This is a genomic window from Prevotella sp. P4-51, from assembly GCF_002251455.1.
In the GTDB taxonomy this organism is placed as follows: Bacteria; Bacteroidota; Bacteroidia; order Bacteroidales; family Bacteroidaceae; genus Prevotella.
The window spans coordinates 1-57,671 of record NZ_NPJM01000035.1; the positions used below are offsets into that span (position 1 = coordinate 1).

The 57,671-nt window shown below is 54.8% G+C and carries 45 protein-coding genes and 1 pseudogene (1 of these 46 running past the window's edge); 18 read left to right on the top strand and 28 right to left on the bottom strand.

Going from position 1 to position 57,671, the window contains the following annotated elements; translation table 11 throughout:
- Positions 1-1,207: 1,207 nt before the first annotated feature.
- The 6 genes from CIK94_RS04155 to metG form a co-directional block, all read right to left on the bottom strand.
- A complete protein-coding gene (locus CIK94_RS04155; protein ID WP_254046061.1) occupies positions 1,208-1,495 on the bottom strand; it encodes an ATP-binding protein in 288 nt (95 codons plus the stop codon).
- A gap of 125 nt (positions 1,496-1,620) precedes the next feature.
- A complete protein-coding gene (locus CIK94_RS04160; protein WP_094421465.1) occupies positions 1,621-3,912 on the bottom strand; it encodes an SEL1-like repeat protein in 2,292 nt (763 codons plus the stop codon).
- Between the two features lie 158 nt (positions 3,913-4,070).
- Positions 4,071-6,092 (bottom strand): cytochrome c biogenesis protein CcdA, encoded by a 2,022-nt coding sequence (locus tag CIK94_RS04165; protein WP_094421467.1) that lies wholly within the window; start codon positions 6,090-6,092, stop codon positions 4,071-4,073.
- 20 nt (positions 6,093-6,112) lie between these two features.
- The gene (locus CIK94_RS04170) at positions 6,113-7,564 is read right to left on the bottom strand and encodes a C1 family peptidase (RefSeq protein ID WP_094421469.1); all 1,452 of its coding nucleotides are present in this window, start codon (positions 7,562-7,564) and stop codon (positions 6,113-6,115) included.
- Positions 7,565-7,570: 6 nt separating this feature from the next.
- Complete coding sequence (locus CIK94_RS04175; protein WP_094421473.1) at positions 7,571-9,325, bottom strand: caspase family protein; 1,755 nt, start codon at positions 9,323-9,325, stop codon at positions 7,571-7,573.
- Between the two features lie 253 nt (positions 9,326-9,578).
- On the bottom strand, positions 9,579-11,645 hold the full coding sequence (gene metG / locus CIK94_RS04180; protein ID WP_094385192.1) for a methionine--tRNA ligase: 2,067 nt from the start codon (positions 11,643-11,645) through the stop codon (positions 9,579-9,581).
- 56 nt (positions 11,646-11,701) lie between these two features.
- Between metG and CIK94_RS13950 the strand changes: the two genes are divergently transcribed.
- Together CIK94_RS13950 and CIK94_RS04190 are read left to right on the top strand one after the other, a co-directional pair.
- Entirely contained in the window at positions 11,702-12,145 is a 444-nt protein-coding gene (locus CIK94_RS13950; RefSeq protein WP_144008288.1) for a hypothetical protein, read from the top strand.
- Positions 12,146-12,284: 139 nt separating this feature from the next.
- A complete protein-coding gene (locus CIK94_RS04190) occupies positions 12,285-13,472 on the top strand; it encodes a hypothetical protein (protein ID WP_022310585.1) in 1,188 nt (395 codons plus the stop codon).
- A 562-nt stretch (positions 13,473-14,034) separates the two neighbouring features.
- Here CIK94_RS04190 and CIK94_RS04195 read toward each other — a convergent pair.
- From CIK94_RS04195 to CIK94_RS04205, 3 genes are all read right to left on the bottom strand, one after another.
- The gene (locus tag CIK94_RS04195; RefSeq protein ID WP_094421477.1) at positions 14,035-15,138 is read right to left on the bottom strand and encodes a PKD domain-containing protein; all 1,104 of its coding nucleotides are present in this window, start codon (positions 15,136-15,138) and stop codon (positions 14,035-14,037) included.
- Positions 15,131-16,150 carry a hypothetical protein gene (locus tag CIK94_RS04200; protein WP_094421479.1) on the bottom strand — a complete coding sequence of 340 codons (1,020 nt, stop codon included), beginning with the start codon at positions 16,148-16,150 and terminating at the stop codon, positions 15,131-15,133. The genes CIK94_RS04195 and CIK94_RS04200 overlap by 8 nt, the downstream gene beginning before the upstream one ends.
- Positions 16,151-16,250: 100 nt before the next feature.
- Entirely contained in the window at positions 16,251-18,887 is a 2,637-nt protein-coding gene (locus tag CIK94_RS04205; protein ID WP_158216506.1) for a leucine-rich repeat domain-containing protein, read from the bottom strand.
- A gap of 298 nt (positions 18,888-19,185) precedes the next feature.
- Here CIK94_RS04205 and CIK94_RS04210 point away from each other — a divergent pair, with 298 nt between their 5' ends.
- The 4 genes from CIK94_RS04210 (at position 19,186) to CIK94_RS04230 (ending at position 21,919) form a co-directional block, all read left to right on the top strand.
- The gene (locus CIK94_RS04210) at positions 19,186-19,602 is read left to right on the top strand and encodes a hypothetical protein (RefSeq protein ID WP_144008076.1); all 417 of its coding nucleotides are present in this window, start codon (positions 19,186-19,188) and stop codon (positions 19,600-19,602) included.
- Positions 19,603-19,638: 36 nt separating this feature from the next.
- Positions 19,639-20,076: a hypothetical protein gene (locus CIK94_RS04215; RefSeq protein ID WP_094421484.1), complete on the top strand. Its 438-nt coding sequence runs from the start codon at positions 19,639-19,641 to the stop codon at positions 20,074-20,076.
- A 426-nt stretch (positions 20,077-20,502) separates the two neighbouring features.
- Positions 20,503-20,952 (top strand): hypothetical protein, encoded by a 450-nt coding sequence (locus CIK94_RS04225; protein WP_094421486.1) that lies wholly within the window; start codon positions 20,503-20,505, stop codon positions 20,950-20,952.
- A 343-nt stretch (positions 20,953-21,295) separates the two neighbouring features.
- Positions 21,296-21,919, top strand: coding sequence for a DUF4294 domain-containing protein (locus tag CIK94_RS04230; RefSeq protein ID WP_371591335.1), 624 nt, complete (start codon positions 21,296-21,298; stop codon positions 21,917-21,919).
- A gap of 82 nt (positions 21,920-22,001) precedes the next feature.
- Here the strand turns inward: CIK94_RS04230 and CIK94_RS04235 are convergent, their stop codons facing one another.
- The 5 genes from CIK94_RS04235 to CIK94_RS04255 form a co-directional block, all read right to left on the bottom strand.
- Complete coding sequence (locus CIK94_RS04235; RefSeq protein WP_094387842.1) at positions 22,002-22,796, bottom strand: ADP-ribosylglycohydrolase family protein; 795 nt, start codon at positions 22,794-22,796, stop codon at positions 22,002-22,004.
- A gap of 27 nt (positions 22,797-22,823) precedes the next feature.
- Positions 22,824-23,849, bottom strand: coding sequence for a M28 family peptidase (locus CIK94_RS04240; protein WP_094387850.1), 1,026 nt, complete (start codon positions 23,847-23,849; stop codon positions 22,824-22,826).
- Complete coding sequence (locus CIK94_RS04245) at positions 23,849-25,603, bottom strand: membrane dipeptidase (protein WP_094421488.1); 1,755 nt, start codon at positions 25,601-25,603, stop codon at positions 23,849-23,851. Before CIK94_RS04245 ends, CIK94_RS04240 begins: the two co-directional genes overlap by 1 nt.
- Positions 25,604-25,667: 64 nt before the next feature.
- On the bottom strand, positions 25,668-26,135 hold the full coding sequence (locus tag CIK94_RS04250; protein ID WP_094385224.1) for an Lrp/AsnC family transcriptional regulator: 468 nt from the start codon (positions 26,133-26,135) through the stop codon (positions 25,668-25,670).
- Between the two features lie 127 nt (positions 26,136-26,262).
- On the bottom strand, positions 26,263-26,883 hold the full coding sequence (locus CIK94_RS04255) for a ribonuclease HII (protein ID WP_022310569.1): 621 nt from the start codon (positions 26,881-26,883) through the stop codon (positions 26,263-26,265).
- A gap of 116 nt (positions 26,884-26,999) precedes the next feature.
- Here CIK94_RS04255 and CIK94_RS14725 point away from each other — a divergent pair.
- A pseudogene (locus CIK94_RS14725) lies at positions 27,000-27,383 on the top strand (hypothetical protein); the annotation flags it as partial.
- 78 nt (positions 27,384-27,461) lie between these two features.
- Positions 27,462-28,364, top strand: coding sequence for a TIGR02452 family protein (locus tag CIK94_RS14340; RefSeq protein ID WP_254046134.1), 903 nt, complete (start codon positions 27,462-27,464; stop codon positions 28,362-28,364).
- A gap of 202 nt (positions 28,365-28,566) precedes the next feature.
- On the opposite strand, the gene fucO is transcribed toward CIK94_RS14340, so the two are convergent.
- Positions 28,567-29,721, bottom strand: a complete 1,155-nt coding sequence (gene fucO / locus CIK94_RS04265; protein ID WP_094421490.1) for a lactaldehyde reductase — start codon at positions 29,719-29,721, stop codon at positions 28,567-28,569.
- A 501-nt stretch (positions 29,722-30,222) separates the two neighbouring features.
- Between fucO and CIK94_RS04270 the strand changes: the two genes are divergently transcribed.
- Complete coding sequence (locus tag CIK94_RS04270; protein ID WP_158216508.1) at positions 30,223-32,781, top strand: outer membrane beta-barrel family protein; 2,559 nt, start codon at positions 30,223-30,225, stop codon at positions 32,779-32,781.
- Between the two features lie 365 nt (positions 32,782-33,146).
- On the opposite strand, the gene CIK94_RS04275 is transcribed toward CIK94_RS04270, so the two are convergent.
- The 3 genes from CIK94_RS04275 to CIK94_RS04285 form a co-directional block, all read right to left on the bottom strand.
- Positions 33,147-33,428: a cell filamentation protein Fic gene (locus CIK94_RS04275; protein WP_144008289.1), complete on the bottom strand. Its 282-nt coding sequence runs from the start codon at positions 33,426-33,428 to the stop codon at positions 33,147-33,149.
- Positions 33,429-33,576: 148 nt separating this feature from the next.
- On the bottom strand, positions 33,577-34,602 hold the full coding sequence (locus tag CIK94_RS04280; protein ID WP_254046133.1) for a metallophosphoesterase family protein: 1,026 nt from the start codon (positions 34,600-34,602) through the stop codon (positions 33,577-33,579).
- Between the two features lie 21 nt (positions 34,603-34,623).
- Entirely contained in the window at positions 34,624-35,127 is a 504-nt protein-coding gene (locus tag CIK94_RS04285; protein ID WP_094421497.1) for a low molecular weight protein-tyrosine-phosphatase, read from the bottom strand.
- A gap of 478 nt (positions 35,128-35,605) precedes the next feature.
- Here CIK94_RS04285 and CIK94_RS04295 point away from each other — a divergent pair, with 478 nt between their 5' ends.
- Positions 35,606-35,974: a hypothetical protein gene (locus CIK94_RS04295; RefSeq protein WP_144007657.1), complete on the top strand. Its 369-nt coding sequence runs from the start codon at positions 35,606-35,608 to the stop codon at positions 35,972-35,974.
- A gap of 1,441 nt (positions 35,975-37,415) precedes the next feature.
- Here CIK94_RS04295 and CIK94_RS04305 read toward each other — a convergent pair.
- Together CIK94_RS04305 and CIK94_RS04310 are read right to left on the bottom strand one after the other, a co-directional pair.
- Entirely contained in the window at positions 37,416-37,643 is a 228-nt protein-coding gene (locus CIK94_RS04305; RefSeq protein ID WP_094421505.1) for a hypothetical protein, read from the bottom strand.
- Positions 37,644-38,326: 683 nt separating this feature from the next.
- Positions 38,327-38,599 carry an HU family DNA-binding protein gene (locus CIK94_RS04310; protein WP_094421507.1) on the bottom strand — a complete coding sequence of 91 codons (273 nt, stop codon included), beginning with the start codon at positions 38,597-38,599 and terminating at the stop codon, positions 38,327-38,329.
- A 228-nt stretch (positions 38,600-38,827) separates the two neighbouring features.
- On the opposite strand from CIK94_RS04310, the gene CIK94_RS04315 reads away from it, so the two are divergent.
- The 5 genes from CIK94_RS04315 to ettA all read left to right on the top strand — a co-directional run bounded on the left by CIK94_RS04315 (position 38,828) and on the right by ettA (position 47,315).
- Entirely contained in the window at positions 38,828-39,742 is a 915-nt protein-coding gene (locus tag CIK94_RS04315; protein ID WP_094421557.1) for a rhomboid family intramembrane serine protease, read from the top strand.
- Positions 39,743-39,744: 2 nt separating this feature from the next.
- A complete protein-coding gene (locus CIK94_RS04320; protein WP_094421509.1) occupies positions 39,745-40,845 on the top strand; it encodes an endonuclease/exonuclease/phosphatase family protein in 1,101 nt (366 codons plus the stop codon).
- 201 nt (positions 40,846-41,046) lie between these two features.
- Positions 41,047-44,046 carry a protein translocase subunit SecDF gene (gene secDF, locus CIK94_RS04325; protein WP_094421511.1) on the top strand — a complete coding sequence of 1,000 codons (3,000 nt, stop codon included), beginning with the start codon at positions 41,047-41,049 and terminating at the stop codon, positions 44,044-44,046.
- 456 nt (positions 44,047-44,502) lie between these two features.
- Complete coding sequence (locus CIK94_RS04330) at positions 44,503-45,585, top strand: serine protease (RefSeq protein WP_094421513.1); 1,083 nt, start codon at positions 44,503-44,505, stop codon at positions 45,583-45,585.
- A gap of 32 nt (positions 45,586-45,617) precedes the next feature.
- A complete protein-coding gene (ettA, locus tag CIK94_RS04335; RefSeq protein ID WP_094421516.1) occupies positions 45,618-47,315 on the top strand; it encodes an energy-dependent translational throttle protein EttA in 1,698 nt (565 codons plus the stop codon).
- Positions 47,316-47,675: 360 nt separating this feature from the next.
- Here the strand turns inward: ettA and CIK94_RS04340 are convergent, their stop codons facing one another.
- The 4 genes from CIK94_RS04340 to rbsK form a co-directional block, all read right to left on the bottom strand.
- Entirely contained in the window at positions 47,676-49,139 is a 1,464-nt protein-coding gene (locus CIK94_RS04340) for an ADP-ribosylglycohydrolase family protein (RefSeq protein ID WP_371591641.1), read from the bottom strand.
- A gap of 143 nt (positions 49,140-49,282) precedes the next feature.
- Positions 49,283-50,785 carry an ADP-ribosylglycohydrolase family protein gene (locus tag CIK94_RS04345; RefSeq protein ID WP_094421520.1) on the bottom strand — a complete coding sequence of 501 codons (1,503 nt, stop codon included), beginning with the start codon at positions 50,783-50,785 and terminating at the stop codon, positions 49,283-49,285.
- Positions 50,786-50,809: 24 nt separating this feature from the next.
- Positions 50,810-51,841, bottom strand: coding sequence for a GRP family sugar transporter (locus CIK94_RS04350; RefSeq protein WP_022310552.1), 1,032 nt, complete (start codon positions 51,839-51,841; stop codon positions 50,810-50,812).
- 44 nt (positions 51,842-51,885) lie between these two features.
- Complete coding sequence (gene rbsK, locus CIK94_RS04355) at positions 51,886-52,803, bottom strand: ribokinase (RefSeq protein ID WP_094385368.1); 918 nt, start codon at positions 52,801-52,803, stop codon at positions 51,886-51,888.
- Positions 52,804-52,952: 149 nt separating this feature from the next.
- Here rbsK and CIK94_RS04360 point away from each other — a divergent pair, with 149 nt between their 5' ends.
- Positions 52,953-53,996, top strand: a complete 1,044-nt coding sequence (locus tag CIK94_RS04360) for a LacI family DNA-binding transcriptional regulator (RefSeq protein WP_158214695.1) — start codon at positions 52,953-52,955, stop codon at positions 53,994-53,996.
- A gap of 54 nt (positions 53,997-54,050) precedes the next feature.
- Positions 54,051-54,212: a rubredoxin gene (gene rd, locus CIK94_RS04365; RefSeq protein WP_022310549.1), complete on the top strand. Its 162-nt coding sequence runs from the start codon at positions 54,051-54,053 to the stop codon at positions 54,210-54,212.
- 386 nt (positions 54,213-54,598) lie between these two features.
- On the opposite strand, the gene CIK94_RS04370 is transcribed toward rd, so the two are convergent.
- From CIK94_RS04370 to CIK94_RS04385, 4 genes are read right to left on the bottom strand one after another with little or no spacing between them, the layout of a single operon-like run.
- Complete coding sequence (locus CIK94_RS04370) at positions 54,599-55,465, bottom strand: hypothetical protein (RefSeq protein ID WP_094421522.1); 867 nt, start codon at positions 55,463-55,465, stop codon at positions 54,599-54,601.
- Between the two features lie 19 nt (positions 55,466-55,484).
- Positions 55,485-55,943 carry a hypothetical protein gene (locus CIK94_RS04375; protein ID WP_022310546.1) on the bottom strand — a complete coding sequence of 153 codons (459 nt, stop codon included), beginning with the start codon at positions 55,941-55,943 and terminating at the stop codon, positions 55,485-55,487.
- Positions 55,944-55,961: 18 nt separating this feature from the next.
- The gene (locus CIK94_RS04380) at positions 55,962-56,420 is read right to left on the bottom strand and encodes a hypothetical protein (protein ID WP_094387823.1); all 459 of its coding nucleotides are present in this window, start codon (positions 56,418-56,420) and stop codon (positions 55,962-55,964) included.
- Entirely contained in the window at positions 56,417-56,920 is a 504-nt protein-coding gene (locus CIK94_RS04385; RefSeq protein ID WP_094387822.1) for an RNA polymerase sigma factor, read from the bottom strand. Before CIK94_RS04385 ends, CIK94_RS04380 begins: the two co-directional genes overlap by 4 nt.
- Before the next feature lie 140 nt (positions 56,921-57,060).
- Here CIK94_RS04385 and CIK94_RS04390 point away from each other — a divergent pair, with 140 nt between their 5' ends.
- Positions 57,061-57,671: the 5' end (the start) of a serpin family protein gene (locus CIK94_RS04390; RefSeq protein WP_094421524.1), read on the top strand. It continues 670 nt past the right edge of the window; 611 of the gene's 1,281 nt are visible here — the first part of the coding sequence; the start codon lies at positions 57,061-57,063; the stop codon falls past the right edge of the window.

Here is a 57,671-nt window from a genome sequence, read left to right on the forward strand (position 1 = left end):
AAGACAATACTCAACTTTCAATAGGGTTAAGAGAATAAATTCAACCTTGACTAGGGTTAAGTAAAAAAACAATCAACTTATAGTCGGGTTAATGTAAAATCCATTCAACTTTTTTCAGGAAGGTACACGCCTACGGCTAAACGCAACACTTACAGCGTTGCTATGTTAGCGGGTGTCTTACCCAGGGTAGCGGGCCATGCCCGCAATCCTGGGCTGTGGAATCGCAACTCTTACAGAGTTGCAGTTGGGTGCGTACCATCCACGATGGATTTCCCACATATTGCCATTGGGTGCGTACCGTCAACGATGTACTTTGGGTTAAAGCTTCATACGGAGAACCTTATAATAATACCTCATGGCATGCCATGGGGTATTATCGTTCTTATCCTCATGACACCAGCCTTGCCGTGTTTGTTGTTTCCTCTCATATAATTCACAAACCACGGAATTAAAATCCATATTTTACGGAATTTTAATCCACATTTTACGGAAAAATGCTTGTTTTATGTTCTTTTAGAGTTGCCGTTGTGGGCGTGCCATCCACGATGGATTTGCTGTATGTTACCGTCGAGTGCGTGCCGGCATCGGTGGATTTCCCAGCTCGTTTGTCCTTGGCAACTCTGTAGGAGTTGCGATTTCCCAGCCCAGGGTTGAGGTGCGCAGCGCCTCTACCCTGGGTAAGGACAAAAAAAGAGAAAGCAATGCTGTAAGTATTGCGATTAGCCGAAGGCGTTACCCGCAGCAGGTTAATGGGCAGAAATGGGTTGGCGGAAATAAGAAGATTGAGTATAACGCCTACGGCTAAACGCAACTCTTACAGAGTAGCAATATTAGTGGGGCAGCTACCCAGGGTAGCGGGCCATGCCCGCAACCCTGGGCTGTGTAATCGCAACTCCTACAGAGCTGCCGCTGCAGATGGGTGGCCCCTCCCCGGCCCTCCCTTGGGGAGAGTTGGAGAGGGGCTTCGGCGTTCTATCTCCTGTCCCACTACACAAAGCGAGGGGCCACCCGCCGCTTTCCTCCTACTTGGTGTGGACTGCTGGCGAGGCCCCCTCGGTGTTCATTGTATTAGATTATGGGCATCCTGTCTGACTGGGATGCCATTATGGATTGGGAGAGATAAAGATAATTGCTACGTATAGGGTTATCCCGCTTCTATTGTGACAAGATGAGAATGGCGGGATAGCCCTACGAGGTATATCATAGATTAGTTGGTAAGTATGTTGCGACATTTCTTGACGGCATGCCATAGCCATGCGGCGCAGAGGGCACGAAGGACGAGCGGGCCGTCGACGGGAAAAACGGCGAAGACAAAGGCTGTCTGCGCATTGAGAAGCATGAGGGTCTGGCGGATGTTGATTTCGCGCTCCAGAACCATCGAATAATAGCGACTCAGTGCCACCAGCGGCATGCGTACCGCTGCGGCTATTCTACTGCTGATGCTCTTGAACTCAACTGCTGGCTGTGCCGAGGAGATAACCATTTCTCTTTTCATATTGTAATGCTTTAGGTGTTGTTTCTACACGCAAAAGTATTGCAATAGTTTGCACAAAAGGTTCAAAAGCACAACTTTGTTAGTTAAATGTTATCTCGCTATAACAATTGTTAACTAAAACGCGCCTATAATCCACATTTACGCAGCAGTTTGGCTGCGCGGTCGTCGTGCTGGCGATAGGCTCTGCGCATCATTTCGACGCCGTCGTCGTAGGAGTATCTCCCGTTGTCGCATCGGCCCTGGACTATCATGTAGCCATAGAGAGCGTCGGCGTCGGCGTGTGGATAGCCGTGGTAGTCGCGCACTATCTCGAGCAGCTGTTGCGCCTTGCGGTCGTAGGCATACGTGTTTAGCCCGATGTAGATGTCTGCCAGATTGACACAGGCCATGGACGTCCTGACCGTGAGGGCGCCGTTTCCCTCTATATCGAGTTCTTCGACCATGTCTTCATAGTATTCGCGTGCCTGTTGATAGTCTTGGCGGCCGTATTTTGGGTCAAAATGCATCAGACCCAATAAGGCGAGCGCCCTGGGCTGATACTCCTGACACCGGCAGAGCAGCTCGTAGGCCTTGTCGTAATCCTCCGCCACCGGCAAGCCATAGATGAGCGCCACCGCCTGGCGGAACATGGCATAGTAATACCCATGCTCTGCCGCTATGGCAAAATAGTGGTATGCCCGTCGGTTGTACCAATCTTGGCTGAAGTGCTCTTCCAGCTGTCCGATCTCATAGTCCTCGTAGTTGGCGAAGCACTCGTCGAAGATATTAGCAAGCCTGAACTCAGCCTTGCCCCTGTCGCTGCCCCTGTAGTCATTGCCGATGAGTATCGCGATGTCGTGGGCTGCGCGGGTGTTGTAATAAGGCGCGTTGTAGTTGTCGTCGCCTTTACCGTCCATGAAGTAAACCCACGCCAGCTGCACGAGCACGTCTTCGTAGAGGTCGCTGCCGCCCACGTTGTTGGCTATGGTCGAGACGCAGCGCCTGAGCAGCGTGCGCGCAGTGTCATACTCCTCGTGGTCTATCAGCTCGTCGGCCAGTTTCCTGACATTGACATCGTCGAAGCGGAAGTCCAGGTCGATACACATCTTCATGTTGTCTATCATGTACTGCGCCATCCTCTTGCGAGCCGCTACGGGACAGAGTTTGGTCATCATCTTGCCCGCTCTGGGGTGAAATCTGTGGTACGCCTTATCCCACCAGTCCATGGCACGCCCCTTGTCCTGCTCGCATCCCAGACCTTTGGCGTAGCATCGTCCAAGGATGCCCATGCAGTCGATATTGCCCTGGTCGGCACCTTCACGATAGGCGGCGAAAGCCTGGTCGTGGAGCCCCTGCAGAGCAAGTGCCCGGCCTCGGTAGACCCATGCGTCGTCGTAGCCATTGCGGGCGGCGCGGTCGAACCACAGCGCAGCCACCCTGAGGTTGCGCGCCTCACCGTCGCGGCCCTCCATGAGCGTCCATCCCCGTCTTACCATCTGGTAGGGAGTCATGCCCTCGGCCTGTCGATCCACCTCGTCTTCGGGGAAGTAGCCAGCCATTATCTCGTCGAAGCCCTCGTAGCCATGGCTCTTTGCCATGAGCAGAAACTGTCGGGCTCCGTCTTCGTCCTTTGCCCATCCTCTGCCGTAGAAGAGGTTGTTGGCGAGGTTTACCATAGCTATCTTGTTGCCCAGGTTGGCAGCCTTGAGGTACGCCTCATTGGCCTCGCTCATCCGGTCTTGCTCTGCCAGTATCCAACCGATGTTGCACCAGGCGCCATCGTAGTCGCGGCTGGCGGCGGCATAGTAGCAACGCAGCGCCAGTACGTAGTTCTGGTTGTAGCCGTTGGTGCCGTTGGTCCAGTTGCAGCCTCTGTTGAACATATCTATGGTCGTCATGCCCTGCCACTCTTCTTCGGTCATCGGTCCGAACCATTCGGCCATCAGCCGTTGCGCCTTCTCGTGGTCGTTGTCGGCTGCTGCCTTGAGGTTGCGGTAGCAGAAATGGAGCAGCGGGGGATTGGCTTGCGCCTCGGCGTGCTGCTTGACGGCGAGGGTGTAGCGGGCAGGGATGTAGCCCTTGTTGGCAGCCTGCTCCAGCCAGTAGCGGGCATTCTTCGGGTTGGCTTCACATCCGAAGCCCGAGCTGTAGAACGAAGCCAGGTTGTACATGGACTGCGCATCGTTCATCCGCGCGGCGTGGAACGTTAGGTCGTGACACCGCATAGCGTTCTTCGCCGTGCCCCAACCGTGGTAGTAGCAGAGTGCAAGATTGTGGAAAGTGCCCACATAGGGGGCTTTCTGCCACGCCTGCTCATAGAGTCTTACGGCCTCGGCATAGTCCTTGAGGTCGTACTTCTGGGTAGCACTGGTGTAGAGTCGCTTGGCGGCGTCGGCATTGGTCTCGTTGTAGGGGTTGGTAAAGTCGGAAGTGCCCATATATATAATAAGGTAGGAAATAGTTATTTTGACAAAGATAGATATAAATCTCCAACCCGTGGGGATGATGTATGTTAAATATCAATAAAAGGCCCACGCCGATGCTCCTCATTGCGGGGCTGTCGGCGTGGGCCTCTATGCGTGGTGGGGGATTGGACCTATCGGCGATAGGTGTTCAGACCCTGCTGCAGATAGTCGATATAGGCGGCCACATCCTCCTTGAAACCATAGGCATGGTTGAGCGGACGGCCGTCGTTGTCGATGGCGATGTAGTAGGGTTGGGCGTTGGCGCCAAACTTGCTTGCCTGCAGATAGCTCCACTTGTCGCCGACGGTGCGCAGGGTTCGCTGCTGTCCGTTGAGGCTCACCTCGACGGGTTCTGCCAGCGGCGTCTTGTCATCTACATAGAGCGAGATGAGCACGTACTGGTTGTTGAGCATATCTGCCACGGTGGGGTCGGTCCATACGGCAGCCTCCATCTTGCGGCAGTTGACGCAGCCGAAGCCGGTAAAGTCGATGAGCACCGGCTTGCCCTGTGCCTTGGCAGCCGCCATTCCCTCTTCATAGGAGTGGTAATGGGCTTCTACGGTCTTGGTGTTGAGGTTGAAGTCCTGGGTGTTGATGGGTGGCGCAAAGGCGCTGATGGCCTTGCAGGGCGCTCCCCAGAGTCCGGGCACCATATAGATGGCGAAGGCTATGGCGCAGAGTCCCGCCATGATGCAGGGCACGGGCATGGGCTTGTCTATCTCGCCGCCCACAGCGTCTTCCTGGAACTTCAGCTTGCCGATGAGGTAGAGGCCCATGGCTCCGAAGATGACAATCCACAGCGAGAGAAACACCTCGCGGTCGAGCAGATGCCAGCCGTAGGCCAGGTCGGCGACGGAGAGGAACTTCAGCGAGAAGGCGAGTTCGACAAATCCCAACACGACCTTGATGGTGGTCATCCACGAGCCCGACCTCGGTGCCGACTTGAGCCACGAGGGGAACAGGGCAAAGAGTGTGAAGGGCAGAGCCAATGCCAAGGCGAAGCCCAGCATGCCTATGGTGGGCGCCAGCCAGTCGCCGGTGGTGACAGTCTGCACCAGCAGCAGACCTATGATGGGCGCGGTGCAGGAGAATGATACCAGCACGAGCGTGAATGCCATGAGGAATATCGAGATAAGACCTGTGGTGCTGCTGGCCTTGCTGTCTACGGCGTTGGCCCAACGGTCGGGCAGCTTGATTTCAAACCAGCCGAAGAAGGAGAAAGCGAAGACGAGCAGCAGCAGGAACAGGATGACGTTGAACACGGCGCTGGTGCTGAGCTCGTTGAGCTTGCTCGGGCCGAAGATGGCGGTGATGAGCAGGCCCAGACCCAGATAGATGACGACGATAGACAGACCGTAGGTCATGGCGTCCTTGATGCCCTTGCGGCGGTCGTCCTTGGCACGCTTGAGGAAGAAGCTGATGGTCATCGGGATGATGGGCCAGATGCAGGGCATGACGAGGGCGAGGAGTCCACCGATAAATCCTACGATGAAGATGTACCACAGCGAGTGGTTGGCTATGTTGGCCTCGCTGTCTAACGCCTCGAGCTGCTCGGTCACGGGTTGCCACCAGAGGGTCTCGGTGCTGGCGGTGACGGGAGCCACGGCGCTGTCGGCAGGAGCCACAGTGCTGTCGGCCACGACTGGGGCTGCAGTCTCGGCCACTTCGGCAGCTGCGGGCTCGGTGGCAGCAGCCACGGCGGGCGACTTGCCACTCTTCTTGAGCGCTACCTCACCCGGCGGCAGACAGTTCTCGTCGCTGCACACGCCATACTCCAGGTAGGCGTCGATGGTGTAGGTCGGCTTGGTAAACCGTATCTTCTGGACAAACTGTGCGGTGCCTTCAAAGTAGCGCACGTTCATGCCAAACATCTGGTCGAAGTGGCTCTTTTCCTTGCCGCGGGGCATGAGCTTGCCTACGAGTTCTATACCGTCGGCCTTGTTGACATGGAACGAAGCCTCGGTGGGTCCGCTGCTGCCCAGGTCGGTCGAGTAGATATGCCAGCCGGCCTCGATGCGCCCGCTGAACACTATCTCTGCCTCTGCGGTCTTGCCGGTCTTGATTTCGGCGGTAAACTTTACGGGGTCTTCCATTTGGGCCATGGCTGTGAGTACCATCAGGAGCATGGCGCCCATTGCTATTATTCTCTTCATTTCTTGTAAGTGGTTGTTGCTTATTGGTGTTGGATATCTATGAATACGGGAACGGCGGTAGCGGTGCTCTCAGCCTTGAACCCTATCTGCCCGGGGGTGTAGGTGATGGCCGAGGCTGCTACGGCGCGCGAGCCCAGAGCCTGTCGCACGCGCTGGCTGAAGGAGCCTGCCGACCTCTCTGCCTGTGCCATCAGCGCCTTGATGTCTATGGGCTTGGCCGAGTAGATGACGCACACGTGGTCGGTGCCTCGGGTGTCGTCCATCTCGATATACCACTTCTCGTCGGGTATGGCTATGTTGCTCGAGCTGTAGAGCAGGGCAGGGCTGATATTGTCGGTCGGCGGGAACACACGCGTCACCTTGTTGGTGATGTCCGAGCCGATGATGTAGACATAGGCGGGGGCGCTGTTGGTGACATACAGACGGTAGCGGGTACCGGAGATGTATGCCGACTTCATGCGGTAGATGCCAGCGTTGAGCGTGGCTGCCATAGTCTCGCCCGTGGAGAGCTGGAAGCGCAGTGAGCCTGCCAGTCTGTAGGTGGGCACGACCGGCTGGGGGCGTGGCTGCGGTTTGGGCTGTGGCTGCGGCTTGGGCTGGGGTTGAGGCTGCGGTTTGGGTTGTGGCTGCGGCTTGGGCCTCTTGGCCACATACATCTCAAAGGCATAACGGGTGTTGTCGGCAAAGTCACGATACTTCACCCAGGTATAACCGTTGTTGCCCCATGCGGTGCCCCAGCTGTTGAGGATGAGGAAGGCGCCGCCGTACTTGTAGTCGTCGTAAGCCACCACACACATGGCGTGGCCGCCGCCGTCATTGTTGGTCTCGGTCTTGACCCACACGTCCTTGCACTTGAAGAACGAGTTGGGCACCGACATACCGATGATGACCGGCATGTCTTGCGACAGCGCCTTCTTGACCGTCCTCACCTTCTCATCGTAGGTGTCGAAGGGGTAGAAGAGGGTGTTGTAGTCGTCTATAGTGTGGTTCCGCGCCTTGTCGAAGAGCGCTGCGGGGATGTAGTCGGCACAGAGCACGTTGAAGTCTCTGAACTTGGGCGCGCCCTTCTCGGTGAGCAGGTCCAGGGCGTCCTGTATGGATGTGCCGTCGCTGCATCCGGGCTTGTTGCTGCCCTTGATTTGCTTGTAGACGAATATGGGCGAGAACGCCTCGCGGTCTATCACTATCTGCGATGTCCACCCGTTGCGTATGGCGTCGGCTATTGTGCGTGCAGCGTATGATGTGGCCCAGCTGGTGCAGGTTCCAAACTGTCCCTGGTTGCGGGCGACGGGGCAGAAGCGCCTCAGAGAGTAGGCCTTGGGCAGCACGGTGTAGTCGCGGGTAAGCAGGGTGGCTTGGCGCGGTATGCGGGCGTAGGCGTCGTCGTCGAAGACCAGTCCGGTGCCATATTCGCTCTGCGCCATCATGCCGGTGGCACAGAGCAGGGTTATGAGGAGTGATGTAATTCTCATGTCTGTCTACTTGTTGTTGAAGATAAAGTCTCCCTGGAACAGCGAGCTGGAGTACCAGGGCGTCTGCTGACGGTTGGTGGCGGTGAACACGCTGGCGGCGACACGCTTGAACACCGTCTCGATAGACAGTCCGGGCGTGTCGAGCGTCTGCAGCAGTGCTGTAGTGTATGGACTGTTGCGGTTCTGGCCGTCGGCAGCCACGCTACCCGGGCTTGTGGCGTAGGAGATGAATGTTCCCACGGGCGCATTGACAGCCGAGAGACCCCTGTCGGCGCTTCCGCGATACCAGCTGCGCTCAAAGGGGTTGTTGCGGCAGGCGTCGAGAGCGATAATCTTCATCTTGCAGCCCGACTCGTCGAGCTTGTCGAGCACGCGGCCCAAGTCGGTACACTCATACTCCACATCGCTCGCCGAGTGCATATTGGCGTTGATGGGGATAAGGTAGTTGGCGCCCTTGTACTGTATGCCGTGACCGGCGTAGTAGAACATGGCGGCGTCGTAGCCCTGTGCGCGCTGTCCCAGCTGGTTGATGGCGTCGTCCATCTGCCGTTTGGTGCCGTTCTGGAGCAGGATAACCTCGAAGCCCAGCGTCTTGAGCTTGGCAGCCATATCTGCGGCGTCGTTCTGCGGGTTGGCGAGCCGCTGGGCAGGGTATGCCGAGTTGCCTATGACGAGGGCGATGCGCTTGCCCTGGGTCGCCGTCACCGGCTTGGTGGTCTGGCGCACTACGGTGCGCTCGGAGGTGGCGGTGCCGTCGGCATTGGTGGCGCTCACCTTGATGATGTTGCTACCCTCGACGAGGGGCACGGTTTGCTCGATGCGCATATCCGAGCCATCGTTGGTCACCGCCTTGATCCCACGATACATCTGACCGTTGACATAGACATGTGTGGCGGTAATCTGGCTCTTTGAGCGTATGCCCACCGATATCTTCACGCTGGTCAGCGTGGTGGTGGCGGGGAGGGTGGTCCAGGTGAATGTGGGCACAGCCTTGACGGTCACCACGGGAGCGGGCTTGGGTTGGGGTTGTGGCTTGGGTGCGGGCTGGGGAGCCGGCTGCGGGGCGGGGGTGCGGTCGTCGTAGACGGGGCGTACAAGGATGCCGCGCGCGGGGAAGTCGCATGTGTCGATGCGGGGCTCTATCTTGCCTTTGGGGTTGTTGTTACACCAGAAGGAGATAATCTCGGCGGGGCCATAGCCATAGTTCATGACCTCGCTCGACCAATAGTAGCTCACCTTGCCTATATAGTATTTCTTCAGCTTGTTGTTGTCGCTATCCAGCCATCCGCCGTTGGTGAGGAAGATGTGGTTGCCGTTGGGGCCGGTCACCTTGATACACTTCCTGCCATTGACTCTGTCCCACTCAAACTTGCACTTCTCTATCAGTTCGGTCCAGTCTGCCTTGTTGGGCATGCGCCAGTGGCTGCGCAGAATGACTCTGGCGGCATCGTATTGGGGCAGAAGGATGTTGTCTTTGCCCACTCGCTCGGCCAGTTGGCTACTTATCTGGCTTCTGTATATGGTCTTGTTGGGGTCCAGCTTGGCTTGGATGGCAGGGGGATAGGCAGAGGCCTTGTAATCCTGCATCCATACTCCCTTGGGCTCACCCCATTGGAAGTAGTACTTGCTCTCCCCGTCGGCGCTGCCAAGGTCGGCATCGGCCCACTTGACCGACAGACCCAGGTCTACGGCCTTGATGTTCTGCGCCTGCAGCGCGATGGCTACCAGGGCAAGAAGTGTGGTGATGATGTATCTCTTCATCGTTGTGCGGATAGTGGATAGTTACTTTTGGGTTGGTATACAGTCTCTCCGGAGCAGCAACTGGAGCACCGGGGCGGCGGCTGACGGCTGGCGGGGTGAACACACTGGCGGCTGGCAGGGCTGACAGGGCGGGGCTGATCGGCGCTGGGGCTCTGCTCATGACCCGTATGCTCGCGCCAAGGTAAGCGAAAAGCCTCATGAGCCTTAGACTTCCCGAGGGAATGAAAGGCACATGAGGCTCTACAGTCTATATTTATCCTACCTGGCTTCCAGGCTTGACATCCTTGGATGTGGTGGTCACAGAGAGTGTGCCGTCGTAGTTGACAGCCGAGAGTATCATGCCCTGGCTTTCCTCGCCCATCATCTTGCGTGGCGCGAAGTTGGCTACAAACAACACCTGCTTGCCCACGAGCTCCTGTGGGTCTTCATAGTAGGCAGCGATGCCGCTGAGGATGGTGCGGCCGTCCTTGGTGCCGTCGTCGATGTGGAACTTGAGCAGCTTCTTCGACTTCTTCACCTTCTCGCACGAGGTGACGAGACCCACGCGGATGTCCAGCTTCTCAAAGGTGTCGAAGTCCACGGTGTCCTTGATAGGCTCGGGCTCATAGTTGGCAGCCTCGTTGGCCTTCTTGGTGTTCTCGAGCTTGAGCAGCTGAGCGTCGATGACGCTGTCTTCCAGCTTCTCGAAGAGCAGCGAAGCCTCTCCCAGCTGTGTGCCGGCGGCGAGGATGTCCATGCTGCCCAGCTGTTCCCACTCGAAGCTGTCCATATTGAGCATGGCGCGCAGCTTCTTGGAAGAGAACGGCAGGAAAGGCTCGAAGGCGATGGCGAGGTTGGCGCAGAGCTGCAAGCACACGTAGAGGATGGTCTCCACACGCTTGGAGTCGGTCTTCCACACCTTCCAGGGCTCACACTCGGTGATATAGCGGTTGCCGATACGCGCCAGGTTCATGGCCTCTTTCTGCGCGTCGCGGAACTTGAAGCCGTCGAGCAGCTCCTCGACCTTGGCCTTGACGTCCTTGAACTCGGCGATAGTCTGTCGGTCAACCTCGGTCAGCTCGCCACAGGCGGGAACCACGCCGCCCCAGTATTTCTTGGTGAGCTGCAGCGCGCGGTTGACAAAGTTGCCATAGATGGCCACCAGCTCAGAGTTGTTGCGCTCCTGGAAGTCCTTCCAGGTGAAGTTGTTGTCCTTGGTCTCGGGAGCATTGGCTGTGAGGACATAGCGGAGCACGTCCTGCTTGCCGGGGAAATCGACGAGATACTCGTGGAGCCACACCGCCCAGTTGCGCGAGGTGGAAATCTTGTCGTTCTCCAGGTTGAGGAACTCATTGGCAGGCACGTTGTCGGGCAGGATATATCCGCCGTGGGCCTTGAGCATGGTGGGGAAGATGAGGCAGTGGAACACGATGTTGTCCTTGCCGATGAAGTGGATGAGGCGGGTATCGTCGTCCTTCCACCACTTCTCCCAGTTGCCCCAGCGGGCCGGGTCGCTGTCGCAGAGCTCCTTGGTGTTGGAGATATAGCCGATGGGCGCGTCGAACCACACGTAGAGCACCTTGCCATCGGCACCCTCTACGGGCACGGGGATACCCCAGTCCAGGTCGCGGGTCATCGCGCGTGGCTGCAAGTCCATGTCGAGCCACGACTTGCACTGTCCATACACATTGGGACGCCACTCCTTGTGTCCCTCCAGTATCCAGTCCTTGAGCCACTGCTGATAGTCGCCCAGCGGGAGATACCAGTTCTTGGTGGGACGCTTCACGAGGCCGTGGCCAGGGTTGTTCTTGTTGGTGGGATTGATAAGCTCCTCGGGCGAGAGCGTGGCTCCGCACTTCTCGCACTGGTCACCGTAGGCACCCTCGGCACCACAGCGCGGACAGGTGCCCACGATATTGCGGTCGGTGAGGAACTCGCCGGTCACCTCGTCACAGTACTGCTCCTCGGTGATCTCTTCGAGCTTGCCGTCGTCATAGAGCTTGCGGAAGAAGTCGGATGCAAACTTGTGGTGTATCTTGCTGGTGGTGCGGCTGTAGATGTCGAACGAGATGCCGAACTCTGCAAACGAGTCCTTGATGAGCTTGTGATAGCGGTCTACCACCTCCTGCACGCTGATGCCCTCCTTGCGGGCACGTATGGTCACGGGTACGCCGTGCTCGTCGCTTCCGCCGATGAATATCACATCCTTTTTCTTCAGTCTGAGATATCTTACATAGATGTCGGCAGGCACATATACGCCGGCGAGATGGCCGATATGCACACCGCCGTTGGCGTAAGGAAGCGCCGCAGTCACGGTAGTACGCTTGAAATTCTTCTCCATATTTGTTGTGATTGTATTTATTTTGGTGCAAAGTTACAAAATTATTATTAAGTAATGTGTTTGTTTACAAACAATTGCACCCCGCCGCTGCAATTATTTGCGCTGTCGCCACCCTCACGATTGCCCCCGACGCCGCCCCCATCCCCATTCCATCGCCCATGACTCCGACCAAGATAGCCCCCGCTGGCAATATGCCCGAGTCCGTTGCCGCCATGCCAGAGGCCACAGCCATCTTGTCAGCGACCATCCCCATCTCACCCGAGCCCAAGCCCATCTCGCCCGAGCCCACAGTAAAGTTGGGTTCGTGGCACGAAATAGTGATTGCCAAGCCCGCAATAATGACTGCAAACCCCGCAATCACTATTTCCCACCCCGCAATCAGAATAAACACCATCTCCACCCATACAGCAAGGGTCTCAGCCTTTGCTGCATGGGTGGAGAAGGTGATGAAGGTAATGGCTGTGGCACCGCTATCGGCTTATGTATATCCTTTGTCTTAACAAATTCGAGCTATCTTTACAATATCGTTGCATAGAAATCGTTAGTTAAAGAAAGGAGTATTGAATAACTGTGACAGATGTGGCAGCTATGCTTTGTAGACGCCGTAATATAGAATGATGAACAAATAACGATACATATATGACCAAAGAAGAGTTGATGGATTGGGGCAAGGCGACCATTAAAGTTTATAATGGCATTGCTGACGAGTTGGGCAGAAATAATGTCCCTGCTTTCTATTCACAATCGGACCTAAACAATATTGTTGGCACCGACTCCGTTGATGTCTTGATAGCCGGCATCAATCCTGGCTCTGGTGGTAATTATGAAGACATGATAGCCAATCCCAACTGGGGCATTGACCCTCATCGGGGAATGACAGCCGAGCAATTGGTATCGGGTAATTTCTGTAAGAACCCTAAACATGGAAATTGCACAAGCTGGAGTCTGCATCACACATGGAATTATTTCAGAAATCTTAAAATCTATTTCAGTGGTTTAGGTCATCCCAATGTTCTGGATGATGAAAGCAGATTTGTTATGGCTAATGCTACATTCTTCAATACAGCAACAGCTGCAGAATTAAACCGATCTTTATTGACCCAGACCTTTCCTCAGACATTGGAACTGATAAGACTATGCAATCCCAAGATGATTGTATTTCTAAGTGGAAAAGATGCCTTTAGCCGATTGGCTTCTATAAATGTTGCCGGCTTTTCGTTTAGATACGACAAGGCCAATAATCCCGTTTTGGGTCGCATCCTTATGGGTGAGTTTAATGACATCCCCTGTTATGGCGTCCCTCATCCTGCCGCTTACTTGACCAAGGAAGAAAAGGCACTAATAGCCAGGTTCTTTGCGTATGTATATAAAAAAGACATAGACCATATCAATATCGGCGAATTAAGAGACTTTTGTGCTAAAGAAAATCAGGCATATCACAATAAGCATGAGGTTAAACGTGAAAGAAAGGACAAATTGGATTACTGCCAGATAGAGCAAGCTGTCCTTGGCAAACTATCCTCTTATATCTATGCGCATGGAACGAGAATCAGAAAGAACGAAAATGCGCAATACGGTATAACTATAGCCAAAAGCCATTTGTACATACGCCAGGCTTATGAAGACAAATATAAGACGCCTCAATATAATCCCAATGATGACAAGGTTGCAGGTATGTTGGGAGAGAGAGGTTACGCAAAAGACCATGTCTGGCTTGGAAAGAAGCACCTTTCTGAATTTGGCAAATCAGAAGAGGAGATAATACATAATGTAATCGTCGAGATAGTAACTCTTTTCGATTTACTTGACCACTCTGCATCATTTTAATACCCTATTAAAACGATGCAAAACGCATTAAAACGAACTGACATTGAATGAGATTTTTTGAATAATATGCAAAGATAGTACGTTGACAAGGATCATGCCGGCGGCGACAATGGCGAGACCGTTTGCGGCGGCTAACGGTGGCGCAGCCTACTCCTTGCCAGTCGCAGCCTTACTAAAATGTATCGTTTCATCATCATGCCGCAAAATTACCACTTCCGCGCAAGCACAGGAAACAATCACAATTAGAACCCTATCATCCAGCATTAAAGATTTCTAATCGACGGCAGGCAACGAGATGCCAGACAGCCAACTCTTCACCATCTCCATGCCTCCTGGACGGGTGGGGGACGACCGTAAGACAGCCATGTGACAGCCCTTATATATAATTATAGGTGTAAGGGTGAATGAGGTGAAGATAGCGGGGGTGATGTAGGATATGTCTTAGTGCCGCAGTGGCAATGAGGAAAAGAGAAAGGGCTGGAGTCCTCTTGCGAGAATTCCAGCCCTAATCATGGTTATGTCCGCGACGGTTAGGCGGACAATGTCAATCTGCTATTTTTCTTTATTTCCACATAATCTTGCGACTTGTGCCGTCGGAATAGCGCACGATGTAAATCTGGTGGCTTTCGGGAGTAGTCACCTGTTGGCCGCAGAGGTTATAGATGGCCCTTATCTCATGCTTGGTGTTGCCGGGGGCTACAGTATTGTCTATGCCGTTGGCTACAGATGTGTAGTTGACCACTGGGCCCATCGCCATAGAGCAATAGCCTGAGACGTTGGCTATCCATCGGTCCGAATACTGTGCCAGATCCCATGTGGCGCAGAGTCCTCCCTGGTTGCGGGTCACGCAGTAGAGGGCTATCTGGTCCTCATAGCTGCTGACACCCTGATAGGGGAATGGGCCAATGGCCACGAAGAAAGGTTTGCCTTTTGCGATGGCTACAGGTTCGGCAAACTCGAAGGTGGTCTGTACGTATTCGGAGGCATTGCTCTTGAGCTCGCTTGCTTTGAGCGATGTCTTGGCGAGCACCTTGCCAGGTCCGCCATCGGCAGCCATATCGTATATCGCCAGCTCGATGGCGGCGTCGGGTTCACGAGTCTTGGTTGAGGCGAAGTAGGCGTCGACGGTCTTCACGGTAGCATCGGCCAATGGTGCAGGATATTTCTCGGCAAAGCGGTCGAGGCCGAACATATTGCTGCCAGCATAGAAGCCAAAGCTGTCGTAGCTGATGGGTTTGAGATTGTCTATCTCCTGCTCGGTGATGTTCCATATCATCATTTCGCCGCCAACCTGCAGGCACTCCGCCTTGTATGCCTGATTGGAGCCGATGGCATTGGCAGTGGTGAGAGTCACATCATAGCGACCTTCCTTGGTAAAGGTAACGGTGGGGTTCTGCTCGGTGCTGGTCAAGGTCTCGCTGTCGCTGGTGAACTTCCATTCCCAAGAGGTGGGCGCCCCCTCCCTCTTGTCGGTGAACTGTACGGGTACTCCGGCGGGAACAAATGCCATGTCGGCTGCAGTGGTGTAGGTGTCGGAGGTGATGGCAAAGGCTGAGGTGGGTGCCTTACCGATGATTTCGACAAACTGCTTGATTTCCTTCACATCCTTCTCGCTCTTGCGACTGATGGTAAGGGTGACGTCGTAGATGCCCTTTGTGTCAAGCATAGGCGGCGAGGTCTATGTCTATCTTCTTCCACTGCATGATGTCGTCGGAGACAAAGTTGTTTTCCAACGTCCAGCGATAGATGTTAAACAGGGTGGTTGTCTGTCCTGTGGTAAAATCGGTAACGTCAATCGTCCATGGCGCCCAGTTCAAATTTTTGGTCTTGAAGTAAGCGTAGAATTCCAGACGTTGCCCCTCTTTGATGTCGAAAACGGGCGAGGTGAGCGGTGCGGCGCCGTCTCCGGCTGCGTAGGTAATGGCGATTGATTTCTTGTCGCCGTCTCTGACCTCGCCGAACTTCATATCGTCTATGTGCCACTCGCTGGGTACCGTCCAGTCGGCGAGGTCCTTGCTGGACTCGAAATACTGGGCGTAGTCTGCCATCACCGACTTGTCGGTAGTGAAGTCGGCCTTGAGCGGCATGCTGATGGTGAAGTCGGCTTCTATCACGGGGCTCTTGGTGCCTCTGCCGCGCGTCATCACATAGAGCTTGCAGGAGCGGTCGATACGGATGGTTCCGGTCTGTCCAGTTATCATGTAACTGGTGTTGGTGTCGCTGTTCTTGAACTCTTCGGCGCTCTTGGCCACGGTGGAGTACCATATCTCCGTGGCGGCAGCGTCATCGGTGGTGACCTGTACCTCTACGGCGTGGTCAAAGGTGCCGCCCATAGGAGTCATCTCGGGAATCTTGAGCGGAGAGCGGGGAATGATGCCTACCTCGAGGGTGGCTGTGCCGGGGCGGTATTCGTCGTTGCCGGCAAACGAGGCGGTCACCGTCACTACGGTAGTGGCTTCGACCAGCGCCGTGCTTATCTTACCACTCTCATCCACCTGGCAGATGGACTTGTCTGATGAGGTGTAGACTATGGGCATGAGTCCGTGGGGGTTACGCAATGGGGCTTCGAGAGCCGTGCCGGCGAGGATGCCGACAGAAGAACTGTAGAACGAGAGCTCGGGGTCTTTGCGTGTGTCTTCATCGGCAAATGCAGAAAGACCGGTGAAGATAAAGGCCATGAGGAGTAAGAGGGTCTGTTTTATAATTGTTGTTGAGTTAAAGTGAAAAAGGATGCGCCACAACTTGAGTGACGCATCCTTTGATGTATTGTTGGTTGGTTTATCTCTTGACAAACTTCATGCTTACACCGTTCTTTCTTACGATGTAGATGCCAGGAGCCAGATTGCTTTCAGACACCTTGACACCGTTCAGGGTGTAGATGCCGTCGGCAACCTTGGATGTATGTCCTGCTTCGATATTGCCGATGCCATCAACGGTGCCTTCTACGATATTGGTGAAATCCTCCCAGTAGGACGCGCCCCTGTAGTTGTCGACTGAGCCAGCAGGAACATGCACTGTACATGTGGGATAGATGCCGTCTTCGAAAGTACCATAGTTGGCTGTTGGTGCCTTTTCTCTCTTGGCGAAGATGTGGGCCAGCTTCTTGCAGCCTTTGAATACGTCGCCGTCGATGTAGGTCACTGTTGTGGGGAGGGTCACCTTGGTAAGTTCGAAGCAGTCTCTGAAGGCGTTGGTTCTGATACGGGTCACACCTTCGGGGATGACGATGTCCTTCAGGGCATGGCAGCCAGAGAATACATTGGATCCGAGTTCTGGCTTGGAGAAGCTCTCATACTTCAGAGCGGCAGGCAGCACGACGTGCTCAAGAGACACGCAAGCCTCGAAAGCATAGTTACCGATGCGGGTGATGTTGTCGGGGATAGTCAGAGTGCCCTTGAGGTTGTAGCAAGAACCGAATGCTCCACCCTCGATGGCTGTAGCTGTAGCGGGGAATACGAAAGACTCCAGCTTGCAGTGGTCAAACATATACTCGCTGATGATATTGGCGGTAGTAGTGAACTCGAGATTGGTGGTAGAGTTTTTGTAGTAGCTGTCTCCACCTGCCACAATGTTGGCACCAGAGAGGTCGAGGCTGACGAGCTTGCCCGATGTCTCAACATTCATCTTGTCACGTCCAGCCATCTCGCGGAGGCAGAGAATGTCGGAACTGTTGATGTCGCCAGTAACCTTGATTTCGGTCAGGTTGAACTTGTCTGCGCCTACGAGAGTAGACAGGGTACCGGCGGTCTTGACATCGATGGTCTTGACACCAGTCTCGGGAGTGGTGGTGCCACCCTCTTCCTTGATTTCCTTGAAGAGACTCCAGTCGGTATCGGCCTTATACATATCTGCACAGCCTGCGGGCACATAGAGAGTGATGTTTCGCTGGTCGATGCCGTTGAATGGCTGATAGCCCTTGTTGGGCAGAGTGGTAGCAGCGATATGTATCTCGGTAACTGATGAACAGCCGCTGAACATGCCGAAGCTCAGTTCGGTAACAGTAGCGGGGATGGTTATCTTGGTCAGTGCAGTACAGTTGGCGAGTACTGAGCCGGCAATCTTTGTTACTTTGGGGAAGTCGAAAGTGACGAGTGACGAGCAGCCTTCGAATGCGTTGTCGCCCACCTCGGTAACCTCTTCGGGTATGGTGATGGCGGTCAGCTTGTTGGACTGCTTGAACGACTCGCTCTTGATGGCGCGCAGCGACTTGGGCAGCTTGATTTCCTTCAGTGTGGTCATTTCAAAGCAGTGGCTCTGCACGGTGTTCTCTGCAGCGGCAGCTTTGTTCCACTTGTCTTTCTCATAGAAGTTGCCACCTCCGGCTACGAAGTTGGCGTCGGTCAGGTCGAGTATTTCGAGCTTGCCGCTGGTGGGGTCGCTCTTGATGTCGCGGCCAGCCATCTCGCGGATGTAGAGCAGGTCGTCGCCGTTGATGTCGCCCTTGATGGTAAGCGAAGTGATGGTGAGTTTCTCAGCTGCATCGATGGTCGTAGAGAGTGTGCCAGCTGCGGTGAGTTCTACAGAGCGTACTACCTCGGTAGTACCGGGCTCTCCAGGATTGACGGTGGGATCATACTCTGACTCCTTCTTTACTTCCTTGAACAATTTGCAGGTATAGTCGTCCTGATACTTCTTCAGACTCTCGTCGGGTACATACAGGGTGATGTCACTCTGGGTGATGCCGCTGAAGGTAGAATAACCTATCGAGGGAACGTTGGCAGCAGCGATGTGAATCTCGGTGAGAGCAGAGCAGTTCTTGAAGATGTAGCCCTTGAGGTCGGTCACGGTCTCGGGGATGACAACCTTGGTCAGAGCGGTACAGCCAGAAAGAACGTAGGCAGAAACTATCTTGACCTTGGGGAACTCGAATGATTTGAGTGAGGTGCATCCGCTGAAAGCGCTGGCGCCAACCTCTGTCACATCCTTGGAGAAGGTAACACTGGTAAGAGCGGCGCACTTCTCGAAGGCACTGTCCTTAATCTTGGTAACAGAGTTGGGCAGTTTTACCTCTTTTAATATGGTACCGGCAAAGCAGTAGGAGCCTACAGTGGCATCGGCGGGTGAGCCCTTCTCGGTGAAGCTCTTGTCGTAGTAGTCTCCGCCGCCAGCCACAAAGTTGGCTTCGGTCAGGTCGAGCACTTCGAGTTTGCCTTCGGTGGCTACGCCCTTCTTGTCACTGCCAGCCATCTCGCGGAGAAACAGTATGTCGGCTCCGTTGAGGTCGCCCTTGACGACAAGTGAGGTTGTGGTAAACTTCTGGTCAGAGGTGACCAGTGTGTTGAGGGTTCCAGCAGTAGTCACATTGACGGTTACTGGAGTCTGTTCGCCTGCTTTGGCCTGGGCAAACGCATCGGTAGGTGCAACAGCGAGAATGCTGGCTGCCACCATACCCAAAAGGTGAAAATTGTGTTGCATAAGCATGTATTATGTAAGTTAATTATCTCTCTCCGTGGTTAACATACCTCTTAGTCAGGGTGCATAGCATAGATACAGGATGGCTCAGAAGGCGTGTTGTAACATTAATTTGCCACAAAGGTAATGGATATATTTATAATATGTATCGTTTTTTCCTTATTTTTTTTGAGTGGCGCAATATTTTTCATGATTTTTCCAACGTTTACGCATTATTTGTGTATCTTTACGCTGAAAAATGCCCGTTTTTGGGCACTTGCCTGCAACAAAGATGCAAGATTATTCATTAAAACTCATCTATATGAAAAAACATCTACTTACGTTGGTATTAATCACATTGGTATCATTGACAGCCAATGCGCAGACCGTCTACGAGTCGCTCAAGGGGCAACCCGTGCATGTCGTTTCGGGCAACGGGACGATTGACCATTCTCTATCTGCAGCTCAGATTTCCGTGGCGGCACCTATGTGCAAGGCTGAGGGCGAGGGCGGTACAAAGGTTCCGTTGGAGTATCTCTTCGTCAATGGCGCCGATGTTCCCTTTGGCGCCGACGGCTTCCCCGAAGCTCCTGGCTCTAATGCGGTCTTTGGTCGTATCACCGCCGATAAACTCAAACCCTATGCCGATTATAGCATTGTGGGTATCGCATTTATAGTGGCTTCAGACTTGGGCTCCGTTCCCAGTATCATAGCGATGGAGCGCCGTACTGATGGATAACATACTGTAGCTGGTGGAAACATCGAGAGTTATGATGTGACCAATGCCACCAATGGCATCGTGCTCAATGAGGTGGGATGTACACAGACTTATGTCATTCCCAAGGAGCCCAAGGACATTCTCTTCGGATATGGTTATACCCAGTCGGCCACTGGTACTAATGCCGACAAACCTATCTTCCTGGGCAAGACCACTGATACGGCCAACGGATATCTGGTACTGGGTACCCTCAATGCAGCCTATGGTCGTGGCATCTATACGGTGAGTAGCGCCAAGTTCCCTTATGCCGCTTGCGTGCAACTCATTCTCTCCAATGGCAGCACGACAGAAATCGTTGGCGTTGACGGCAAGCGCGACGTCAAAGTCGTAGAGCGCTATACTCCCGACGTGCAGCGTGTTTCTGCCCCTGTGAACGGAATCAATATAGAAAAACTAAGCGACGGCACTACGCGTAAGGTGTTTGTGCAGAAGTAAAGCCATACGGATAAAGGCCCCGAAGAACGCGACACTGATGGTCGTATCTTCGGGGTTTATTGTGTCTATCCTTGTGCTTCCCGTCTTTAGGTTGGTGTCATCGGATGATGGTCTCCTGTCAGCCCCTATATATAATAATAGGTGTAATGGTGGCCCAGATGGGGGTGAAAGCGGTCGTGACGGCGGTGGAGATGGCGACGGGCTCGGAAGGGGTGTACTACAGGGCGTTAGAGATGACTGTGGCGATGGCGTTAACTAAAGTTGGCAGGAATGGCGGTGGCTGTTAACAGAATTTTGCAGGTTATGGCGTGCGCAGATTTGGTATCGACGAAGTGCGTGACTACCTTTGCATTGTCAAAAGTACCGGAACGGATGACAACAAGCGAACACACAAACACAATGTCAAACTAACAAAAATCAATCATTATGTTGAAGTACAAATTGTATCAAGACAATCGCAGCAATGCGCAGCACAAGGGCAACTGGTATGCCCACATGAATCTCGACGGCACTATGGACCTTGACGAATTGGCCGCTCACATGTCTGACCATGGCACCCCTTACTCCAAAGGTGTAATCTGCGGTGTGCTGAACGATATGGTGGGATGTATCAAGGAACTTGTGCTCGAGGGCAATGCCGTGAAGCTCGACAACCTTGCCATCTTCTCGGTAGGAATTGAGAGCAAGCCTGCCAACACCAAGGAGGAATTTAATGCCCGCACCCATATCACCGGTTACAAGTTGCGGGCGCGAGCCACTGGTGGCAGTATCAATGCCCGATTGAGCCAACTTGCATCCATCAATCAGATGGGCGAGTACAGCCATGACGAGGCAGAGACGGCAGAGAACAGCCAGGACGCCAATAACGGCGAATGATGACACAGGAGGCGACGCTGCCGGTCAGGCATCATGGATGACATAGGAAGAGAGGCAGACTAACCTCACTGAGACCCAAGAGTCCCCGAGGAAGGCGAAGGATGAGAATCCTACCCTGACTCGGGGATTTTTGTTGTCCTCCCTTACCGTCGCCGCGACAAGCCGGCTGATGGCGATGAGAGTCTGGGAAGGAATGGCGACCAGAGATGGGCGCAGCAGGATGATGGCTGCCGTTGGCGCGACTTTTTGCAGCCGGACAGCAAATTATAACACAATTTTTTTGAGACTTCGGATAAATATCACTACTTTTGCGGTCATGATGAAGATGTATCGTATCATAGGTATGGTGTGCCTGATGGTGGCGGCGATAACTGCTGACGCTCAGACCGCTAAGCGGGCGGGCATAAATCCTGAAGACCGACAGGTGGACATGGACAACCCCACCTTTGTGCCTATGGTCAAGGTGGGCAAGGTGCTGCTGGGCCGCGACTCGGTGCAGTATGTCGAGCTCAATAACATCTATGTATATCCCAAGCCCGTCTTCAAGAACGAGCGGCAGATGATGGCGTACAACAGACTGGTCTATAACGTGAAAAAGGTGCTGCCTATAGCCAAGGAATGTCGTGGTATCATCCTCGAGACCTATGACTATCTGCAGACATTGCCCAACAAGGAAGCGCGCGACCGCCACCTGAAACTCGTGGAGAAGGGCATCAAGGCCGAGTATACTCCCCGCATGAAGCGGCTTACCTACCAGCAGGGCAAACTGCTCATCAAACTGATTTACCGTGAGTGCAACTCGTCGTCCTACAATCTTATCCAGTCGTTCTTTGGTCCCACCCGCGCTGGCGTCTATCAGGCCTTTGCCTGGGTCTTCGGAGCCAGTCTGCGCAAGGGCTACGAGCCTGAGGGAGTAGACCGTTTCACCGAGCGCATCGTGCGCCAGGTAGAGAGCGGGCAAATCTGACGCCGCCACGCATTGCTTCAGAAAATCTTATGCTATCAATAATGCCATGGGCACCATCTTGACGGATGGTGCCCATGGCGTTTTATCGCTTGATGTGGCCCTGCAGCGTGGTATAGAACTGGTCGACTATTTCGAGCATATCTGCGGGCAGGTATTCATAGGCTTTGGTAATCATCTCTTCGGGTATCTCGTAGTAGGCTTCGGCTATGCTGCCGCAGATGGCACCCTTGGTGTCGGTGTCGCCCTGGGCGAGGATGGCTGTGCGTATGGCGTCTTCGAAGTTGTTGCTGTCGAGAAAACAGCTGATGGCCGCCGGCACCGTCTCCTGGCAGGTGGCGTCGAAGTGGCCCTCGTTGCCGAGTCTGTAGACCTCCTTGAGGTCGGGGATGTCGTAGCCGAAAGTCTGCTTGACGGTGCCTATCACCTCATCTTTGGTGATGCGCACCGTGCGCAGCCAGTAGATGAGCGTAGCCACACACTGTGCTCCGCGTATGCCTTCCCTGTGGCAGTGGCTGGGCAGCGCCGTCTTCATCGCCTCGTCCTGCATCTGGTGGAAGTCGTCGTAGAGCCATCCTATCGGGCTCACCCGCATCGCCGAACCGTTGCCATACGAGGCCTGGGGCAGATGGTCGGCGCTCTGCAGCCACTTCAGGAACCTCCCTCCATAGCCTCCCATGGGGTCGGGATAGCGGCTGCACCAGTCTACCAGTGCGTCCTTGTACTCCCGATGGTTCATCGCCGCATCGGCTATGGCGATGGTGCAGATGGTGTCATCGGTGTAGCTGCAGTCGGGGCTGAAGAGCTTGAAGCCCGGTGTAGCCACATTTTCAAACTCGAATCGCGACCCTACGATGTCGCCAATGATAGCTCCTAACATAATGGATAGATTTAGGTGGATGATAGTTTACTCTTCGGTGTAGATGACCTGAATCATCGTCTGTCCCACGGCTTTGAGGGTGTTGCGGCTGATGTGCTCCATGTTGTCGTTCAGCGTGTGCCACGTGGGTCCGAAACTGCTCTGGGCGCAGTCGGGGTAGAAGGGGATGATGTCTATCGTGGGTATACGTGCCGTCTGGTTGAGTGGGATGTGGTCGTCGGTGACCATACCTCCCTCCTGACGGGGGAAGAAGTTGCCATAGCCGGCCTTGCGGGCTGCCCGCCATACCTTCTTGACTATCTCCGGCGCAAACTGCATTGACATTCCCTCCTTGTAGAAGCGTGCTCCCTCGCCGCCTACCATGTCGAGCAGGATGGCGTAGCGCACCTCGAAGCCGTCGGGGAGATGGCTGGCGAAGTGCTGGGCACCCAGCGCCCATGTACTCTCGCTGTCGCCGCTGTTGATCCACTGCGGGGTGCCCCAGTCTTCGGCGTCGAAGCACACGAAGTCTACTCCGATGTTGAGGGTGGTGTCGCGGTGGATGAGGCGAGCCACCTCGAGCATCACAGCCACACCGCTGGCGGCGTCGTTGGCAGCGAGGATGGGCTTGCGCCAATTGGTGGAGTCGGGATCATTGTCTGCCCAAGGGCGGCTGTCCCAGTGGGCGCAGAGCATGATGCGTGTGGAGCGCTCGGGATGCGACCGGGCTATGATGTTGCGGCATTTGAGCGTGGTGCCGTCATATCCCGTCACGTCGGCTTGCTGTATCTCCAGCTGGCAGCCATACTCTTCAAACTTCTTCTCTATCCACTGCGCGCAGCGGTCATGGCCCTCGGTGTTCATGGCTCTTGGGCCAAAGTCACACTGGGCCTGGGTGAAGGCGTAGGCACTGTCGGCGCTGAACGCGGGACCCACGGGGTCTATCTTGTCCATACTTTCTTCCATGTCTATGCTGTCGGCATGTCCCCATCCGGTGTTCATGCCGACGGCAGCGATGGCAACCACCACGGCGGCGGTCGCTCCTCCTATTATCATCTTCATTTTTCTGGTCATCATTGTCCTTTGTTGTATTGTTGTACTTGGTTCATCACGCGCAGCCAGTTGCCGCCCCATATCTTGGCGATGTCTTCGCGGCTGAAGTGCTTGGCGAGCAGCTGCTCGGTGAAGAGTATCGCCTCTGAGGCATCGGCTATGCCTCTCACTCCACCGTCGCCGTCGAAGTCGGTGCCTATGCCCACGTGGTCTATGCCCATCACGTCGATGGCGTGTTGCAGATGGGCTACGGCGTCGGTGATGGTGGCTTCGGCCTCGTTGCGCAGAAATCCGTGGTACAGCGTAATCTGTGCCACGCCACCCTTGCGGGCGAGGGCACGCAGCTGGTCGTCGGTCAGGTTGCGCGGCACGTCGCAGAGGGCCTTGCAGTTGCTGTGGCTGCACACGATGGGCGTGGCGCTGAGGTCGAGGGCGTCGTAGAAGCTGGTCTCGGCAGCGTGGGAGAGGTCGACCATAAGCCCCAGGCGGTTCATCTCGGCTATCACCTCTGCTCCCCAGGGGCTCACGCCGCCATGGGTGGCTGTGCCGCGGGCAGAGTCGCAGATATCGTTGTCGCCGTTGTGGCAGAGGGTGACATAGACGATGCCACGGTGGGCAAAGTGGCGCAGATGGCTGAGGTCGTGCTCGATGGCGAGACCGTTTTCGATACCCGTCATGATAGATTTCACCCCGTCTTGCTTGTTCTGCCACAGTTCTTGCGGGTTTCTGGCGCGGCGTACGGCGTCGGGATGGGCGCCGAGGATTTCGTCGATGCGGTCGAATATCATGTCGGCATACTCATGGGGCGAACCGGCAGGCAGCGGGGCTATCTCGGCAAAGTTCTGTCCGGGCTTGGGTTGGGGCAGATACGCCACCATGGTGGTGGCGTCGAGCCGTCCGTCTGTCATCTTGTGCAGGTCTACGAGGATGCGAGGGTCGCGGGTGCCGAAGTCCACCCCTTGCGGGAAGAACATGGGCGTGTCGCAGTGGGAGTCGAGGGTGAGGGTACGTCGGTGTACGTTCTTGGCTTCGGCGAAGAGGCTTGCCCGGCGGGTGAGCCATTGGAATAGCGGCAGTCCGTCGGCTCCGAGCCATTCGGGATGCCACTGCACGCCGATGATGCCTTTCTGCTCGCTGCTCTCTATGGCCTCTACCACTCCGTCGGCCGCTGTCGCCGTGACGGTCATGTGGGGTCCGCCGGCTGTCACCGCCTGGTGGTGGAACGAGTTGACATATATACGCTCTTCAGCGTAGATGGCGCTGAGCATCGAGCCCCTCCCGATGGTCACCGAGTGGGTGGGCTCCTGTCGGTCGGCGTCTTGCGAGTGCTTGAGCTGCATCTCGGCATGCTGCGCCACACTTCCGCCGAGGGCGATGGCGAGTGTCTGCATGCCGCGGCAGATGCCGAGCATGGGTAGCTGGCGGTTGAACGCCAGGCGGGTGATGAGCAGTTCGGGCAGGTCGCGCTCGGCGTTGATGTTGCCCAGCTGCGGCTGCGGCTCTTCGCCCGTCCAGAGCGGGTTGTAGTCTCCGCCACCCGTGAGCAGCAGTCCGTCGATGCGGTCCAGCGTTCCCGCGAGGATATGGCGGTCGGCGATGGGCGGGATGATGACGGGAATGCCGCCGGCAGCCTCTACCTGGCGGTAGTAGCGGTCGCGCAGCGTGGCGTCGCCCTGACTATAATTTGCAGTAATGCCTATCACCGGACGGCTTTCACCCTCGGGATAGGCAGTATATATCTTCTGGAGATGGGCCTCCAAATCGAAATGTTCCATTATTATCAGATAGGCATAAACAAATACTTACTGTGGCTGTGGCACCAGTGTCGGGACTGTCGGGTCAGACCTCGTCGGGTTGGATGGTTATCTCGCGCTTGATGCTCTGCTCGAGCGAGATGAGAGTCTCTGTCGACACCACGCCGGGGATGGTCTGCAGCTTGTTGTTGAGCAGGTCCATGAGTTGCTCGTTGTCGCGGGCGTAGAGTTTCAGCAACATGGTGTATGAGCCAGTGGTGAAGTGACACTCCACAATCTCGGGTATGCAGAGCAGGCGCGACACTACCTCCTTGTACATGCTTCCGCGCTCGAGGTTGATGCCCACGTAGGTGCAGGTGGTATAGCCCAGACTCTTGGGGTTGACATAGAAACCGCTGCCGGTAATCACTCCGTTGTCTATCAGATGCTGTACGCGCTGGTGAACGGCTGCACGCGACACGCCGCACTCGGCTGCCACATCCTTGAAAGGCATACGGGCGTTGGTGGATAAGATACCCAGTATCTTTTTATCCAGTTTATCTACTTTCTCCATATCTTGTAAAAGTGTTGGTTACGATTAACTCAACAAAATTACGCTTTTCTATTGATACTGGCAAACAAAATGCACGATATTTTACCCAATATCGTGCATTTTGTCAGTAATTGGCCTCTCCGAGGGGCTAATCATCGAATGGTAGGGGCAGTTCCTGTCCGGTGAGGTTGTAACTGCGACGGTGATAGGGGGTGATGCCGTGCTGGCGTATGGCCTCGCGGTGCTCGCGGGTGGGGTAGCCCTTGTTGCGTCGCCAGCCATACTGCGGGCACTCGTCGTCGAGGGCGTCCATATAGTCGTCGCGGAAGGTCTTGGCCAGGATGCTTGCTGCGGCGATGGCCTGGTATTTGCCGTCGCCCTTGACGATGGTGGTGTAGGGCAGATCGCCGTAGGGCTTGAAGCGGTTGCCGTCGACGATGACGGCTTCGGGTCTCACGCCGAGCTGGTCCAGGGCGCGGTGCATAGCCAGGATGCTGGCGTTGAGGATGTTGATTTGGTCTATTTCCTCCGGGGTGACCACGCCCACAGCCCAGGCCACGGCGTCGTCCATAATCTGCTGGCGCAGTGCATACCTACGGCTGTGGCTCATCTGCTTCGAATCGTTGAGGTCGGGGTTGTCATAGTCGGCTGGCAGTATCACCGCAGCGGCATAGACACTGCCGGCAAGGCAGCCACGGCCAGCCTCGTCGCAGCCCGCTTCGATGCAGTCTTTATAATAATGTGGAAGGAGTGGATGGCGTTTGGTCATAGGATAATCTGTTCTTGCTACAGGCTGCAAAATTACAAAAAAAAAGTGATTATCGTTTTGATACTCATTATTTTTTAGTAGCTTTGTGGTGATTAAAGATTAAGGAGGACTTGATTATGTACAATCGCAGATTTACCCCACATTTCATTACCCGACTTGCAGATAATGAGATTTTTGTTTTTGGCAGCAATCTTTCTGGTTTTCATGGTGGAGGCGCAGCCCGCACCGCCCTCGACGCCTTCGGAGCCGTATGGGGCCAGGGCGTAGGCCTGCAGGGACAGAGCTATGCCATACCCACCATGCAGGGAGGTGCCGAGACCATCAAGCCTTATGTAGACCAGTTTATTGCCTTTGCCGCCGAGCACAGCGAGCTCACCTTCCTGGTCACCCGCATAGCCTGTGGCATAGCCGGACTCCCCGTCAGCGAGATAGCGCCCCTCTTTGCCGCAGCCATAGACATGGAGAACGTGATACTGCCCAAGGACTTTGTAGACGTCATCCACGCCACCTGCACTCCCGACCACGGATGGCAGGCCGAGACCGACTTCCTCCAGTCTTACCGCCACCTCAAGGGGTGTATGAAGAACGGCGACCGTGAGGCATACTACCAGATTAAGGGTCTGCGCACCAAGGTCTATCGCAACACCATCGACCTGGTGACCCAGGGCTACTACACCACCGAGGACGGCAAGCGCGTGGAGCTTGGCGACGGAGCGGAGATGATGAATGCCACGGTCTACTATGACCACGAGATAGAGACCGATGCGCCCACTGCTGACGAGACCTGCATCGAGGTGGTCAACGACGACTGCCTCGCCGTGGCCATGCGCCTCAAGGCCGACGGCTATACCCCCGCCGTGCTCAATATGGCCAACCGCCACCATCCCGGCGGTGGGGTAGACAATGGTGCCGCTGCCCAGGAGGAGACGCTCTTCCGCCGTACCGACATCTATCGTTCGCTCTACCGTTTCTCGCCGCTTGCCAAGGTCTATGGCCTGCCGCCTTCGTCCCATCACTATCCCCTCGACAGTCACTTTGGCGGCATCTATACTCCCGGTGCCACCATCTTCCGTGAGAGCGAAGACCAGGGCTACCGCCTCATGGCAGAGCCTGTGAGCATGGACTTCATCTCTGTGGCAGGCAAGAACCGCCCCGACCTCACCCCCGACGGACTGATAGCGCCCCACCATGTGTCTGCCATCTGCGACAAGATACGTACCATCCTGCGCATAGGACTTGCGCATCATCACGATGCCCTTGTGCTGGGCGCTTTGGGCTGCGGAGCCTTCTGCAATCCGCCTGCCCATGTGGCGCGACTCTTCCACGAGGTGCTCTCAGAACCAGAGTTCTACCAGAAGTTCCGCTACATCACCTTTGCCATCATCGACGACCACAACGCCCACCGTCCCCACAATCCCGAGGGCAACTACCGTCCCTTCTTCGCTGAGTTCAAGGACGGAGCAAGTGCCTTGCCTCTTTGACAGTCCAGCTGCGGCTGCCGGCGAGCCCTCGCGGCATAAGCCTCGGCTGTCGGCACCGATACGCATAGCCAACGGCAACACCAGAGCCTCCAGAGCTACTGGTGTTGCCGTTGATGCTTTATCCCTGTTGACCCAGCAAAAAAATACGGCATCTGCCATGGAGACAGATGCCGTAAACCTTGAAGATTATAAGTGTCTTGTATTACAAGATGCTCTTGTAGAGGGCCACAATGTCGTCGCGTGTCACCTCGCGGGGGTTGCCCGGAGTACATACGTCGGCGATAGCCTGGTCGGCGAGTGCGTCGATGTCGGCCTCGGTGATACCCAGGTCAGACAGATGGGCGGGGATGCCCACGCGGCGGCTCAGGTTCTCAATCTCGGTGCATGCAGCGTCGGCAGCCTCTTCCTTGGTCATACCCGGAGTGTATACATCGAGCGCCTTGGCGATGTCTACATACTTGTCGAGAGCGGCAGGAGCGTTGAAACGCATTACTGTAGGCAACAGGATGGCACAAGCCACACCGTGGGGCACATCGTGCAGAGCCGACATGGGGTGAGCCATGCCGTGGTCTACACCCAGACCTACGTTAGAGAAAGCCATACCAGCCACATACTGGGCTACGGCCATACCGTTGCGGCCCTCGGGGTTGGTGGGGTCTTCTACGGCTACGGGCAGGTAGCGGTGAATCATATTGATGGCTTTGATTTCAAACATATCGCTCAGTTCCCAGGCACCCTTGGTGATTAGACCTTCGATGGCGTGGGTCATAGCGTCCATACCGGTAGCGGCGGTGAGGCTCTTGGGGAGCGAGTACATCAGCTCGGCATCAACGATAGCCACACAGGGAATGTCGTTGGGGTCTACGCAGACCATCTTCTTCTGCTTGGTTTCGTCGATGATTACGTAGTTGATGGTCGTCTCGGCAGCAGTACCTGCTGTGGTGGGCAGGGCGATGATAGGCACGGTCTTCTTCTTGGTGTCGGCCACGCCTTCGAGCGATACCACGTCGGCAAATTCGGGGTTGTTGCTTACAATACCGATACCCTTAGCGGTGTCCATGGCACTACCGCCACCGATAGCCACGATGAAATCGGCCTGGGCAGCCTTGAGGGCTTCTACACCCATCTTCACGTTGGTCACAGTGGGGTTGGGTTTTACGTCGTCATACACAGCGTAAGGAATGTTAGCCTCGTCGAGCACGTCGAGCACCATCTTGGCAACGCCAAACTTCATCAGACCCTTGTCTGTTACTACCAATGCTTTGGTGAAACCCAGTCGGGCAACTACTCCAGGCAGCTCCTTGCGAGCACCGGGACCGAAGTAAGACACTTCGTTAAGGATAAATCTATTTACCATAAGTGTTTTTGTTGATAAATTGGTTAATGTTATATATATAATAATGTGTACTGGTACAGGTATTGGTAGAGACACGAGGCGGAGGGCAAAGCAACAAACTTGTTTTTTGATTTATGCTTCCTGCCCGTAGCCTATCTTTTGCAAAGATAGTGCAAACCCGAGTGCCATAAGCTCGCTTAATGGCCGAGGTGCCGCCTATCTTATGGAAAGATAGTGCAAGTCGAAGACAATGCCAAGAAAAAACCGAAGTTTTTTTCAATTGGCATTGTTGAGGCGCCGCCTATCTTATGGAAAGATAGTGCAAGTCGAAGACAATGCCAAAAAAAACACGAAGTGATAAATAAGAGGTCAAAAGAAACATAGATTATGGCTATACGCACGTTAAATAACTCAAAAACACATGATATACACCCTGTTTCTGTTAAATGTTACAAACAGGAAGTGGAGGGTATTGATTTTTTAGATACATTTACAGCACCTAATATAAGGAAGGATACTACTATGGTAAGTCTAACACTCAGAAACACAGTCTATGCACTACGCTGTATGGCGCTCACCCTAATGGTGACCATGCTGGCTACGATGCAGACAATGGCGCAGGACACCAAGTCGCCCACGTGCCAGGTGACCGGAACCATACGCGACAAGGCTACCCACGAGCCCGAGCTGGCAGCCACCATCATCGTGGCAAAGCAGTCGCAGCCTAAAGTGGCGTTCAAGAAAGGCGTGACCGACACGGGCGGAGTCTTCTCGCTGACGCTCCCTGCCACCGACGCCCGATACATCCTCACCGCCTCGGTACTGGGCAAGAAGGCGGCACAGGTGAAACTGACCATGACGCCTGCCGACACGCTTATCGACCTGGGCGATATTCTGCTCGCAGACGACGCCCGGCTGCTCGACGAGGTACAGGTGCTCGCCCAGAAACCCCTCGTGACCATGGATGTGGACAAGCTGACATACGATGTGGCTTCCGACCCTGACGCCAAATACATGATGACCTCGGAGATACTCAACAAGGTGCCTCTGCTCGATGTCGACGGCATGGGCAATATCAAGATGAATGGCACCACCAACTTCCTCATCCTGCAAAACGGGCGCCGCACCGCCGTGACACGCCACCCCAAGGAAATCCTGCGCTCGCTGCCCGCCGAACTCATCAAGAGCATAGAGGTCATCACCTCGCCGGGAGCCAAATACGACGCCGAGGGAATAGGCGGCATCATCAACATCGTGATGCAGCGCCGCTACGAAGGCCACCTTACCAACCTCAACGGGGCAGTCAACAACATGGGCTTCGTCACCGGACTCTCGACCACTACCAAGATAGGCCGTTTCTCGATAGACGGATATATGAACTATAACCGCATACTCACACCCACCGGAAGCAACACCAGCCATACCTACAACTACGCCTCGGACTCCCGCGCTTACCAGCAGACCGCCAGCAGTCATAAGAGCAGAGGCAGCACGGAGTTTGCCAACATCAATGCCAGTTACGAGATAGATACTCTCCAACTGCTCACCCTCTCGCTGTCGGGGATGGGAAGCCAGCAGCGGCTGCCCGTATGGGGCAGCACCGAGATGTGGAACCGCGACCGCTCGCAGCTCGCCTACTCATATCTGCGCAGCAGCTTGGCGAAGGAGTCGTTTCTCAATGGAACGGCGGGCATAGACTATCAGCGTACAGGGCGATACAACAAGCAGCGACTTACCACGCTGTCATACCAGATAAGCACCAATCCACAGTGGATTAAGAACAACACCCAGTACGATGAGATAGTCTACAATACGCCTTCTAACATAATAGAGGAACTGCAGCTCTATGCCAACCGCACCGACGCCGACAACAAGAGCGTAGAGCACACCCTCCAGGCCGACTATACCACGCCCATAGACAAACACAACACCATAGAGACCGGACTCAAATACATCGTGCGCAACAACGAGAGCACCAATGACATCTACGATGCCCGCATTGTTGTCGGCGACTTTGCCTACAACGACCAGCGCAGCAACCACTACAAGAACCGCAACGACATTCTGGCTGCCTATCTCAGTTATACTTACCACAGCGCGGCTGTCTCCCTCATGCCCGGTCTGCGCTACGAATACACCTACCAGGACATACGCTACCTCTCGGGAGCTATGGGTGCCGACGCCGATTATAGCGGACACTATGCCTATCTGGTGCCCTCGATGAAGGTCAACTTCAAGGTAGGACCCCACCAGTCGCTGCGCCTCGAATATGGCATGCGCCTGTCGCGCCCCAGCATCTATTATCTGAACCCCTACTTCAATGACCTCAACCCGCAGCGCATCACCCAGGGCAACGGAAAGCTCGATGCCGAGCGCAGCCACAACTTCGGCATCACCTATGGCAACTTCACCCGCCGGCTGAACCTCAACATGTCGCTCGGATACCGTCGTCTCGACAACGGCATCGAGCAGGTGAGCCGTATCATAGGCGACGGGGGCGAATACTTTGACGAAGGCAAGCACTATGCAGCCCCGGGCGCGCTCTACAGCACCTATATGAATATAGGCCGCACCCAGCGCACGGCTCTCGATGTGTATCTTAGATGGAATATGAACAGCCGCATCAGCTGGACCATCAATTCCAACCTGTCTTATCTGGACCTCTCTGATCCCGCGCGCCAACTGCGCAACCACGGATGGCAGACCTCGCTCAGCGGCAGCACCTTGGTGAGACTGCCTGGTGACCTGAGACTCATGGGCAGAGTGGCATACAGCAGCCGCAGTGTGATGTTGCAGGGCAACAACAATTCAATGTTGACCTATAACATCGGACTTACCCGCTCTTTCCTCAAAGACAAGAGGCTCACCTTGTCGCTCATGGCAACCGAGTTTGCCCGCAGTTGGATGACACGTAGCACCACCACCTACGGCACCAACTTCTATACGCAAAGGGATAACCAGGTGAAGCGCCAGTATTTCGGTCTGACAGTTATGTACCGCTTCGGCACGCTCCGCCAGTCGGCTACCAAGCGCGCAAGCCACGGTATACACAACGATGACCTCAAGGCGGGAGACCGCTGAAGGGATATTGGAATCTTTGTGTTAATTATTATCTGGGTCACATACCGCATAAAAGTAAATCCTAATCGGGTTGGATTCCTCTCTTGGTATCCAACCCGATTAGGATTTGCTCAATATGGATTCAGCTGATAGTAAATGATGATTATCAGGTCGTAATTAGAGCCTATGTATATGTTCTGGAGATTGCTGCTATTTATGACATTCCTTTTCTGATGGCAAAATCACGTTTCCTGTTTTATCATCCAGTTGATAGAGTGTGCATCGTCAAGTTGAAGTATAGACTAATAGTTATGATTACTCTCCGACAGAATTCTTTTTGTATGTTTTGTCTTTTATAGACGATAATTTTATGCCAATAATGTCTTTTATAAAAGATAAAATAGGCATCTATAGGTTTGATCTTGGTCAGCACCCATATGTGCAAATTTTGCACATGTGATATTTTCATCCAATTCACATTCCTTGAAAATGTTTCTTATATGGCGCATTATTACCGTACGATCTCTTCCGAATAATTCAGCCATTTGGTTTTGTGTAAGCCACACGGTATCCTTTTCCAACTTTACTTCAAGTTGGGTATTGCCATCATCAGTCGTATATAGGACGATGGACGAACCATTATTTGCAACAATTTTATTCTCTGTCATATTCATCCTTGTTCCTTATATTGATTCCACATCCTCTGTATCTTACCAGCAATCTATTACGTCTTTACGTACATAATTACGTTGATAAAAGATAGAAGCTTAATACAGAATAATTCAGTAACTTATTTTTGGCTTAGAAAAATACTTTCTATCGCTTCTCTTTCACGGGGCGCTTGCGCCAGTCGTCCTTGACATAGCTGTCGGGATAGACGGTGACGTTCTGGCGGTCGCCCTTGAGGGTGCGTATCCAGGTGTCAAAGCGGCGCTGGCCCTCGTAGAGCACGATGACGCGTGCGCCCACGGGCAGATGGTTGTACTCGGTGTTGCCGCCCGAGAAGCGGCCGTAGCCCAACAGAATGTCGTGGTAGAGGGTGGTGTAGTCGTTGTCGTGGTCGTGACCGCAGAAGATGCCCATCACGTCGCCTCCCTCGCGCATGGCGCAGAACATGCCGCTATTGAGCAGCGGCGGGCACGATTTCTCCATACGGGTGCCTATCAGCACGTTGGCCTCGGTGGCGGCGGCTTGGGCAAACTCGGGCAGAGGGATGTGGAAGAAGGAGATGGCTGGGAGCGGGCGCCCGCCGTTGGCAGCGGTGTAGGCACGGCTGCGCTCGCGATACCACTGCACCTGGTCGAGTGTGAGCCAGGCGTAGGTGCCGAGGCGCTTGGTGGCGGGGTAGCTGTGAGAGTCGAGGCAGTAGAGTAGGGCTGCGGGGGCGGCGCTCTTGCTGTCGGCAATCTCGAGCACATAATCGGGCGACTCTACGCTGCCACGGTCGGGCTGTAGACAGTGGCGTCCGTGCCGGATGATGTCGTAGAGCTGGGCGCGGGTCATGCCCTGCTCGTGGTCGTGGTTGCCGAAGAGGATGACGTATGGCACGCCGTGGCGCTCGATGCGGTCTACGATGTGCGTCATGGCGGTGTCGGCAGGACGCGCGTAGATGTTGTCGCCGGTGAAGACCACCAGGTCGGGACGCTCGGCGCCGACCACGGCGTCGATGCACTCCAAGGCGGTGGCAGAGCGTGGGTTGCGGCTCTGGTAGTGGAGGTCGGTAAACTGGACTATCTTGAACTCGCCACGGGCGTCAAACTTCAGGGTCTGGGCGGTGGCATCGGTGCCGGCGGCGAGGGTAAGGAGCGCGGCGGCAGTAAGCTGCATGATACGTTTTAGCATGATCGGGTATGGTTTTGGGGGTTACAGTTGTCGTTGGAGTTGGTTGAGCAGACGGCGGCAGCCCTGCTCGATGAGGTCGAGTGCCAGTTCGAAGTCGCGGTCGCCGCCATAGTAGGGGTCGGGCACGGAGTCGTAGCCGCAGTCGGCGTCGAGGTAGTCGCTCATGCGTAGGATGCGGTCGGCCTGGGCCTGGGTGCGCGCCTTGGCGCTGATGGCGCGGTAGTTGCCCTCGTCCATCACGATGATATAGTCGAAGCGGTCGAAGTCGGCTGCCGAGAACTGGCGGGCATGATGGTCTACACGGTAGCCGCGGCGGGCTCCGTGGCGGCGCATACGGCTGTCGGGCAGCTGCCCCACATGCCAGTCGCCGACGCCACACGAGTCGACCTCAATCTGGTCGTCCAGACCGGCTTCGGCTACCATCGCTTCCATCACGGCATGGGCGGCGGGCGATCGGCAGATGTTGCCGAGACATACAAAGAGGAGCCTCTTGGGCTTTGGGGCGTCAACAGTTGTTGGTGTCATAGTCTATATATATAGTAATGTATATAGATATAACGCCCGCGGTGTGGTTTTATTGCCATAGGGTGGTCATAAATCGCATGGCAGCCGCTGTTGCAACCCGCGTCGCTCCGTTGGCGCATCGTCGCTGCGCTCTTACGCCGTGTTAGATGTTGTTTGATAAGGTCGAGTTGTAATACGCATAGTATCAATGAGTTCAGCGGAGCTGTTGTGGCGTCGTTGGCGGGAGGTCTCTTTGCTGATCATGAGGAAAGCAACTAAATAGAATATGAAAAAAATGATATTCGTACGCATTTTTATTATATTTCCAGCCTTTGTGGGCGCCAAGAGAAAAAACGAGATAGGCGCGCGTGAAAAAGTCTTGGCAGTGGGCGCGACAGTCTGTAATTTTGCAATCGCTGAGGTCGAAAGCCCAGCAAGAAAAGTATCAGACATAAAGAGAAAAATCAAGCAAAACAGGGTAGGAACCCACTTTAAGGAAATGTATTCTAAATTTGATAATCTGGACATTACAGTCGACTCGTCGATTAAGAAGATTACACGTAAGGCGTGCATGTACCTTTCTGAGGCCATCGAGAATGGCATCATGCTGTCGGAGAATCCAACTGCCAACATCGTAATCTACGACGACCGCATTGATTTTGGTATGTGCCTCAATCCCACCATGGATATGATGAACGCCGCTTACTTCCCCAACTTCTATGAGGAGAACGGCAATATCGTATACCGCTTCGCTGGCAATGCCTGTTGCGAGGTCGAAGACCAAACCATCAACTATGTAGGTCACACAGACCCCATCACTGCAGATGATAACAAGGTTTTTAATATGATTTATTCGAAATACGCATAAGCAGATAGATATTCTTTACACATTCTCAACAAAAATCATACACATTAATACAATAACTTAGTAATTTTTTTGAAGCAAGAGCACGAACCCGAGGAATCTGGATGAAGACCCCCTCACGGTTCGTGTTTTTATTATCCTCACATTGGGCGTCATAATCCTCGGTTTGTGCTTTGCTTTTCTCGTGTCGTTCTTTGCCACATTCGGTTCATGCTTTGCCATCCTCGAATTGTGCTTCGCCATCAAGTTAACCCACTCCCCAAGTTTTTTCCATATCCCCACAACCTCGGCAGGCACGTGCGCCAGCGTTGGGCAGACGGCGGTTTATCTCGTCATAGCAAACGCCAGTCCCGCTAATATTAATAATGTAGTGGTGATTGTGGTGGCTGGCTCGTACCTTCTGATACGTGGGCTCGTATCATAAGTCACGCGGCCACGTATCATAAGTCACGAGCCCTCGTATCAAATGACACGAACCAGTAGGGTTGGTCACGACATGGCGGAACATGCTGAATTACATAGTTATAGTTGATTCCCCCTTCGTTGACAATACTTTCCTGCGGTGGATATGCAATGAAAGCAGATTGAGCATAACGCCTTCGGCTAATCGCAACTCTTACAGAGTAGCTAAGCAGGGTGATGTTCTTACCCAGGGTAGAGGTGCTTCGCCCCTCAACCCTGGGCTGTGTAATCGCAACTCCTTCAGAGTTGCTGCTGCTTGTGGGCCATAATTCATCGTTGATGATGCGCCCCCAAGGGTTATACATAATTGGTTTGTTGTCGATGATGTGCGCCCCTACAACCATGTATGGCTATCCCATCGTGGACGGTGCGCACCCCTGGCAATTCCTCCAGAGTTGCTGCTGCTTACGGGCCATAATTCATCGTTGATGATGCGCCCTCAAGGGTTATGCATAATTAAGTCCGCTGTCGATGGTGTGCGCCCCTACAACCATGTATGCCTATACCATCGTTGATGATGCGCCCCCAAGGGTTATACATAATTGGTTTGTTGTCGATGATGTGAGCCCCTACAACCATGTATGGTTATCCCATCGTGAACGGTGCGCACCCCTGGCAACTCTGAAGGAGTTGCGTTTTCCCAGCCCAGGGTTGCGGGCGAAGCTCGCTACCCTGGGTAAGCGACCTACTAATCTTGCAACTCTGACGGAGTTGCGCTTAGCCGTAGGCGTTACTTGTAATGTATATGTCAATATTCCTTGAATATACTATCGCAAGAATACACAAAAAGATTTGTGGCTTTTCCGGGCTATGCCCTATGCGTCCGTGTGTGTCGGTAAATATCTCGAGAGCATGCTCTCGGATATTCCCCGCCACCCCCATCCGCGCCTGCCTAATGGCAGGCTGAAAAGCCGCAAATACAAAAAGTCCGCCGTTGGCGGTAAAAAAAAGTCCGGCTACGCCGGTACAAAAAATGATTACCTTATTTTCTAACGGCAGTCGTCATATAGATGAAATACACAAGCTGCTGTTTTTTTACCGCCAACGGCGGCCTTTTTTTACGGCCGCCAGCCGCTTTTTGAACCATGGTGGCTGTTGTCGTCATGCCGTGCATGGCGTTGGGGGTGGCGGCGACGAGAAGGAGGAAAACTTGTTTTCCGACTGGCGTCACCGCCAACCCCCAAAAGGCGAAGCCGACAACAGTTGCCATGGCTTTTTGTGTTTATATCAACCTCTAATTGAGGCAGTTATTAATTGATTAACCCCGCAATTGAAACCTTGTTTCCTACCGTGGTAACGCCTTCGGCTAATCGCAACTCTTACAGAGTAGCTAAGTAGGGTGGGTTTCTTACCCAGGGTAGAGGTGCTTCGCCCCTCAACCCTGGGCTATGTAATCGCAACTCCTTCAGAGTTGCTGCTGCTTGTGGGCCATAATTCATCGTTGATGATGCGCCTCCCATGGCTATGCATGATTAGTCCGTTGGCGATGATGTGCGCCTTTACCGCCATGTATGTTTATCCCATCGTGGATGAAGTGCTCCCCAAAAGTTATGCATAATTAGTCCGCTGTCGATGATGTGCGCCCCTACAACCATGTATGGCTATCCCATCGTGGACGGTGCGCACCCCTGGCAACTCTGAAGGAGTTGCGTTTCCCCAGCCCAGGGTTGCGGGCGAAGCTCGCTACCCTGGGTAGCGACACACTAACCTTGCAACTCTGTCGGAGTTGCGCTTAGCCGTAGGCGTTAATCCTTTGTCGAGGTATATACGACCCACAACTTTCCATGCGCTGCTGTCCAGGCTACGGATAACCTAATGCAACGCCCTCTCCAAACAAAAAATGGCGACTCCGGATGGAGCCACCATTAATGATAAAAATCTTTTACAATATTATTACTTCACAGCGTTAGCAAGCTCTGCGCCAGCCTTGAATTTTACCACCTTCTTGGCAGCAATAGCGAGCTTCTCGCCTGTTCTGGGGTTGACACCTTCGCGAGCGGGACGCTCGGTAACGGAGTATGTGCCAAAGCCAACGAGCTGTACGTTTTCACCTGCTACGAGAGCTTCCTTAACAGCCTCTACAGTAGCGTCGAGAGCCTTCTTTGCATCTGCCTTGCTCAGACCGGCAACTTCTGCGATCTTTGCAACCAATTCAGTCTTGTTCATAATGTGGATATTAAATGGTTAAAAATTATAAGAAATAATCGTTTTTACGTGACAAATATAGAGTAAAGTTTTCAATCAACAAACAAAAAAAGCAGAAAAGTGAACTTTTTCCATAAAAAAACACGTTTAAGGCCCATTTTTGAAGCCATAACAGATATTTTTCGTAATTTTGTGACGCTAAAGAGCACTATATTCACAATTATATATAATAGAAAACGAAACAGTATGATACGCAATATTCCGCTGATTACAAAGAACTTGTTAATCATCAACCTCATAGCCTTCCTGGCTATGCTCGGGCTTAGGGGTTGGGGCATTGACCTCAACGATGTGCTGGGCCTTCACTTCTTCCTTGCAGGCAATTTCCACGTGTACCAGCTCTTTACCTATATGTTTATGCACGGAGGTTGGGAGCACATCCTCTTTAATATGTTCGCCCTATGGATGTTCGGCTCAGCTGTCGAATACCGATGGGGAGCCAAACGTTTCTTGTTTTTTTACATTTTCTGTGGCGTCGGAGCTGGTCTGCTGCAGGAAATGGCGCAGCTCGGGCGCTTCTATATGATGGCTTATGACCAGATACCCCAGTTCTCGCTGAGCGACACGATGGCCTTGGCTTACAACATCCGCGACTATCTGGACAAGCTGACCACGGTGGGCGCCTCGGGAGCCATCTATGCTGTGATGCTCGCCTTTGGCATGACGTTCCCCAACGAGCGCATTTTCATCTTCCCCATTCCTTTCCCCATCAAGAGCAAGTGGTTTGTAGTAATCTGCGTCGCCATCGAGCTGATTTCATCCATCGCTTCGTCTAACGACGGCGTGGCGCATCTCGCCCACCTCGGCGGTATGCTTTTCGGCTATATCCTCATACGCTACTGGCGTCGCCGCCCCTATGTCAACCCGCGCGGATTTACCGGGCATGAGATGTTTGACAATATGCGCCGCAAGTGGAGCCGCGACAGGAGCCACTACCAGCGTCGGCCCAAGAACCAGGCGAGCCGAGAGACCGACTGGGAGTACAACGCGCGGCAGAAAGCCAACCAGGCAGAGATAGACCGCATCCTTGACAAAATCAGGAAGAGCGGCTATGAGAGTCTCACCGCCGAAGAGAAGCACCGCCTCTTCGACTTAGGCAAATAACTATGGCGAAGACGATAACCAAGATAATGCTGCAGATGATTGCCGGCGCCAATGTGGCAACCATCGTAGCGATGCTGGCCACGGGATATTCGGGGTATATCAACCCCGCGGTGTCGCCGTGGCTTGCCAATGCAGCGCTGGTCTTCCCCGTCTTCCTCTTTCTCAATTTCGCTTTCCTCATATTCTGGCTGTTCTTCAAGCCCCTCTACGCCATCATCCCCTTTGTGGGAATGGTGATAGGCTTCACGCCCATACGCACCTACTGCCCCTTCAACATCCCCAGCGCGGCACCCGAGGGCGCCATCAAGGTGATGTCGTACAACGTGTGGGGCTACGGCACCGACAAGAATGTGGACGGCACCAATATCGTGGTGCAGTATATCGCCGACAGCGATGCCGACATCGTGTGCCTGCAAGAGGCCAACGCCTCGGCTGAAGTGCAGGCGCAGATAGACTCGCTGCTCTACACCAAGTATGCCTATCACGACACCCTGCAGCGCAAGGACAAGGGTGGGCTGGCCATACTCAGCCGCTTCCCGATACGCCACAAGGAGGTCATCGACTATCCCTCGGTGGGCAATCTCTCGGGTGCCTTCCTACTTGACATCGACGGCGACGACGTGGTGGTTATCTGCAACCACCTGGAAACGACGGGGCTCACGCTGGAAGAGCGCGAGAACTTCAAGGACATGCTCAAGGGCAATCTGGAAAGCCACACCGTCAAGACCGAATCCAAACGACTGATAGACCAGCTGGGCGAGTCGGCACGTACGCGCGCTCCGCAGGCACAGGCTGTGGCGCGCTATATCCGCAAGCACGCCTATCAGAGCATCATCTGCATGGGCGACTTCAACGACAGTCCGCTCTCCTATGCCCACCACACGATAGACAAGGAGCTCACCGACTGCTATGTAGCGTCGGGCAACGGTCCCGGCATCAGCTACCACCTCTCGGGATTTTACGTGAGGATAGACAACATCTTCTGCTCTGACGACTGGGAGCCATACGGTTGCACCGTAGACCGCAGCATCAAGGCCAGCGACCATTATCCCATCATGGGATGGCTGAAGAAAAAGGGCGGAAATAACCCCGAAAACCACTGAAAAACCAACAGCGTCAACGGGAACAAGCCTTTATCCCACCTTTTTATATAAAAAGTCGTTTATTCTCTTTAATAATGTAAAAAAAATAACTATCTTTGCAAGGTGATAGGCTGCGCTTAGGTGCAGCAAGGATGAGTGGGGCTATCGGCTAACGCCGTGGAGACCAGAAGAACAAGATTACAATTTAAAAATCAAATAAAAATGCAAAACAAAGGAATCGTAATTTTTACGGCCGTCATGCTGACACTTGCCAGCATTTTCTACCTGTCATTCTCAGGAGCTACACGCTACTATGACGCACAGGCAGCAAAGCTCGACGACCCAATTGCCCAGCAAGATTACAAGGACTCTGTCAAGTACCTCGGCATCTACTCTTACCAGAAGTGCCTCGAGACTCAGATTGGCCTTGGTCTTGACTTGAAGGGAGGTATGAACGTAATCCTCGAGATTTCAGTACCTGACGTGGTAGACAACCTGGCTGACCACAAGACAGACGCAGCCTACACCAAGTCAATGAAGGAAGCTCGGACAGAGGAAGAGACCAGTCAGTCAGACTTCATCACTCTCTTCATCAAGGCTTATCACAAGAACGCCCCCGGTCATCATCTGGCCGAAATATTCGCTACACAGCAGCTCCAGGGCAAAGTAAGTCCGCAGAGCAGCGACTCAGAGGTAGAGAAGGTACTGCGCAGCGAGGTGCAGTTGGCTATCGACAACTCATTCAACGTAGTGCGCAACCGTATCGATAAGTTCGGCGTAGTACAGCCCAACATCCAGAAGCTGGAAGGTCAGGCTGGCCGCATCATGGTGGAAATGCCTGGTGTGAAGGAGCCCGAGCGTATGCGCAAGCTGTTGCAGGGTAGCGCCAACCTGGAGTTCTGGGAGACTTACAACTCTGACGAGATTGTGCCCTACCTCATCCAGATAGACCAGCACCTGGCCAACAATGGCGCCGATACCACCGCTGTGAAGGAAAAGAAGGCCGCTGCCGACAACGCTGCTGCCAAGGCTGCTGCCGACAAACCCAAGTTCCAGCTCAAGGACAACGACGCCAAGAAGCCTGCCAAGCTCAACGACGAGGCACAGGTTGAGGCTCTCAAGAAGCAGCACCCCCTCACCGCCATGCTTCAGACTACCGGCAACGGCCAGCTGAGCCTTGTTGGTTTTGCCAGCGTGCGCGATACCGCAGCCATCGACAAGATTATCTACTCTGCTGCAGCCAAGCAGATACTTCCCTCAGACGTGAAACTGCTGTGGAGTGCTACTCCTACAGACATGTACGGCGAGCAGGTGAAGAACGTATTTGAGCTCCACGCCATCAAGGTGACATCTACCAGTGGTCGCGCTCCTCTCGAGGGTGATGTGGTAACCGACGCCAGCGACGAGTTCAACCACATGACCGGTGCTCCCGAGGTGAGCATGAAGATGAACCCCGAAGGCGCACGCCGTTGGGCAGCGCTCACCAAGGCCAACGTAGGCAAGGCCATTGCCATCGTGCTTGACAACGCCGTCTATTCAGCTCCCCGCGTAAACTCTGAAATCGACGGTGGCCAGTCTTCAATCTCAGGTAACTTCACCGTAGAGATGACCAAGGACTTGGCCAATACACTGAAGTCTGGTCGTATGCCCGCTCCCGCCCGCATCGTGCAGGAAGAGGTGGTAGGTCCTACACTGGGTGCCCAGTCTATCCAGCAGGGTATCATCTCATTCGTAATCGCCTTCGTGCTGCTGATTGTCTACATGGTGATGATGTATAACCTCATCCCCGGTATGATTGCCAACTGCGCGCTGGTCATCAACGTATTCTTCACCCTCGGTATCCTTACCTCGTTCCAGGCTGCGCTCACCATGAGTGGTATCGCCGGTATGGTATTGTCACTGGGTACTGCCGTCGACGCCAACGTGCTCATCTATGAGCGTATCAAGGAAGAGCTGCGCGCCGGCAAGATGATGAAGGAAGCCATCAAGGCAGGTTACAGCAACGCCTTCAGCGCTATCTTCGACTCTAACTTGACATCATTGATTACTGGTGTCATCCTGCTGGCCTTCGGTACAGGTCCTATCCAGGGCTTCGCCACCACATGGATCATCGGTATCTTCTGCTCGTTCTTCACCGCTGTCTTCCTGACACGTCTGGTTTACGAGCGTCAGCTCAACCATGACAAGTGGACAAGCCTCAAGTTCTGGACTCCTATCTCCAAGAACCTCGTGCAGGGCACCAACTTCAAGTTCATGTCTATGTACAAGCTCACCTTCATCATCGCTGGTGCAGCAGTGGTAATCTTTGGTGCCAGCCTTGGTGTACGCGGTCTCGACAAGAGCATCGACTTCACTGGTGGTCGCAACTACGTGGTACAGTTTGAGAAGTCTATCGAGCCCGAGCAGGTTCGCGAAATCCTCGACCAGGCCTTCCCTGGCTGCACCAACAGCGCCCTCTCTCTGGGTACCGACAACAAGACTATCCGTATCTCTACCAACTATAAGATAGAGTCTAACAGCCCCACCGTGGACGACGAGGCTGAGACCATGCTCTACAAGACTCTGAAGGCTAACGGTCTGGTAAGCCAGACTTCTGTCAAGGACTTCAAGAACCCCGACATCCGTCAGGGTGGTTCTATCATCAGTTCTTCTAAGGTAGGTCCTTCGGTAGCCAAGGATGTTACCAATGGCGCTTTTATCAGCGTGGGTATTGCCCTTGTCGCTATCTTCCTCTACATCCTGCTCCGCTTCCGCAACCTCGCCTTCTCTGTAGGTTCTACCGTTGCGCTGGCGTTCGACGCCCTCACCGTTATCGGCCTGTTCTCTGTGCTCAAGGGGATGCTGCCCTTCTCGCTCGAGGTCGACCAGACCTTCATCGGTGCTGTGCTTACGGTTATCGGTTACTCTATCAACGATAAGGTGGTAGTATTCGACCGTATCCGTGAGAACCTGAAGCTGCACCCCAAGCAGGACTACCAGATACTGTTCAACAACTCTATCAACCAGACTCTGGCCCGTACCATCAACACCTCTGTTTCTACACTGATTGTGTTGCTGTGTATTCTGTTCCTCGGCGGTAAGAGCATCCAGCCCTTCGCCTTCGCCATGACTCTGGGTGTTGTATTCGGAACTCTGTCGTCTATCTTCATCGCATCACCTATCGCTTACCTCACACTGGGACGCAAGATTCGTGACCGCCGCATTGAAGCAGACCCTGAATAAAGCATAATCACCAATCTCTATACGAGCCGCAACACTTGCCAACAGGTGTTGCGGCTTTTTCTTTGTCCGCCGCCATGCCCCGCCCGCCTCCCGCAGGTCGCAGATGCGGCTCAGCCACCTCCCTCCACCCCCTCGCGCACGCACGCGTATATATATAAAGGTGGAGTAGGGGACTTTTGCTGATGCCTTTAGCCCCCTCCCATGTCCTTGGCGACGCTCTGCGCTGCCTCCGTGTGCAGTCACATCGGTGGCGCGACAGCCCCTGTGGGTCCAAAAGTATGGAGAAAGATTATTTTTGCGGCAAAAACGCATTTTTTAGACCATTCATAGCCATTACATCGTTTTTTTTGACTAATTTTGAATAGGTTTAGCCGTTTCCTATGGATATCATTACCTCCACGGTGACAGCGACGGTCAAGCCATAAAGCCCAAATACGACAACAACCATACGACAATATGAAATACTACCACTATCTGATTGCGTTGATAGGCATGATGTGCCTCGTCACGGGATGCAAGAAGACGCCCCAGCAAATCTTCAGCGAGCAGAAGTCGGGCGTAGTGCTCATCTGCAATAAGTTCTACTACGAGATTACGCTCAACGACACCCATTTCTACTTCTCTGGCCTCGACGAGGATGGCGATTTCAGCAACCTCACCGCCGACCTCAGCGAGATAAGGCAGAACGCCGGCGTGCTCAACGGCACCGGGTTCTTCATCGACAACAAGGGCAGCATCCTGACCAACCGCCACGTGGTGGCGCCCGAGGTCGACAAGGCCACCGTGCGCAAGAACATGAACGCCATCATCATGGGCTATGCCCAGTATATCGAGGTGCTGCAAGACTCGATGAACCAGCGTTACCAGGCGCTCCAGGCCTACGCCCAGGACCAGGTCTACACCGACTACGACGGCAACAGCTACACCAGCATGAGCCAGGAAGAGTATTTCACCATCAACTCCGAGCTCGAGAGCCTCAAGGAGCAGTACCGGCAGGCCCAGCAGATCAAGCAGCAGCTCCAGGAGAATATCCTGAACTACAACTTCGACGTCAAGCTCCACTCCCAGTTCGGCATTGCCTATGACGGCAGCAGCGTAGCTTCGTGGGACGACTTCATGAAGACGCCTTGCACCCTGAAGCGCGTCTCCCAAGACGCCAACTCCGACCTCGCTCTGCTCCAGCTCGACCGCGGCGTCACCCCCGATGGCAAGTACATCTTCACCATCGACGAGACCAACATCAAGGTGGGCGACAAGCTCGAAATCAACCAACCCCTCTACATGATAGGTTACAACCATGGTGTGACCCTTGCCCAGACCACCAGCGGCATCAGTGCCCAGTTTACCAGCGGCACCGTCACCCAGCAGCCCGATGGCAACCGCGTGATGTACAGCATCCCCGCCATGCAGGGTTCCAGCGGCTCGCCCGTTGTCGATGACCACGGCCGCGTGGTAGCCGTCAATTTCGCCGGCACCAATGGCAGCGACAACTTCAACTTCGGCATCCCCGTGCTGCGCGTGGCCACATTCCTGAAATAACAATAACCCAATACAAGTTTTTTAATACAACTATGGCAACAGTTGACGACAAGAAGATTATTTTCTCTATGGTGGGAGTATCCAAGATTATCCCACAAAACCGAAAGCAAATCCTCAAGGACATTTACCTTTCATTCTTCTATGGTGCCAAGATAGGTATCATCGGTCTGAATGGCGCCGGTAAATCTACCCTGATGAAGATTATCGCCGGACTGGAACAGCCCACACAGGGCGAGGTGGTATGGAGCCCCGGCTACAGCGTGGGCTATCTGCCACAGGACCCACCACTCAACGAGAGCAAGACCGTCAAGCAAAACGTGATGGAAGGCGTGCAGCAGGTCTATGACGCGCTCGCCGAATACGAAGAAATCAACCGCAAGTTTGGCGAAGAGGAGTACTACAGCGACGCCGACAAGATGGACAAACTCATGCAGCGCCAGGCCGAGGTCCAGGACATCATCGACGCCACCGACGCGTGGAATATGGACTCCAAGCTCGACCGCGCCATGGCTGCCCTGCGCTGTCCGGCTGGCGACCTGCCCGTCACCAACCTCTCTGGTGGTGAGCGCCGCCGCGTGGCTCTCTGCCGCCTGCTCCTTCAGAAACCCGATGTGCTGCTCCTCGACGAGCCCACCAACCACCTCGACGCCGAGAGCATCGACTGGCTCGAGCAGCATCTGCAGCAGTATGAGGGCACAGTCATCGCCGTGACCCACGACCGCTACTTCCTCGACGACGTGAGCGAGTGGATACTCGAGCTCGACCGTGGCGAGGGCATCCCATGGCACGGCAACTACTCTTCATGGCTCGACCAGAAGACCAAGCGTATGATGCAGGAAGAGAAGCAGGCCTCCAAGCGACGCAAGGCTCTCGAGCGCGAGCTCGAATGGGCACACATGGCTCCCAAGGCGCGTCAAGCCAAGGGTAAGGCCCGTCTCAACGCCTACGAGCAGATGCTGGGCGAAGAGCAGAAGGAGCGCGAGGAGAAACTCGAAATCTTCATCCCCAACGGACCCCGCCTCGGCAACAAGGTCATCGAGGCACAGCATGTCAGCAAGGCCTTTGGCGACAAGGTGCTCTTCTCCGACCTCAACTTCATGCTGCCTCCTAACGGCATCGTGGGCGTCATCGGCCCCAACGGCGCCGGCAAGACCACCCTCTTCCGTCTCATCATGGGACTGGAGCAGGTCGACGGCGGTACCTTTGAGGTGGGCGAGACCGTCAAGCTCGCCTACGTAGACCAGCAGCACAAGGACATCGACCCCAACAAGAGCGTATACGACACCATAGCCCAGGGCAACGAGACCATCCGCATGGGAGGCCGTGATGTCAACGCCCGCGCCTATATCTCGCGCTTCAACTTCTCCGGAACCGACCAGAGCAAGCTCTGCGGAACCCTCTCCGGCGGTGAGCGCAACCGTCTGCAGCTCGCTATGGCGCTCAAGCAGGAGGGCAACGTGCTGCTCCTCGACGAGCCTACCAATGACATCGATGTCAACACCCTGCGTGCCCTCGAGGAAGGTCTCGAGAGTTTCGCCGGTTGCGCCGTAGTCATCAGCCACGACCGCTGGTTCCTCGACCGTATCTGTACCCACATCCTCGCTTTCGAGGGCAATGGCGAAGTGTTCTACTTCGAGGGCAGCTACTCCGATTACGAGATCAACAAGGCACGCCGTCTCGGCAACGAGGAAATCAAGAAGGGCCGCTATCGCAAACTGATGGAGGACTAATCCTCCCTCCTTGCGCCGTCGCGACCCCTACGGCGAGAGCCGCGCCATCCCCGTCGCCCCTCGCCGTATAGTCCACCATAGATTACGCCCTGAATGGGAAGAGAGCAGTCTCTGTCACTGCCTTTCCCCATTCAGGGCATAGCTTTTGTTTGTTTGCCAGTGCTGTTTGTGGTCTATCCCGAAGAGCAGACTGGCTGCGCCTCCTTATAGTCCGCTGTTTGTAAATCGCCAGCCATCGGCTGGCGATTTTTCATTCCCCGCAGTTGCTCTTTTCGGCCTACTGACCAGCTGCTGTTTATGGCTGCGGGCCACAAGAGCCGCCCTGCGGTATCGGCCATTGCGACCGATGCCGCTGTCGGCCTATTTCTTCTTGTAGACCACGATGCCGTAGACGCGGCTTTTCACGTTGTCTTGCGGGTTTACGCGGCGCAGCGTGATGGTGTGGTCGCCGTCCTCGAGGTCAAAGTTGCAGTAGATTTCGTTGGCACGACTGTGCTTCGAGGCAGGCATCTTGACGGTCTTCACCACCTTGCCGTCGAGCGTCACTTCGACCAGACCCACATAGTCCTGGTCGTCGGCGGTGAGTTCGCCACGCACCACCACGCCGTTGCCGTTGAAGCGTATGGTGCCCACACGGTCGATGGGCTTGTTGCCCAGTCCGCGCTTGCCCACGGCCTGCATGCCCTCAAACGATTGCTCCAGACGCACGGGTTTCACCCCTTGGGTCTTTATCTTCACCGTCTTGGCGGTTGTTTTGCCCCCGTTGAGGGCTATCACCTTTAGCGCATGGCGGGTCGAGAGTTCGGTGGCGCGGCGCAGCGAGATGTCGGTATACTCGAACGGACGGTCTTCGACGAGGTCTATGCAGCGTTTCCAGTTGTCGGGGATATTGCTGTAGCCCAGCATGGTACCCAGGATGCCGCCGGCGGTCGATGGGTTGCAGTCAGAGTCCTGTCCGCAGCGGGTAGATATGTCGATAGTGCGCCCGAAGTCGCCCTTGCCGTAGAGCAGACCCATGATGACGTATGCGCTGTTTACGGTGGCGTCTATGCTGGCCTTACCCCTGAAGTTGTCGGGGCAAGCCTTGTGGCGGCCATACGTGTTTTCTATCTCGCGCCATGTGTCGCGCCAGTCGGCGTTGGTCCTGCAGAGTTTTATCACGTCGCTCATGAACTTGTGGTAGTACGATTGTTCGGGGATGGCCTTGAGCGCCTCGGTCACGATGTAGTCTACATCGTTGGAGATGAATGCCAGCGAGAACATCGTTGCCACATACACGCCGCCATACCATCCGTCGCCGTAGCTCATGATGTGCCCTATGCTGTCGGTGTAGTAGGCGGCAGCCTGGGGCATGCCCGGCGCCATCAGTCCGGCATAGTCGGCCTCGATCTGGAAGTCTATGTCATCGGCATGGGGATTGTTCTTCCAGTAGCCCGTAGCCGGAGGCTCCATACCCTGCAGGATGTTGTAGCGTGCGCCCTGGTTGGCAGCCCAGAGGGGATAGCCCGCATGGGCGAAGGCATGGGCAAACGCCGAGGTGGGTGCGTTGAGCCCCAGCCGTTCATAGACCTCCACAAAGGTCAGGTCCATGTAGATGTCGTCATACAGTCCGGGGAAGGTGTCGAAGTAGTGGCGCACCAGGGTGTCGTTCCAGGCTATGGCCACCGAGTCGGGAATCATGCGGCCGGGATATTTGAACTCTGTGGGTCCGCCATAGGCTACGCCGATGGTCTTGCCAGCCCATCCGCCCCTGATTTTGTCTGTCAGGGCCGAGCGGCTCAGCGTCACGGTCTTGGCTCCTGCCCCCACGGCCACAGCCGTCATCAGGGCGATGAGCGCTATTCTCATTTTGTTTGTCATAATTGGTGCTATTAAGGATGTCGTCTGAAATGAAAAGACGGAATGTAACGCCCCTCTCATCAGGATAGAGCATCACACCCCGTCTTTGGGAAATATTAAGATAAAAACTACTTAGCCTTCTTCTTGAAAGTGAGATAGCTGTATACATTGCTCTCCACGTTGTCTTCGGGGTTGAGACGCTTCATGGTGAGCACGTGGTCGCCGTCCTCAAGGTCAAAGTTCCAGTAGAGGTCGTTAGAGCGTGCGTGGTTGTTGCCAGGCAGCTTGACGATAGGCATCTTCTTGCCGTCGATGGTTATCTCCACCTCGCCCACGTAGTTGGGGTCCTTGGTGCGCAGATGACCGCGGATGACGATGCCACAGCCGTTGAACTTGATGGCTCCTACCTTGTCGATGCCCTTGTTGCCGAGTCCTATCTTGCGTACAAACTCCATGCCCTCAAACGACTGCTCCAAGCGTACGGTCTTGATGGGCTGTGCCTTGATCTTCACAGCTTTGGCTGTCACCTTGCCGCCATTCTTGGCTATCACCTGGAGCGCGTGCTTCATGCCCAGCTCATACACCTTGTTCAGTGAGATGTCGGTGTAGATGAAGGGGATGTCCTCTACAGACTTGAGAGAGTTTTTCCAGTAGTCGGGGATGTTGCTGTAGCCCAGCATGGTGCCCAGGATGCCGCCTGCGGTCGAGGGGTTGCAGTCTGAGTCCTGTCCGCAGCGTGTCGACACTTCCATAGTCTTGGTATAGTCACCGCCGCCATAGAGCAGACCCATGATGACATAGGCGCAGTTGATCTTGGCGTCGATGTTGAAGGCGGCCTTGACACCGTCGGGGCAGAGATCGGTGGTTCCCCACTTCTTCTGCATCTCGTGCCAGAGGGTCTTCCAGTCCTTGCCAGCCTTGAAACCGGCGATGACGTCGGCCTGGCACTGGTAGAAGGTAGACTGCTCGGGGATAGACTTGAGGGCTTCGGTCACGATGTAGTTGACATCGTTGGAGAGAAACGCCAGCGAGTACATGGTAGCTACATAGACACCGCCGTACCAGCCGTCACCATAGCACATCATGTGGCCGATGGCGTCGCTGTAGTGTGCGGCTGCCTGGGGCATACCGGGAGCCATCAGACCGGCATAGTCGGCCTCAATCTGGAAGTCGATGTCGTCGGCATGAGGATTGTTCTTCCAGTGGCCCGAGGCGGGAGACTCCATACCCTGCAGGATATTGTAGCGGGCGCTCTGGTTGGCGTGCCACAAGGGGTATTTGGCATTGGCGAAGGCGTGGGCAAACTCGCTGATGGGAGCGTCCAGCCCTTTCTTCTCAAATACCTCTACGAAGGTGAGGTCCATGTAGATGTCGTCATACAGACCGGGGAACGTGTCGTAGTAGTGTTTCACCCGGGTGTCGTCCCATACTATCTTGGTCTCGTCGGGGATTATCTTTCCGTTGTACTTGAACTCAGTCGGACCACCAAAGGCGCAGCCTATGGTCTGTCCTGCCCAGCCACCCTTGATTTTGTCCTGCAGGGTGGCACGGGTCATGGTTACGGTCTTTGCCGAGGCTGCGACAGCGAGAAGCGACGCAAATGCGAGGGTGCAGACTTTCATTGTTTTCATGCGTTATATATTAATGTGTTTAGTTTATGACTTGGCTACGGCTATCATGCCCAGACCCACGATGAAGAGCACGAACATGAGAGAGAGCAGGATGTTGACGATGCTCTTGCTGCCCTTGAACTCCTTCCAGATAAATACGCCCCAGAGAGCGGCAATCATAGGAGCGCCCTGGCCGAGAGCGTAAGAGATAGAGGCACCTATCTTGCCACTGGCGATATAGCTGAGCACAGTACCCAGGCCCCAAACGCAACCGCCGAGCACACCTACCATGTGGGTCGACAGCTTGCCCTTGAAGTAGGTGTCATAACCTACAGGCTCGCCCTCGAAAGGCTTCTTCATCACGATGGTGTTGAAGAGGAAGTTGCTCACAAAGATACCCACTGCGAAGAGGAAGAAGGCGGTATAGGGAGTAGCCAGACCCTCGGCGGGGTTCTCAAAGTTGGTCACGTCCATAGCGCGGGCCACGAGTGCATAGAAGGTAGACATCAGCACACCGGCGATGATGGCGAGCACCACACCCTTCTTGGCTGTCGAAGCCGCATTGCCAGTCTCCTTGGATGCTTCGCCGTTGCCCTTCTTGGCAGCAGCTACGCCGTTGAGTATCAGGGCTACCATAACGAGAGCCACACCCGAGAAGATGAGCACGGGGTCGCCCTGGTCACCACCTACGAAGAGGTAGTTGTTGACTACACCCAGCACCAGAGCCAGACCGCAACCCACGGGGAAGGCGATAGACAGGCCGGCAAGCGAGGTAGAAGCCGAGAGAAGGATATTGGACAGGTTGAAGATGATACCACCGGCAACGGCAGAGAGCACGCTGGCCGAAGATACCTGCTTCAGGTCGTCGACAAAGCTGCGGCCACCCTCACCAAAGCTACCCAGAGTGAAGCCGATAAGGAGAGAGAAGAGCAGAATACCGATGACATAGTCCCAGTAGAAGAGTTCGTAACGCCAGGTCTTGCCGGCAAGTTTCTGGGTGTTACCCCACGAGCCCCAACAGAGCATCGTAACGACGCAGAGCACCAGGGCTACTGCATAACTGCTTACTATAAACATATTTGTATAAGATTTAGATTGTTAATAATTGCGCGATTGACTGATTAGAGTTCCACTTCGTCGAGATGGGGCATAGACATCTGGGCGCCACGACGGGTCACAGAGATGGATGCGGCCTTGTTGCCGAAGAGGATGGCATCGGGCAGCGACTTACCCTGCGACAGAGCCACACAGAGCGCACCACAGAAGGTGTCGCCGGCAGCGGTGGTGTCGACAGCCTTCACCTTGAAGGCAGGCACACGGATGAGCTCGCCGTCGAGACGGGCACACACGCCCTTGCTGCCCACGGTGATGATGACGTCCTTGACGCCCAGCTTCTGTATCTCGTCCATAGCGGCGGGGATGTCATCTTCGCCCTTGACCTCGATGCCCGCGATGTAAGAGGCTTCGGTCTCGTTGGGGATGAGCAGGTCCACATTCTTCAGCAGAGCCTCGGGCAGCGGTTCCTTGGGAGCCGGAGCCGGATTGAGCACCACATAGGCTCCCGCCTTCTTGCCCAGCGCGGCAGCCTCGACGAGCGCCTCGACAGGGGTCTCCAGCTGCATCAGCACGATGCTGGCATCGGCAAACAGCGCCTCGGCCTCGCGCACATCAGCAGCGGTCAGACAGGCATTGGCGCCCGAGTCGAGCACAATGTTGTTTTCACCTGAGTCGATGGTGGTGATGATGGCCACTCCCGAGGGTGCCTCGGCAGTCACCTTGAGTGCCGATACGTCGATGCCCTCGCCTCGCAGCATGTCAATGGTGGAGTTGCCAAACTGGTCGTCGCCCACCTTACCTATAAATGCGGTGTCTCCACCCAAGCGGGCTGCGGCTACAGCCTGGTTGGCACCTTTACCGCCATGATTGGTCATAAATCCATGGCCAAACATAGTCTCGCCAGGTAGTGGGAAGTGGTCGGCTGAAATCACTAAGTCCGTGTTGGCACTGCCCACGACGAGAATTTTTTTGTTTTCTTTCATTATCATGGTAAACCTGGTTATAATTTGCAAATTGACAGTGCTAAAGTAAAAAAAAATTAACCAAGCGCAAAATAATTATGGCTATTTTTTCGCAAGAGGCAAAAAAAGCGTATCTTTGGGCAGTCAAAACCACAACGTCTATAAGGCTCATGAAAAAAGAAACATTGGAAGACCTGTCCCGGATAACCGGATACTCGAAAACCACTATTTCTCGGGTACTCAACGGAAAAGGCAAGGAATTCCGCATCAATGACGAGACGTGCCAGCAGATAATTCAGGCTGCCAAGGAGCTCAATTATCGGCCAAATCTCGTTGCGCAATTTTTGCGCAAGTCCGAGGGCCGAACGCTCGGAATTGCCGTGCCATATCTCAGCAATCTCTTCTTTGCCCAACTGGTGTCGACCATCACCATCGAGGCCAAGAAGAACAACTATAGCGTCATGCTCTTTGACACCCAGGAAGACGCCAACATCGAGAAGAAGTGCATCTCGGCGATGGTAGAGTACGAGGTCAACGGCATCATCATCGCCCCATGCTCCGAGACGCCCGACCTGCTCGAAATCATCAGCAAGAACATACCCGTAATCCTCATCGACCGATATTTCAGAGACTCCTTCCTGCCCTATGTCTCGACCAACAACTACAAGGGTGCCTACGACGCCATGATGACGCTCCTCAACGCCGGCCACCGTGACATCCTCTGCATACGCGGTCCAGAGACAGCCGTGACTACCCAGGAGAGAGTCAAGGGATGTCGCAAGGCGGTGATAGACTTCGGACAGCCCGTGCGCCTGCAGATGCTGGGCAACGAGTTTTCCATCCAGAACGGATATACCGAGACCAAGGTGGCGCTCATAGGTCCCCGCGTGCCCACAGCCATCTTTGCCATGAGCACCAACATCCTGCTGGGCACCATCAAGGCGCTCCGCGAGCAGAACATGGACATCCCCAACGACATCTCGGTAATCTCCTTCGACGACAGCGTCTTCCTCGACTACATGAACCCGCCCATCACGCGCGTGGCACAGCCCACTGAGCACATGGCGCTGGCTGCCGTCAAGATGATGATCAACTGCATCAACGAGGGGAAGCAGTTGCAGTCGCGCATATTCATGGCGCCCACCGTCATCGCCAAGGAGTCGGTCAAAATCATCAACCCCCTTGTCGTCCCCACCGACAACAGAGAGAAATAACCCCAAGACTGGCCGGAAATGGTTCCGGTCAGAACCCTTAAAACTATAATGAATATGGACAAGTATGTATGTGATGTCTGCGGATACATCTACGACCCCGCCGTAGGCGATCCCGACAATGGCATCGAACCAGGTACAGCATTTGAAGACCTGCCCGAAGACTGGCTCTGCCCTCTCTGCGGTGTAGGCAAAGACGAATTCAGCAAGGTGGATTGACTCCGCCTCTCTATCGGATCAAGACCGACGGCCGGCGACCCTATATACAGGGCTGCCGACCGTCGGTCTTTCTGTTGCGGTATGCGTATTGTTCAATATGGATTACTCCAGCACTCTGCTGATGACCTCCGGCAATTTTCTGACCATCTCCAGCACTCTGCTGATGACCTCCAGCAATTTTCTGACCATCTCCAGCACTCTGCTGATTATCATCGTCGGCTCGTGCCTATTGATACGAGCCCTCGTGCCTATTGTTACGTGGCTTCGTGCCTATTGATACGTGGTCTCGTGACTTCCGTTACGAGCCGCCGACGATGCCTCCGGTGTCGCCAAATGTGGTGACGGCGAGCGCTGTGGCCCACACTGGCCTTGGCTTCGTGCCCGCGTCAGAAACGGATGCCCATTCCTATCGACACGGGATAGCACTTGGGGGCGTTGGCGGTCTTGAGCAGCGGGGTGAGCGCCGTGCGGGTGTAGACGACTATGGCTCCGTAGCCGGCGCGCAGGTCGAGGCTCAGTCCCACGGGATTGAGATTGATGTCTGAAGCCGATGTGCGCTTGTCGCCATTGACCACATAGCGCGACCGCTCGTGCCAGCGCAGTTCGAGCGATGGTCCCACGGCCACGAAGGCATTAAGACCGAGCCGCTTCTGCCATTCCAGCATCACGGGCAACCGCACAAAGTCGTACATGAGATAACTCTTCTCCACGTTTTCGTCATCGGGGCGGGTGGCAAACGAGGTCTTGCCGTCGCTGGTGGCAAGCACGGTGTTGCCCTTGAGGTGGTTGAAGACTTGTCCCACTGACAGCGACGAGGTCAAAGCCAGGTTCTGGTGCACGCGGAAGCCTACGCTGGTGAGCGTGATGCCCCATTCCCACGACTTGGCGTCGCGTGTGGGCAGATTGTCGCCACTGCTCAGCGACATGGCGCTGCTGCCCAGGAGATTGTAGCCGAAGTAGAGCCACGGGTAGTTGTTGACGATGCGCCCCTTCTTCTTGCCCAGCGACGAGGGGATAAACGGCGAGGTCACGTAGACCTGCTCGATGTCCTGGCCGTCGACAAAGCGGGTCTCCGACACCTTCTTCATCTCCTTCTGGTCTTTGCCGTAGACGGTGACGGTGGTGTTGGCGTCGGTGCCGCTTACTACGATTTGTCTGTTGCCCACCACGATGGTGGTGTCTTTCTGTTGTGCTGCGGCATAGTGAGGCATAGCCATGAGCGCCACTGCCGCGATGATGTGCTTGATATTCATTGTCGTGTGTATTTATGTCTTATTTTCTTCTGGAGTAGCACAGCGTCATGATATCGTCGGGCGAGAGGCGCCCCTCGATGTAGATGACCGTGCCGCGCTGCCCTGCGCCGTTGCTGAAGAGTATGTAGCGGTTCAGACCTTCGGCTGTGGGCTGCATCATGTAGTATCCGCCGGTGACGAGTCCGTCTTCGACCACCTCGCGTATCTTCCTGGCGCGCTTGCGGTCGGCCTGCAGATAGGGCGCCACGTCGTCGGCAAGGTGCTTGTACACCAGACTCTTGTATATGTTGAGCTTGTAGCCCTTCAGGGTGGCGTTGCGCATGGATACCATCTTGCATCCCTTGGCGTGGCCGTACCTCGTAAAGACCTCGTTGACGCTCAGCCCCGTCTGGGCGATGGCTGCGAGGTGCATCATCAGCGCAAGCGCCACCGCCATGAGGGTGCGCCGGGCTGTAGTCGTTATGTGATATTGTGCCATAGTCGTATTGTTTGTTCTCTATTGTCTTTCCATCATGCCGAGAGCCGCAAAGGCATCGTCGTCGTCCTCGAGCTGTATGGTCTGCAGGGCGCTGAGCGCCTCGGCTCTCACCTCGCTGCGGTCGGTGCATACCTTGCCGTCGATGACGGCATAGTTAGAGGCGCTGGGGCGTGGCCATACCATCACTGCCACCGCCACTACGGCTGCCGCCGCTGCTGCCCCTATCCACAGGCGGCGCACCATCGGCGCCGGGCGCCGGGCGGTGTGTCGGGGCGCGGTGGGGGCAGTCGAGAGAGTGTGGGCAGCCTCCATCCGTTGGCCATCGACGTAGCCGAAGAGCGCCTTGTATATCGCCCATTCGGCGGGGATGTCGCCGGCTGTGGCGAAGTAGGCGCGCAGACGGGCTTCCTCGTCGTTGGTGGTGGCGCCTGCCATGTAGCGGTCTATCAGCCGGGTTATGTCTTGATGATTGTTCATATATTGTTACCTCCTTGTCGTGTGATATGGATAAACTGGGTGCGGATGGCGATACGTGCCCGAGAGAGGTTCTTGCGCAGATTGGCTGCCGAGCATCCCGTGATGCGCATAATCTCGTCGGCGGTGTAGCCTTCAATCTCCTTCATACGGAAGAGTCGCTGCTGCAGAGGCGGCAGGTGGTCGATGATGTCGCTCACCAGACCTATCTGGTCGCGCGCCTCGACCCGCAGGTCTTCGTGCCCCATGTCGTCAGCGGTAGAGAGCCGTCGGCTGTGGCTGGCGTGGCGCTGCTGGTCGTAGAACCTGTTGCGCAGCATGGTCACGGCCATCGCCCTGAGGTTGTCGCCGGCATCGAGACGCTCGCGCATGTCCCAGAGCCGCAGCAGGGTCTCCTGGGCCAGGTCGTCGGCGTCGTCGCTGCTGGCCGTCAGACTGACGGCGTATCGCAACAGGTCGTCGCGCAGCGGTATGATCGTATGATAGAAGTCTTCTGTAGTCATATCCTTTCACACTAATAACGTATGAAAAGCCAAAATAGGACATAACAAGCGTGAAAAAAACTGAAAAAAGCGGGAAAATCGTCGCCGCCATGCAATCTTTCGTCACCTTATACATTATATATATAATAAAACGAACAAAGATGAACAAGACAATCAATGTAATAGCCGCCGCCGTCATGGTGATGACCGGCCTCGGCTCGTGTGTCACCAGCAAGCAACCCGCTGCCAAAGACGCAGACATGAACGCAAGTAAGATCGTGGAAATAGAAAAGCTCGACAGCGAGTATCTCGTACTCTCCGACGCCCAGCAGTCGGCTCTGCGGAGCATCAACGGCATGGCGTTCGACCTGATGCGTACCCAGGCGGGCATGGACTCCAAGGTGGTTTCGCCCATCAGCGTGTCGTATCTCATGGCGATGCTCGCCAACGGCGCCAACGGCGCTACCCGTGCCGAAATCATGAAGACCCTCGGTGTAGACGACAGTCAGATGGATGCACTCAACGAGGTCTGCAAGTCTCTCATTGACAAGGCGTCGCGTCTGGACAGCCAGACCCGCATCAATGTGGCCAACTGCATCGCCGTAGACCAGCAGGCGAGTCTCAACCCCGACTATGTGGCCAAGATGAAGAACTTCTACGATGCCGAGGTGACCAGCCGCGACTTTGGCAAGGCTTCGACGGTAGACTATCTCAACGGCTGGTGTCAGCGACAGACCCACGGCATGATACCGCGCATCATCGACCAGCTCAG

What these genes read in the sequence shown, in the direction of transcription:
- CIK94_RS04380 (WP_094387823.1), bottom strand. Translation starts at nt 56,420, where the DNA reads ATGAACAATCATCAAGACATAACCCGGCTGATAGACCGCTACATGGCA.
- CIK94_RS04210 (WP_144008076.1), top strand. Translation starts at nt 19,186, where the DNA reads ATGAAAAAACATCTACTTACGTTGGTATTAATCACATTGGTATCATTG.
- secDF (WP_094421511.1), top strand. Translation starts at nt 41,047, where the DNA reads ATGCAAAACAAAGGAATCGTAATTTTTACGGCCGTCATGCTGACACTT.
- CIK94_RS04155 (WP_254046061.1), bottom strand. Translation starts at nt 1,495, where the DNA reads ATGAAAAGAGAAATGGTTATCTCCTCGGCACAGCCAGCAGTTGAGTTC.
- CIK94_RS04305 (WP_094421505.1), bottom strand. Translation starts at nt 37,643, where the DNA reads ATGGCAACTGTTGTCGGCTTCGCCTTTTGGGGGTTGGCGGTGACGCCA.
- CIK94_RS04330 (WP_094421513.1), top strand. Translation starts at nt 44,503, where the DNA reads ATGAAATACTACCACTATCTGATTGCGTTGATAGGCATGATGTGCCTC.
- CIK94_RS04240 (WP_094387850.1), bottom strand. Translation starts at nt 23,849, where the DNA reads ATGACCAGAAAAATGAAGATGATAATAGGAGGAGCGACCGCCGCCGTG.
- CIK94_RS04370 (WP_094421522.1), bottom strand. Translation starts at nt 55,465, where the DNA reads ATGAATATCAAGCACATCATCGCGGCAGTGGCGCTCATGGCTATGCCT.
- CIK94_RS04270 (WP_158216508.1), top strand. Translation starts at nt 30,223, where the DNA reads ATGGTAAGTCTAACACTCAGAAACACAGTCTATGCACTACGCTGTATG.
- CIK94_RS04225 (WP_094421486.1), top strand. Translation starts at nt 20,503, where the DNA reads ATGTTGAAGTACAAATTGTATCAAGACAATCGCAGCAATGCGCAGCAC.
- CIK94_RS04230 (WP_371591335.1), top strand. Translation starts at nt 21,296, where the DNA reads ATGGTGTGCCTGATGGTGGCGGCGATAACTGCTGACGCTCAGACCGCT.
- CIK94_RS04170 (WP_094421469.1), bottom strand. Translation starts at nt 7,564, where the DNA reads ATGAGAATTACATCACTCCTCATAACCCTGCTCTGTGCCACCGGCATG.
- CIK94_RS04195 (WP_094421477.1), bottom strand. Translation starts at nt 15,138, where the DNA reads ATGCTTGACACAAAGGGCATCTACGACGTCACCCTTACCATCAGTCGC.
- CIK94_RS04285 (WP_094421497.1), bottom strand. Translation starts at nt 35,127, where the DNA reads ATGACACCAACAACTGTTGACGCCCCAAAGCCCAAGAGGCTCCTCTTT.
- CIK94_RS04280 (WP_254046133.1), bottom strand. Translation starts at nt 34,602, where the DNA reads ATGCTAAAACGTATCATGCAGCTTACTGCCGCCGCGCTCCTTACCCTC.
- rd (WP_022310549.1), top strand. Translation starts at nt 54,051, where the DNA reads ATGGACAAGTATGTATGTGATGTCTGCGGATACATCTACGACCCCGCC.
- CIK94_RS04165 (WP_094421467.1), bottom strand. Translation starts at nt 6,092, where the DNA reads ATGAAGAGAATAATAGCAATGGGCGCCATGCTCCTGATGGTACTCACA.
- CIK94_RS04255 (WP_022310569.1), bottom strand. Translation starts at nt 26,883, where the DNA reads ATGACCAAACGCCATCCACTCCTTCCACATTATTATAAAGACTGCATC.
- CIK94_RS04360 (WP_158214695.1), top strand. Translation starts at nt 52,953, where the DNA reads ATGAAAAAAGAAACATTGGAAGACCTGTCCCGGATAACCGGATACTCG.
- rbsK (WP_094385368.1), bottom strand. Translation starts at nt 52,803, where the DNA reads ATGAAAGAAAACAAAAAAATTCTCGTCGTGGGCAGTGCCAACACGGAC.
- CIK94_RS04340 (WP_371591641.1), bottom strand. Translation starts at nt 49,139, where the DNA reads ATGACGGCTGTGGCCGTGGGGGCAGGAGCCAAGACCGTGACGCTGAGC.
- metG (WP_094385192.1), bottom strand. Translation starts at nt 11,645, where the DNA reads ATGGAGAAGAATTTCAAGCGTACTACCGTGACTGCGGCGCTTCCTTAC.
- CIK94_RS04350 (WP_022310552.1), bottom strand. Translation starts at nt 51,841, where the DNA reads ATGTTTATAGTAAGCAGTTATGCAGTAGCCCTGGTGCTCTGCGTCGTT.
- CIK94_RS04320 (WP_094421509.1), top strand. Translation starts at nt 39,745, where the DNA reads ATGGCGAAGACGATAACCAAGATAATGCTGCAGATGATTGCCGGCGCC.
- CIK94_RS04345 (WP_094421520.1), bottom strand. Translation starts at nt 50,785, where the DNA reads ATGAAAACAATGAAAGTCTGCACCCTCGCATTTGCGTCGCTTCTCGCT.
- CIK94_RS14340 (WP_254046134.1), top strand. Translation starts at nt 27,462, where the DNA reads ATGAAGAACGGCGACCGTGAGGCATACTACCAGATTAAGGGTCTGCGC.
- CIK94_RS04275 (WP_144008289.1), bottom strand. Translation starts at nt 33,428, where the DNA reads ATGACAGAGAATAAAATTGTTGCAAATAATGGTTCGTCCATCGTCCTA.
- CIK94_RS04160 (WP_094421465.1), bottom strand. Translation starts at nt 3,912, where the DNA reads ATGGGCACTTCCGACTTTACCAACCCCTACAACGAGACCAATGCCGAC.
- CIK94_RS04245 (WP_094421488.1), bottom strand. Translation starts at nt 25,603, where the DNA reads ATGGAACATTTCGATTTGGAGGCCCATCTCCAGAAGATATATACTGCC.
- CIK94_RS04205 (WP_158216506.1), bottom strand. Translation starts at nt 18,887, where the DNA reads ATGCAACACAATTTTCACCTTTTGGGTATGGTGGCAGCCAGCATTCTC.
- CIK94_RS04310 (WP_094421507.1), bottom strand. Translation starts at nt 38,599, where the DNA reads ATGAACAAGACTGAATTGGTTGCAAAGATCGCAGAAGTTGCCGGTCTG.
- ettA (WP_094421516.1), top strand. Translation starts at nt 45,618, where the DNA reads ATGGCAACAGTTGACGACAAGAAGATTATTTTCTCTATGGTGGGAGTA.
- CIK94_RS04295 (WP_144007657.1), top strand. Translation starts at nt 35,606, where the DNA reads ATGTATTCTAAATTTGATAATCTGGACATTACAGTCGACTCGTCGATT.
- CIK94_RS04200 (WP_094421479.1), bottom strand. Translation starts at nt 16,150, where the DNA reads ATGGCCTTTATCTTCACCGGTCTTTCTGCATTTGCCGATGAAGACACA.
- CIK94_RS04375 (WP_022310546.1), bottom strand. Translation starts at nt 55,943, where the DNA reads ATGGCACAATATCACATAACGACTACAGCCCGGCGCACCCTCATGGCG.
- CIK94_RS04190 (WP_022310585.1), top strand. Translation starts at nt 12,285, where the DNA reads ATGACCAAAGAAGAGTTGATGGATTGGGGCAAGGCGACCATTAAAGTT.
- CIK94_RS04235 (WP_094387842.1), bottom strand. Translation starts at nt 22,796, where the DNA reads ATGTTAGGAGCTATCATTGGCGACATCGTAGGGTCGCGATTCGAGTTT.
- CIK94_RS04175 (WP_094421473.1), bottom strand. Translation starts at nt 9,325, where the DNA reads ATGAAGAGATACATCATCACCACACTTCTTGCCCTGGTAGCCATCGCG.
- CIK94_RS04250 (WP_094385224.1), bottom strand. Translation starts at nt 26,135, where the DNA reads ATGGAGAAAGTAGATAAACTGGATAAAAAGATACTGGGTATCTTATCC.
- CIK94_RS04385 (WP_094387822.1), bottom strand. Translation starts at nt 56,920, where the DNA reads ATGACTACAGAAGACTTCTATCATACGATCATACCGCTGCGCGACGAC.
- fucO (WP_094421490.1), bottom strand. Translation starts at nt 29,721, where the DNA reads ATGGTAAATAGATTTATCCTTAACGAAGTGTCTTACTTCGGTCCCGGT.